The sequence below is a fragment of the Lactiplantibacillus daoliensis genome, assembly GCF_005405005.1.
GTDB lineage: Bacteria > Bacillota > Bacilli > Lactobacillales > Lactobacillaceae > Lactiplantibacillus > Lactiplantibacillus daoliensis.
The window spans coordinates 230687-275013 of the sequence record NZ_BJDH01000004.1; the positions used below are offsets into that span (position 1 = coordinate 230687).

The following is a 44327-nucleotide window of genomic DNA, read 5'->3' on the forward strand; positions in this document are numbered from 1 at the left end:
GGCGAAACTTGGCATAAAGTCAGAAGTAATGGATTGAACTTTAACGTTCTGACCTTCAGTTGGAGCAGCGACGAACTGATTGTTACCTAGATAAATCGCATCATGATAGGTTGCACCAGCTGCACCCCAGAATAAAATATCCCCTGGTTGGGCATCTGCTACTGAATGCTTTGAAACAAAGTTTTCTTGCGCAACCGTATTGTGTGGCAAAGTAATGCCAGCTGCATGCTGATAAACGTAAGCAACTAACCCAGAACAATCCATCCCAGATAATGTCCCGCCAGCCCAAACATATGGAATGTTAGCCTGTGCCAATTGCAGTGCCAAACCTGTGACTGAGCCGGAACTCAAATTGGCATTATTATTGGTTGATGTACTGCTACTATTGTTATTAGTGGCAGTTGAATTGGCCTGTGATGCTGACGACGTTGCTGCAGAAGTTGTACTGCTCGTTGCAGCTGATGAGTTGCTTTGAGAAGCCGTACTTGTGCTACTTTGGCTAACAGCATTGCTTGTGTTACTTTGTGACGCAGTCGAATTACTTTCACTGGCAGCCGTACTACCTTGACTCGCAGCAGACGAAACTTGGGTGCTTGAGTCACTGGTTGCTTGTGATGAAACCGTACTGCTACTTTCGCTAGTGCTTGATGCAGCAGGTGCATAGGCAACTTCATGCAGAACTGTTGAGCTCTCTTCGGTTGAAACGGCGCTCGCACTCGTTGTTGTGCTTGAAGAAGCTGAAGCAGTGCTGACGGAATCCTGAACTTCCGTACTTTCGCTAGCGGTTGAACTTGACGCGCTGGATGCACTAGCTGCCTCATCAGTAGTTGCAGCAGCACTCGTTGCTGGCTTGGATGTTTCAGTCGTTTGAGTTGCTTTGGCAGTACCAGAAACTTGAAGATTTTGACCAACAACGATCAAATCACTCGACAACCCGTTGAGCTTTTGTAAGTTCTGAACTGACATTTGATACTTAGCTGCTAAATCCCATAAAGTATCGCCAGCTTTTACGGTATATGTACCTTTTGCTGCTGATGATGAGGATTCACCACTAATTTGTAACTTTTGACCCACGAAAATTAAATTGGAATTACCATTAAGAGCCTTTGCATTTAACTTTTCAACACTCTTAATCGAGACACCATGTTGCTGTGCGAGGCTCCAAACCGTATCGTTTTGTTTAACGGTAACTGAAGCAGCATTGGCAGCTTGTCCTGTGGCAAGCAATAAACCAACGGCACCAACCGTACCGGCTAGAACCTTGCCCGTTGTATGTGCTTGTGACATTAAGTTCACTCCTTTAGTGAAATTGAAACTCTCTTACCTGTAATATGATAATAACTAGCTGTGGCATACAGACTTCTTAAGAAAATCTTAATAGCTTAGATAAATCATAACTTCATTGTAGCACATCTTACGAAAATGCAAACCAGAATCACTTATTTTTTTATGAAACTGTGTGTTTACTTTGAAAACTAGTTGTTAACACCAAGCTTGGCTGTATTCCCGTCAAATCAATGTTTACCTGGATTGTCTTTTGACAACAATTTGGTAGGCCAACTTTTAACAAGATCAACGAAAACGGTACCAGCATTCAATTAATTAAGCCTTACCAATTTTATTAAAAATTAATATAAAAAAAACAAGCTCCAATTAAGGAACTTGCTTGTCAAAATACTTAAATTTTTGGATCAAATAAACTATCGACTGGTTGTTGCTCATGAACTAATTTAATTGCATCACCCAACAACGGTCCCACTGAAAGCTGAACTAACTTTCCAAACTGCTTGGCCGCCGGAATCTGAATGGTATCCGTCACGATGACTTTTTCTAAATCAGAGGCTTGTAATTTTTCTGGCGCATCTTGTGAGAAGATCGCATGGGTGGCACAACCATAAACTTTGGCAGCACCCGCCTGTTTCAGGGCAGTGGCCGAAACGTCAAAACGCGTCCCCGTATCAATCATGTCATCAATCACAATGGCAATCCGTCCTTGAACATCCCCAATAATACTATTTGGAACCATATTATCATTGTCCGGGTGGCGATTATCAATGATTGCAATTGGTGCCCCTAATAATTCTGCCATTTTTCGTGCCCGTGAAACACCCGCATGATCCGGCGAAACAACCACTAGATTATCCGTAATACCACGGTCTTTGAAGTAACCCGCTAGAATCGGTGCGGCTAACAAATGATCAACTGGAATATCAAAGAATCCTTGAATTTGAGCTGCGTGCAAATCAATCGTTAAAATTCTGGTAGCACGATCTTTTTCCAACAACGTCGCAATTAGCTTAGCCGTGATTGGTTCACGTGACCGAGCCTTACGATCTTGACGTGAGTAGCCATAATAAGGAATAACCACGTTAATCTCACTGGCACTGGCACGGCGTAACGCATCAATCATAATCAACAATTCAAGAATAGTATCATTGACGGGTTCCGAGATCGATTGAACAACAAAGACTTCCGCACCACGAATGCTTTCTTCAATATTAATTTGAATTTCACCGTCGCTAAACCGTTTCACAGAACTCTTACCCAAAGGAATTCCAACCCGTTCCGAAATCTTCTTCGCTAACGGTAAGTTAGAATTTAAGGCAAACAATTTTAGTTTGGCACTTGATTCATCTACTGACATAACAACCTCCAGAAAATAGTTTCATGACATATATATTTTAATTATAGCAGTATCCCACATGATTGACAGATAAAAAAGACCAGCCTTAAGCATCAACTTAAGGTTGGCACTCATTTGGTGTTAGCAAGCAACTACGAAGCAGACGATTGGGTCATGAAATCAGTTGGCTTAATCCCCGCCATCCCAATCATCGGATCAACTTGCCCACTCCGGACTAATGCTGGTGTCAGCTGTTGTGGTCCCGCCGATACCGTTGTTGGCGCTTCTTCGTCAGCTGTAACATTAGCTAGCTGTGAGCGCTCACTCGAGTCAGCACTCGCTGACATTGCGGTTTCAGGCGCCGGGGCAGTCGTCTCAGTTTCACCAGTGAAGACCTGTTGCAATCGTTTCGTTAATGTCGTCAGTCGATTGACAGATTCATTGGTTACGCTACGTTCAAACGACTGCTCATCACCTAATAAGATCAACATTTGCTCAGCACGCGTCACTGCTGTGTAAAGTAGATTCCGTTGCAGCATTCGTGAAAATTGAGGCACTAATGGTAAGACAACCATTTTGAACTGGCTCCCTTGCGATTTGTGGATCGACATGCTGTATGCGAGTGTCAAACGGTTCCAATCGGACTTCTGATAAGTAACTTCGTTTTGTTCAAAGGCAATCGTGATTTGGTCTTTCTTAGATTTGTTGTGCGGATCAGCCGCCAAATCAATCCCAACAATTTTACCAATGTCACCATTGAAGACATTATCTTCTGGGGCATTCACTAATTGAAGAACTTTGTCACCCACCCGAAACTGTTGATTATTATAGGTTAACTGTTTTTGGCGTTTTGACTTCAGTGGATTAAAAATACCTTGGACCGTCTTATTTAGCTGGTCAATTCCCGCCGCCCCACGATACATGGGAGCTAGAATCTGTACATCGTCCGCTGAGAATCCTTTGGCCTTGGCTTTTGAAACCACCTGTTCAATGATGTGATTCACTTGAAACGCATTGCAAGCGATGAACGATCGGTCAGGCTGATTCTTGCGAAAGTCTGCTGGTAAATGACCATTTTTGATGGCATGCGCTAACGGGATAATACTCGAATCATCATCTTGACGATAAATCGTGTTTAACTCAATTTGCGGAATTTCTGGACTTTGTAATAAATCATGAAAGACTTGCCCCGCGCCAACCGATGGCAGTTGATCCTTATCACCCACCAAAATAACTTGCATGTGGCTCGGCACAGCTTTGAGTAACAGTCGGAACAATGAGGTATCGACCATCGACATTTCATCAATGATCAAAATACCACCTTCCAAATCTTTCGTCGGCATCTCGGGATCATCATCACGACCAGTTAAGCCCAACAAACGATGAATTGTTCCGGCGGGTAAACCAGTCGTTTCTGCCATCCGTTTCGCGGCCCGACCAGTCGGTGCCGCCAGCAAGATTGGAAATGTCTTATCTTTATACTCATTCAAATCGAGTGAAACATCATGCAGTTCGGCGAACAGTGCCACCAAGCCACGAATAATAGTCGTTTTACCGGTCCCAGGACCACCGGTTAAGAGAAATAGATGTGACGTGATTGCCGACTTTAAGGCCTGAGTTTGTGACTCATCATAAGTTAAATTGCTTGCCTTAGCGACATGGGCAATGGCCCGATCGACACTTTTCGCGGTTAAATTGCCATCATTATCTGCATCGTGCAGTCGCTTCAAGTGTTCGGCAATCCCCCATTCTGCTTCATAGAGATTGCGTAAATAAATTCGATTTTCTTCGCCGACAACCTTGTTTTCCTTGGCTAATGTGACTAATTGATCAGCCAACTTTTGTGGGTCAATCGCCGTATGACGTGAACTTTCCAGTAATTGTAACGTTGACGTGATCAGTGGCTTGGCGGTCGTATAAGTATCCCCATTCTGAGCACAACTTTCGGTAATTTGGGTCAGCAATGCCGCCCGCAACCGACTATCGGCCTGCGGGTCAATTTTCAATTGGGCTGCAATTTGGTCAGCCTTCTTGAAACCAACTCCCTTGATGTCTGCGACTAACCGATAGGGATCCCCTTGAATGACCTGTAGCGTGTCACCTTGATATTTGGCGTAAATTGCTGCGGCCAAGCGACTCCCAAACCCATAGGCATTCAAACCAATAATCGTTTGTTCCAACCCATTGTTTACTCTTAAAGTATCCAGCAAAGTTTGTCGGACTGAAGCCCGCAAACCAATCGGCGTTAGCACCTTCGGATCTTCCAGGATTTTATCGATAGCGTTTTCACCGAGGGTATCGACAATCCGTTCAGCGGTTCTCCGGCCCAGTCCAGGAAAATCATTGCCTGCTAGATAGGCAATCAAGCCGCTACGTGAAGTGGGTGTTTCATTTTGATAATTGTCAGCTTGAAATTGCGTCCCATATTTAGGATGACGCACAGTTTTACCCGTAAACTTGTAAGTGGCTTCTTCTTGAATGTCGGCAAAGCTGCCGGTCACGACCATTTCATCCTCGGTCCAATCAATATTTTGCTCACTGACTTTGACCAATAACACTTTATAAAAACTATCCGAACTACTAAAAAAAACGGCCGCGACTTTACCCACAATAAAGTGAGTAACCGTTTGACCATTAAAATCATCCGGAAATAAATTAGGTTCTGTTGCCGGCACCGAAGTCCCTCCTCACTATGATTTAGCTGACTCATCTGCCGACCCACTTTGGGCCGCCAGCATTTTTTCAATGTCACTTAATTGTTGTTGATGTTGTTTAAAATAGGTTGCATCCACCTTTTTGGCAGTCACAAACAAATTAGCATACGGTTTTCCCAAGACCATCGCGGTCAACCCAGCATTAAAATAGGCGGCGCCTTGAGCAGGGTCGAGTTTGATGACCTTTTGATAATAGTCATATGCCTGTTGATTATTGCCTAACGCAAGTAATATATTTGCAACTAACAAGTTAGCGGCTGGCAACTCTGGTTGAGCTTCTTGAGCTGTCAGTGCCCACACGAGTGCATGCTGGTAATCTTTTTTCGCCATCAAAGTCTGGCCCATCATTAAATACGCATCTGCTTGTAACTTTGGATCCGTTATTTTTTGATAAGTGGTCAACGCACGATCATAATCTTCTGCCTGATAATAGACATTTCCTAAAGCATAGCTCAATAAATTGTTGGCCTTGGGTTGGTGGTTAAAAAGTCCCAGGGCTTTCATGGCTAGTGCTTCTGCTTGTTCTTAATCTTGCCCCGCGGTCAATAACACCGTCAGCTCGTAATAAGCCTGATAATCGTCTGGCTGCGTGGTAATCTTTTGCACGAGCTCATGAACTAAGGCTTGCTGTTCAGCCTTGCTGGGACGTTTGTTTGATTCAGTTGTCACCATCATCCCCCATTTCTAAATTGTATCACTAGGATCTGGCCGTCGGGATAAGTACGACGTATCGTTCCAAAGCAATAGCTTATAACTCTTACCGCGATCTCGGGTCTCTAACATTGTCGTACTCGTATTGGACAAACCGCCACGCGCCCGCAAAGTCGCTAGGGTTGCCCCCAACATCGTATTAACTAACGCATTCAATGCTGCGCCATGGCTGACAATTAACACGTTATCTTCACGCCGGGGGTTGGCCGCAACAATCTCTTGAATCGCGGGTAACATCCGTTTGACTAATTGTTGAAAGCTCTCCCCTTGAATCGCAGTGGGATCATATTGGTCTGGGTGGTTACGAAAGGCGTCAAATTCAACCGGATATTTTGCTTGCACATCCGTAAACGCCATCCCTTCCATTTTTCCAAGATTAAATTCACGCAGCCGGCTCAAAATCGAGACATTCAAATCAGGCTGGTCCAGATCTTGCTTCAAGGTCATTGCCGTGTCACGCGCACGTTTCAACGGACTAGCATAAATATGACTGAAATGGATTGGTTGCAGCGCTGCCGCCAATTGATGAATTTCCTCATAACTCGCTGGTAATAATGGTGAATCACCTTGTGAGCCTTGATAACGTCCTTCCAGATTCCATTCGGTTTTACCATGCCGTATAAATAGCAATTTTGTCAAAAGATTACTTCCTCGTCTTGGCCGCCAATCGACCGTACAGTTTACTTTCTATTATGCCAGTTATTACCTTTTTTTTCAAAAGGACCATTTCTACTCGGCTAAATTTAAATTATGTAAACTAGACTCGTTCTCAGCAAAAAAAGTCTAGGTCACCCCAGACTTCCAAACTGTCTCATTTTTTCAATGCTTCGTCCAACCCTTCGACCCCTTTAATGGGACCAACGACGGTCAAAACATCGTGTAAGGCCATCATATCCGTTGGTTGTGGTGAGACGTTGATCTTACCCTGATGCTTAATGGCAATCACCGTCAACCCAAACCGTTCCCGTAAATTCAGTGCAATCAAATTTTGATCTACAAAATTTGGATCCGTAATTTCAATGGCTGCTAGCGTGTATTCATCACTCAGATCGATAAAGCTGAGAATATGATTCGACAACAGCTTGCGTACAATGCTGTGCCCCATATCACGCTCCGGGAAGACCACTTGATCGGCGCCGACACGTTCCAGCACGCGACCTTGGTCACTCGTTTCCGCCTTCGCAATCACTTTTTTGGCGCCTTGTTCCTTACTTAGCATGGTCGTCAAAATACTGGCTTCCATATTATTACCGATCCCGATAATGACATAGTCAAAGGTATCGATATTTAATTCACGTAATACCGCTTCATCACGCGTATCCGCAATCAGTGTCTGGGTGGCAACTTCCATCAGCTCATTGACTGGTTCCTCATTGATATCAACGGCCAAGACATCCTGATGGGCATCGACCAATGTCCGCACAACGCTTTGACCAAACCGACCCAAGCCAAATACTGCAAAACTTTTCTTCATCTTAGTGACTCCTTAACCAATCAAAATATTTTCAGCCGGATAGCGAATTAAGTTAACTTTTGCTTGTCGTTTAGAAAGGGCATACAGTGAGGTGAAAATACCCACCCGACCGATGAACATCAACAACATGATGACCAACTTGCCAACCACCGTTAAATGTGGGGTCAAGCCTAGACTCAAGCCAACGGTTCCAAACGCGGACAACACTTCAAAAACCACATATTCAAGTCCAAAGCCCTGGGGAATCTTTTCCGTTTGCGTGAGTATCAAAGTCGCCACTGAAATCACAATACTTGCCAAGAAGACCAGTAAGAGCGCGCGACTAATGTTGGCCTGGCTAAACCGACGATGACTGAATTCGACATCTTGTTTTCCCCGCAACTGGGCAATGCTTTGAAACATCAGCACACCAAATGTGGTTGTCTTGATCCCACCGGCAGTTGAACCAGGCGTCCCACCAACAAACATTAACACCATGATAATAAACAGGCTCCCAGCTTGGAGTTTTGCAGTGGGCATCGTGATCAACCCCGCTGTACGTGGCGTAACACTCAAGAACAACGTGTTGATGGTCCGATTAAACCAAGGGGTTCCGGCTGGCAACAACTTTAAATCCCGCTCCGTGATCAACAGCAACACAAACCCTAATACAAATAAACTAATGGTTGTGAACAGCGTCAACTTTGAGTTTAACGACAACCGTTTTCGTTCGTGGAACAACAACAAGTCCCGCCAAACGAGAAAGCCTAAGCCACCGGCAATGACTAAAATCATTGTCACAATTAGGACATACGAATCACTTCGAAAATCCATCAGACTATTCCCAAAGACATCAAAACCCGCATTACAAAACGACATGACCGCATGATATAGGGACACGTACAACCCACGTCCCCAACCAAACCGTGGCACAAAATCAACTGCTAACAACCCTAGACCACCTAATTGAAATAACAACGATAAGCCAATCACGTAACGCATGACACTCTTAGTATCACTTAAATTTTCTAGATTCAAGGACTCCTTGACCATGAGCTGCGTGGACAACCCAATATTGCGCCGCATAATGTTGAACAATAAAACAGCAAAGGTCATATAGCCCAGTGCCCCAACTTCCGACAAGCCTAAGATCACGACCTGACCAAATGTCGACCAATGTGTTGCGGTATTAACCACCGTGAGCCCGGTAATACAAGTCGCCGAAGCCGCCGTAAATAAGACGTCAATAAAGCTACTATGCGTCCCAGCCGGAGTTGCAATCGGCAAACTTAATAGGATCGTGCCAATCACGATTAAAACGACAAAACCCGCGACCATCTTTTTAGATAACGTATCAAAAAACTTAAATTGCTTTAATTTCTGCATAAACTGCCAGTCCCATATCCGTTCTTTTCTATTAGCTTAAGCAACCTCCGACCGAAAAGCAAGCCCGATTGCTGTTTTCATCGCTTTTAAACACAAAAAAGCCACTAGCATTCAACAGTGAATTGCCAGTGACCCTCTGATTAACTTTTAAGCTTAAATGTATTGTAAGATACGCTCATCGTTGTACGCCGCGTCAATCATCCCAGAACCGAGACATTCCTCACCACGGTAGAAAACAACCGCTTGCCCAGGCGTAATGGCCCGGACTGGATCATCAAAGGTCACCCGAACTGACGTGTGATCTTCATTGAAGTGTACCGTGACACCGGAGTCTTTTTGACGATAACGGAACTTGGCAGTGACATGGAAATCATTGCCTAAATCTTCACTCGTGACAAAGTGTAGATCTGAGGCTTCCAAATAAGTCGCATAGAGATGTGGATTGTGATAACCCTTCCCCACATACAAAATATTTTTCTTAAGGTCTTTACCGATCACAAACCATGGTTCGTTATCCTCACCATCGCCACCGATACCTAAACCACGGCGCTGACCAATGGTGTAATACATCAAACCGGCATGCTCGCCCTTCACGTCACCGTCAACCGTCATCATCTTACCAGGCGTTGCTGGTAAGTAATGGCCGAGGAATTCTTTGAAATTCTTTTCGCCAATGAAGCAGATCCCAACGGAATCCTTCTTCTTTGCTGTTGCTAACCCAGCATTTAAGGCCAATTTCCGCACGTCAGGCTTGATCATGTCACCAAGTGGGAACATCACCTTTGAAAGTGTCTTCGAATCCAACTGGCTCAAGAAATAAGTCTGGTCCTTGTTGCTGTCTACACCGCGCAATAAGTGCATTGTGCCGTCTTCATCATGTGAGAGCCGCGCATAATGCCCAGTGGCGATATAGTCAGCACCCAAGTCCATCGCGTAATCTAAGAACGCCTTAAACTTGATTTCTTTGTTACAAATGACGTCAGGATTAGGCGTCCGGCCTTTTTTGTATTCGTCCAAGAAATACGTAAAGACCCGGTCCCAATATTCCTTCTCAAAATTGATTGAATAATAAGGAATCCCAACTTTGTCAGCCACTTTGGCAACGTCTTTATAATCTTCGGTTGCGGTACAGACACCATTTTCATCTGTATCATCCCAATTCTTCATAAAGACGCCAACCACGTCATAACCTTGCTGCTTCAGCAATAAAGCCACGACGGATGAATCAACACCACCACTCATGCCGACAACGACACGCGTGTTACTGTGATCTGTCATACTTTTTCACCATCATTTCCAAAAGATTCTGGAGAATCCACGATTTGAAGGTCGTACAAGTCCAGTAATACCCATTATAACAAAGAAAACGCCGGCTGCAAGCCAGGCGTTTCATCATTACGCTTCAACTAGGACATCCCGGTCAATAAAGTTCTTTAAAATGAACCGTAATTGTTCAACGGCTTCCGGACGCGCATCATTTTTAAAAATGTTGGCACGTTGCATCCCATTGCCGGTCACCGTCGACATTTTAAACCCAGTCAGATCCGCATTCACCGTCAACTTAACTTTAAACGCGGCATTGTAGGGTGTCGTCGGATCGAGTGACCGCTCAAACATGAATGCGCCAGACTTTCCCTTGGTAAATCCGAGATCCATTAACGTATATTTTTTGATTCCGGTACTAATTTGATAAGTCTTTGAATCGCCTTCAAGTTTCACACTATTTGTGTAAGCCATGACGAATTCCTCCTCTTATTTTTTTAACAATCGCTTGACCGTCTGCGTTAAGACCGCGACAAATTGATCCAAGTCATCCTTGGTCGTGTAACGGCCGAAACTCAATCGAATCGACTCGCTCACGCGGGGTGAGTCTTCCCCAAACATGGCAATTAAGACATGGGATGGTTCCAAACTACCAGCAGTACAAGCAGAACCACCAGAAACCGCCACCCCACCAAGATCTAAATTAGTTTGTAACGTGTAGGTTGAAATGCCTTTGATCCAGAGGTTCAAGACATGTTGTAAATTGTCCTCACCTAGCTGACCATTCACTTCAAAGTCAATCTGATTAGCCATCAATTGATCAACAATATATTGTTTGAAATCGTGGTACTTGGCCTGTCGATGGGCCTTCTCAGTTGTGGTCAATTCTTTAACCGCTGCGGCAAAGCCAGCGATAGCTGGAACGTTTTCAGTCCCCGCACGCCGCTTATCTTCTTGTTCGCCACCCTTAATCAAACTGGGAAAATTAACGCCATTACGTTTGTATAGGAAGCCTAAAAATTTTGGCCCATTTATTTTATGCGCAGAAGTTGATAACAAATCAATATGATCACGTTCAACATCAATATCCAATAATCCATAGGCTTGGACGGCATCCGTATGGAACCAAGCTTGATGATCCTTCAAAATTTCACCAATTTCATGGATTGGCATGTGTGAACCAACCTCATTGTTACCCATCATAATTGACACTAAAATCGTATCGGGGCGTAAGGCGGCTTTAAAGTCATCAAGGCTGATATTGCCATTCTCATCAACTGGCAAATAAGTCACTTCAAACCCTTGTTCTGCCAAGAATTCAGTGGACTTTAAGATTGCTTGGTGTTCGATTGCCGTCGTAATGATATGCTTACCTAACTTTTGACGAGCAAAAGCAGTTTGCAGGACGGCCGTATTGTCGCCTTCAGTCCCACCACTTGTAAAAATAATATCATCATCTTGGGCATTGATACTTTGCGCAATAATGTGCCGACTATCGTCTAACACTTCACGGGCAGCCCGACCATACGCATGGGTGCTGGAAGCATTCCCAAACGTATTCGTCATCTTGTCCATCATTTCGCTCACCACAGACTCAGCCATTGGCGTCGTTGCGGCATTGTCAAGGTACACTCGCTTCATTACACTACTTCCTTTTAAAAAAATTACGGTTATTCCTTAGTTCTGGGCCTTAAACAAGGCTAATAACATGGCAGCCGATTGCTTACCCGCTGCCAGAATGAATTCATCAAAGCTGACACCAGCATCTTCATCACCAACATCGGACATTGCCCGAATCACCACATAAGGCGTATTGAATTGATGACAAGCTTGTCCGATTGCGGCGCCTTCCATTTCACTAGAAAGTGCGGCTGGAAAATGGCTTAAGATCTTGTCAGTGGCTGCTTTTCCGGCGATAAATTGATCACCAGAAACAATCAATCCAGTCTTGGCATTCAGACCAGTTGCGGTGGCCGCAGCCATAATCTGCTTGACCCAATTGGCATCCGTTTCATAATATAACGGTTGTTGTGGCAGTTGACCGTATTCGTAATCAAAAGCTGTGGCATCAACATCATGGTAGGCAGTCGCAGTGGCCACCACCACATCACCGACGGACAACCCCTGGCCAATCCCACCAGCGGAGCCGGAGTTAATCACGACATCCACGTCAAAATTAGTAATCATTAAAGCCGTGGTCATGCCGGCTTGGACTTTCCCAATCCCAGATTGAACCAGTACAACTTCTTGATTATCAATCGTCCCATCATAAAAGGTAATGTCCTTTATTGGCACGACTTTTTCATTCTCAAGTGCTTCTCGTAACGTTTTAAGTTCTTCTGCCATGGCACAAATAATTCCAAATTTCATCGGTTAAAAATCCTACTTTCCTAAGGGGTTAAAAATAAAATTAAAAAAACAACAATAATTGCAACTACTAAGCCTAAAATGACCCAGTTTAACTTACGACCTAATCGCTTGGACTTCGCGTCTTCCAACGCCCGGTTCGTCTCAGCCGCATACGCCCGCCGTGATGAGTCTGAAGACGCAGTTTCTGGTTCATCATCTGTTGGCGGCGTCGCCGACTCGTCCGGTTGCGCCGGTTCCGGCTGAGCCTGATGTTGGCGATACTGCTGGCGGGTCATCCGATCTTCATCAGCCATGTCTCGTCACTCCTAACTCGGGATGGCTTTGCCAATACCAAACTGCCATTACAGTCTTTGCATCGGCTAATCTCCCGGATTTTACTTGCGCGAGTGCCGCTGGCAAATCCAGCTCACTTAGCCGCAACAATTCATCAGCATCTTGTGGTAAGGCCTTAGCGACGGCATGTAATCCCGTTGCGACAAACAAGGTCATCAATTCATCCGTAAAACCAGGAGAAGTATAAAAGCTAGCAACTGGTTCCAGCTGATCCGCAGCCAAGCGAGTCTCTTCATTTAACTCACGCTTGGCTGCTTCAATAGCTCTTTCCCCCGATTCAATTTTACCAGCGGGGATTTCCAAAGTCGTGTCATTAGTGGCCGCTCGCCATTGCTGAACAAGGATCATCTTTTTAGCTGGCGTCACCATCAAGACTGCAATCGCCGGTTGATGATGAACAATTTCTCGGGTCGCAGTCGTTTGGTCTGGTAACATGACTTGTTGGCGCTCAACTTGCACCAAGCCACCCTTGAAGACTATTTCGCTCGTTTTAACCTGTTCTTCAAAATCCATTGCACACACCTCCTGGTGATCTGCTTTCTCAATAAGGATACCGATTTTTGAGTCTGAATGCAATTTACGACCGGTTAATTTAAGGATTCTTTAGGGCCAAGCCAACCGCCTACTACGAGTTAGGCCACGAAAAAACGCTGAGTAGTTAATAAAAACCACCCAGCGCTTGCCAAATTAAGCCATTTTTAACGAGTCAACAAAGTCTTCATATGCGGTTTGTTCACCAGTCACCGTGGTGGTCGCTTGCGTAAAATCATCAGCTAAAGCATCTTCCAATGGTAAACTGACAATTTTAACAAACGTGGCGTTTCCAATTAATTCCATCCAATATTCTTCGTCCGCCCCTTGATGAACAATGGTCTTGACCATCCCACCAGGATTGGTGACATGAATTTCTTGATTGAAATCAGTGCTCTCTTGATGCAATAACACGTACATCAGCGAAGAAGCCGACATGGCGGTACCACAAGCATTTGTAAAACCAACGCCGCGTTCGAAAGTCCGTACAAAAATTGAATTTTGACCCAGGACTTCGACAAAACTTACATTAACCCCATCCGGGAAAATTGAATTTTTGCCATCATTCAGCCATTCGCCAATCCGGCCCAATTCAGAGCCAACCAACGTCGCATGATCCACAAATGCAATTAAATGTGGATTAGGCACTGAAACGGCAGAAAATTTTAAGTCACTTTTAAGTTCAGGAATTGTTTCATTAATAATTGTTTGTGCTTCATGATTTGCATGCATACCCAATGTTTGCGCGTCAAAAGAAACGGGTGAAATTTCAACACTGTATGCTGGAACATGCTTGGCAAAATCTGCGACAGCTTGCACCTTTAAATCAGCGTACATTGTTTCCACACGGAACTCACGTTGTTCATTTTGGGTCCCTAAATAACGTGCGACGGTCCGCAGACCGTTACCACACATACTAGCTTCAGTCCCGTCGGCATTAATGACCCGCATCCGGCCCAAAACATGCGGATGTTCTGAATGATCAACGACCAACACCCCGTCAGCGCCTTCGTATAATCCCGCGCCATCGCGCTTACAAATATTAATTGCCAACTGCTTTAAGCCCTTATCTGTAAGCGGCTCTGGAAATTGCGTTTGGTCCAATAAGTAAAAATCATTACCGGAACCATGCACCTTGATCATTTTCACTGCCATCAGCATCCTATCTATTTAATAAACTCGGTTTTAGTTACTTCACTATCATACTGACTTTTTAACAATATTTCAATTGCGAAGAACCAAAAACTTAATGTTTGTCCCATCAACCAAAAAAACGAGCCAACCAACAGTTTCCTGCCAATTGACTCGTTACAAATTTGACACTAATTAAGCTTCTAAACCAGTTGTAATTGATTCAGGATAGTTTGTCCGCACGATTTCGGCACAACGCGCGCAGAGCATTGGATAAGCAGCATCGCTACCCACGTCTGTTTTCGTCATTCGACAACGTGAACAAACGTCACCGGCCGCATGACTGACTTTAATCGCCACATGGTCACCGAAAGTTTCGGCATCGGCTGGTACTTCGGCTAAGTCATGCAAATCAAGCGCTGAAACCATCAACATTTCACGAACATTGGTGTTCAGGCTATCTAACAATGACTTGGTTTCAGCGTCGACATACAAGTCCAAATGAGCTTCTAATGACTTCCCAATTAACTTAGCATCCCGAGCTTCTTCTAAGGCCTTCAAGACATCACTACGGACGTCCATGAACTGATGCCAGTTGGTATTGAGTTCATCCGCATTGGCATAGTTTTGAACAGTTGGCATTTCAGTCAATTGAGCGAATTCTTCAGGTTCCTTCAAGAATGGCCAAATCTCTTCGGTCGTATGTGGCAACATTGGCGTAAAGAGCTTCGTCATTGCCACTAATACATCGTAGAAGACGGTTTGCATTGACCGGCGTGAATGACTGTCTTCAGCATCAATATACATGATGTCTTTGGCAATATCCAAATAGAAATTGGATAGATCGACCGTCAAGAAGTTCAACAATTTCTTATAAATGTCCAAGAAATCATAATGATCATAGTGATCTTTCACTTCAGCAACAAAGTCATTCAAACGAACTGCCATGTATTGGTCAACGGTAGCCAAATCTTCAAATGCCACCCGATTTTCTTTAGGATCGTAATCCGTCGTATTGGCTAACAAGAAACGCATCGTGTTCCGGAATTTCTTGTAACCATCGGCCACTTGTTTGAAGCTTTCCATGGATACACGTACGTCAGAGCTCGTATCAACAGATGAGACCCACAAACGGACAATTTCTGCCCCCATTTGTTTGATTACTTCTGCTGGCGCAATCGTATTACCCAATGATTTACTCATCTTACGGCCTTGATTATCCAACGTAAAGCCTTGTGATAAGACTTGCTTGTATGGTGCATGCCCGGAAACTGCCACGCTGGTAATCAAACTTGAATTGAACCAACCACGATATTGGTCAGAACCTTCCAAGTATAAGTCAGCTGGGTAATCGAGATAATCACGTTCAGCTAAGACACCTTGATGTGATGAACCAGAATCGAACCACACATCCATGATATCTTCTTCTTTAGTGAATTGACCATGTGGTGAGTGTTCGTTGGTATAACCATCTGGAAGTAAGTCTTTAGCATCGCGTTCGAACCAAACATTTGAGCCATACTGACCAATCAAGTCAGCGACATGATTGATCGTTTCTGGTTCCATAATAGCCGTGCCATCTTCAGCATAGAAGATTGGGAGTGGCACACCCCAGACCCGTTGCCGTGAAATGACCCAGTCACCACGATCACGAATCATGTTGTAGAGCCGTTTTTGACCCCAATCTGGGAAGAATTTTACGTCGTCGATCGCATGCAAAATCTCATCACGCATATCACCAACGGAAGCGAACCATTGTGGTGTTGCCCGGAAGATGATCGGCTTTTTAGTCCGCCAGTCAAATGGGTAACTATGTTCGTATGGCATGTAGTCTAATAGCAAACCGGCAGCTTTTAATTTATCCAAGGCGATTTGGTTCGCATCGTCATAGAAGACACCCGCAAAATCAGGTCCAGCTTCTTCAGTCAAGACCCCTTGGTTGTTAACTGGGGCAAAGACTGGCAAGTCATATTTCATCCCGATCCGGTAGTCATCTTCCCCATAACCAGGGGCAGTATGGACAAGTCCAGTCCCAGAATCAAGCGTCACAAAGTCGCCTAACATCGTGACTAATTTCCGGCTAGCATCAAATGGATGTTCACAAAGAACCCGGTCTAAATCGGCCCCTTTGACGGTCTTAACGACTTTAACATCTTCCCAACCAAAACGTTTTGCATTTTCATCAACTAATTCAGCGGCAATCACATATTTACGATCATCACCATTGTGTTGAACAACGGCATAGTCGAAACTAGCATCGATCGTGATCCCTTCAGAAGCTGGAATCGTCCAAGGCGTCGTGGTCCAGACGACCATGTACGTGTTATCGTCCAAGACACCCTTACCATCAATCACTTTTTCGCCAAAAAATGCGGATGGTGACGTCACATCATGATATTCAACTTCGGCTTCAGCCAAGGCTGATTCTGAAGACCATGACCAGTATACTGGCTTTTTGCCACGATAAATCAAATTCCGCTTGGCAAACGCACCAAATACGCGAATTTGGGCGGCTTCGAATTCTGGCTTTAAGGTCAGATATGGATTATCCCATTCGCCAGCAACACCCAAACGTTTGAATTCGTCACGTTGACGATCAACTTGCTTTAAGGCATATTCGCGACAAAGTTCACGGAAAGCATTGGTGCTCATCTTTTTGCGATCGTAGCCCGCTTGTTGTAATTTTTGTTCAATTGGTAGACCATGCGTATCCCAACCAGGAACATAGGGTGCTCGGAAACCATTCATTGATTTATAACGGACAATAAAGTCCTTCGTAATCTTATTTAACGCGTGACCCATATGGATATCGCCATTAGCGTATGGGGGGCCATCATGCAAGATGAAGGATGGCTTCCCTTCATTTAGCTTTTGGCGTTGTTCATAAACTTTGTTTTCTGCCCAAACGTTTTCACGTTCGAGTTCTTTAACGGGTAAATTCCCACGCATTTTAAACTTGGTTTTACCGAGGTTTAATGTTTCTTTAACACGCATTTGACCACTCCTTAATATTTTCTGACTATCTCGGTTGATTGACTTTGAAGCTTGTTACGGTGCTCAATTGCTACCTGCCGGTTGGGGCGAGCAAGGCTGGAACGCTGCCGGCCATTTTCGGGCCAAAAACCGGTCTCGAAAAGTGTCCTTACCCTAACTGCCGTAAACCCACGTCAGTTAGGGTAATTTGGTGGCTGATCCTTGCCTGCCCCAACCTCTCGGTAAATATCATCACAATTCTACCAGTGAATGCTAAGTGATTAATCAACTGAGATTGATCAACTAAAAATTTGAGCTGAGCTTTAAAACTATTGAACTCAGTACTAGAACAATCCAAACTCCTATTTAATTGACACAATCTCAGTTGATTAGTCCCCCAACACGTTCTGGTAAAGCGATGTCACTTAGCCGTGAGGTTAGTCCGACTGAGGCTCAGTGGTGAAATTTCACTTGGTGAGGGTCGTTGCCTCGCCTAGTGAAAGGCCAAGCGTTGAGACGTGATTTTCGGCTCAAAGTTGTGCCCACCACGTTCCAGCCTCAGCGGGAGCAACCGGTCGGCGGCAATCAGACGCTATTTGGATCCAACACCAATCAAACAAAATAGCCTTAAATTACCCAATCAATCCACAAATTTTGGATACAAAAAAACTCCGCCCGGCAAGGGACGAAGTTATCGTGGTACCACCCAATTTTAGAATTGTTTAAATTCTCTCATAGCATGGTTAACGGTCATGAACCGGCCAGCCCTACTGATTTCAGGCCGACATTCGGAGATGATCTGCAACTTAACGAGGGACGACCGGATTCTCACTTGCACCGGCTCGCTGGGCGTATCGATAAACTGTTTGCTGTTCTCCTCAAAATGTTAATAAAATTTAACTGTACTGTTGATTTTAGTCGACTTACTTCGAAGAGTCAACATCATCGTCAGGGAAAATGACAACGGTTTGTTCTTGAGCTTGGTCGCCACCGTCGGCAACTGGCGTTTCACCAGTTGCCGGATTAGTGATTTCAACAGCTGCTTCTGAGTTTACACTCGCGTTGGTCCCATTGTCAAGATGATCATCCTTCAAAACATGTTGAATTTCTGAATAAGTTGACGTATCTGTTTCGCTGAGTAGTTGATCCCAGTCTTTGCTCTTAACGACTTCCAATTGTGATTCTAACATCACTTGGAGACGTTGGCGGAAGACCCGCGTTTGCTTCTTCAAATCATCCGTTTCAACGGATAACCGTTTAGCCTTTTGTGAGGCTTCGTCGATCATCTGGTTAGACTTATCCGTGGCTTCACTGACGATGTCTGAAGCTTGCTTTTGAGCTTCACGGGTAATAATGTCGGCTTCCTTCTTCGAATTCGTCTTAACTTTATCGGCAGCTTCTTGGGCCACCAAGATTGACTGGTTCAAAGAATCCTTCAGTTCGTTGAAGTATTTGAGCTTACCTTCACTTGCGTCTAAACGTTCCTGGAGGTCCTTATTTTGCTTCAAGGTAATTTGATAATCCTTGATAATTTGTTCAAGAAAATCATTTACCTCGTCAATATTGTAACCACGAAGTTTCGTGGAAAACGCCTTGTTATGAATGTCATCAGGACTTAACACCATACTAAATTTCCTCCAATATCTATTTACTATGAATAATATTTAAAGTAATTCGCAACCGCGACTTTTTAGTCTCACCGCCGATTTCAGTCAATCGGACCCGGCCATAATGATTCACACTTAACATATCCAGCAACGCAATTTCAGAATCCGCTTTAGGCAAATCTGCCCAATTCAAACGGACATGTGCCCCTTCGACCAATTCTTTTGCATGATGTCGTGATAGGTTGAATGCCGCCTTGATCACACTATCCGCTCGTAAAGAACTGACCGTCGTCGTGATGGTTTCCCAATCATTTTGCGGATCGACCGCATTCGCTAACGGGACATCTGTGAGATGAACCTTAGTCTTTCCAAAGCGATCAATTTGATCAGTGAAATAAGTCATCATTTCACTTTCACAATAAAATTGCCAAGCTTCACCATCGGAAACAATGTCGCCGAAGACATCGCGTTCCACACCAGAATTAGCCAGTGTACCCAGAATTTGACCATGTTTTAAGGTGGCAAACTTCACCGGATAGACGATGTTGAATAAGGTAATTTGAAAATCTGCCGGTTGGGGCTCGTAATAATCCGGATAGAATAAAATCCGTTGTAATTCGGCGCCCGGATACCCACCCGAAGCCCGCATATGGACTTCATCGAGTTGATTCACTAACGTTTGAGCAATGTAGACTTGCCGCGGGTTTAAAAACGCGGTTAAAATTGGTCGGTACTGATCGGCCGCTTCTCGCAACCAACCAGTGACCTGTTCAATAAATGGGGCTTCACTATCGCGAAAATGTTGTTTTAAATTATCATTCACGATACTATTCCTCGTTATTTTTTAAATTAAAAGCTAAAAATTGACAATAAGTAAACTAAACCACGTTCAGCGAACTGTAACACTAACAGCGCGACAATCGGTGAAAAGTCTAGTCCGGCAATCGACGGAATAAACCGCCGAAAGACACTAAGAAATGGATCACAGATTTGCCCTAAGAAACGACCAAGGCCAGTATTATAAGCGCCTGGGAACCAGGACATTAAAATAAAGACAATTAGCGCTAAGGTATAAAGTTGAAATAACCCGTTAATAATTGTATAGATCAGTGCCATCACTCCTTACTTATAAACTGTTGGGATTGATTTGTGCCGTTGTGCTCCCGGAAACTTCATAGTTTTCAGGAATACAAAGAAAAATCTCGTCACCAATACGCTCAATCTCGCCGTTGATCGCATAAACCGTACCCGTCAGAAAATCGACAATGCGTCGTGCCATTGCGTCATCAACGTGGTCAAAATTAATAATGACCGCCTGATTTTTGAGCAATTGTGCAGCGATTTCCTTCACATCCGAATAGATTCTTGGTTCAAACAAGGCAATCTTGCTATTCACCGCTTTACCACCTTGCATCGGAACCACTTTACGGGCCGAAGCATTGGTGGCTGTATTCGTCGTGGGGGCAGTCCGGTTAGGTTGAGTTGAATTCGACGTTTCATCGTATTGTTCTTCCTCATCACCTACGCCAAAGAAGTTACTTAAACTAAAACGTCCGGCCATGCGTCATCGCTTCCCTTCAACGAACTTATTTACGACGCCGTTTGAAGAATGGCGGCGTATCTAATGAATCACTATTGTTATCTTGCTTTTCTTCAGCCTGGCTATTGTCATTAAACACGTCAAAGTCAGTTTTTTCGACTTTTGCATCTGAATGATCATTAACTGCTGGACGTGCAGAACCTGTTTCACGCCGAATATCCCAGTTGCTAAATGGATCATTCGCTTGTGTTTGGTTGGTTGACACGTTGACAGGACTGTCAGCACTTGGCTGCTTATCAGCTGGGGTGTCAAACAAGCCACCACGTTGCTGAGACTGTTCCGTTCGTGACTGAACTGTCCCATTTTTGATTTCTTTTTGCTTTTGGTCAATCCCAGTCGCAATCACAGTGACCCGAACTTCGTCGCCTAAGCTCTCATCAATGGACGTCCCAAAGATAATGTTAACGTCAGTCGTGGCAGCTTGTGACACGATGTCTGAAGCTGCTTGCGCTTCATACAAGGACATGTCGGGACCACCAGTAATGTTGAGTAAGACTTGTTCGGCACCATCGATAGAAACTTCCAACAATGGTGATGAAATGGCTTGCTTAGTGGCATCAGCCGTCCGGTTTTCGCCGCTAGCTGAACCAATTCCCATCAAGGCAGAACCTTGGTTTTGCATCACAGTCTTCACATCAGCAAAGTCCAAGTTAACGTAACCTGGTGATGTGATCAAGTCAGAAATCCCTTGAACCCCTTGACGTAAGACGTTGTCGGCTTCTTGGAAGGCTTCCATCATTGGCGTCTTCTTGTCAACGATTTCTAACAACCGGTTGTTGGCAATGATAATCAACGTATCAACGTTGTCTTTCATTTGCGCAATCCCTTCCGCCGCGTTACGAGCCCGCTTTGGACCTTCAAACGTAAATGGTCGCGTCACGACCCCAACCGTCAAAGCGCCGGAATCCTTGGCAATTTTAGCAACAACTGGCGCAGCACCGTTCCCAGTACCGCCACCCATGCCGGCAGTGACGAAGACCATATCGGCACCAGTTAAGGCTTCCGTAATCGCTTCTTCACTTTCTTGAGCCGCTTTGGACCCAACATCGGGATTAGAACCGGCACCTAAACCACGAGTCAACTTTGGTCCTAATTGAATTTTTGTTTCTGCATTTGAACTTTGTAATGCTTGAACATCCGTATTAGCGACAATAAATTCAACGCCTTGAACGTCTTCAGCAATCATCCGATTGACAGCGTTACCGCCCCCGCCACCAACACCGATGACTTTAATATTAGCCCCTGAATTCTGGGTTGCATCTAAAGAAAATTCCATAATTTTTCCTCCGTCATTCCTATCCTAATTAATCAAAAAAGTGATTGAAGAAACCCTTCATTCGTTCAAAGCCACTCTCACGATTTGGATCCTGCTGTTTGGCAGGTTTTGGTTTACTGGTTGCTTGGGCTGGTCTTTGCGATTGTGCTGCTTGATCAGGCATGGCTTGATCAGCTGGCGTGCTCTCTGCAAAGTCAACCGCGACACTGGCTCTGGTATCGCCAGTTAACGCACTCTTCACGAGTAATGCCACTTCACTTAAGGCCGCTTGATATTTGATAACGGCTAACGCCTCATCAAATGACGGATGTCTTAAGCCCATCTGGCTCGGCGTAAAGACGCGAACATTGGTCCCAAAAACGTCACTGGCTAAATCGGTAATTCCTGGTAATGCCGCAACACCACCAGTTAACACGATGCCACCAGGTAATTCTAAGGCCCGAATCTCATCCAAGTGTTGCTTGATTTTATCAAAGATTTGATCCAATCGTGCTTCAATAATCTCTGCTAAATATTGACTACTGATTTGGGTGGGACTGCTTTGACCAACCACATCCACAGGAAAGACTTCATCATCGGAAGCGCGCTGTGCATCGGCATAGCCATAGTCACGTTTTAGTTTTTCAGCATTCTCAATTGAGGTGTTCAAAACCACGGAAATATCTTTCGTGATATAGTGACCACCTTCTTGGTCAACATAAGTATACTTCAATTGATGATCATGAATGACTCCAGCTGTTGTCTGGCCACCACCCATGTCAACAATGATTGAACCAAAATCCTGTTCGCCATCATTTAACACTAATGAACTCAATGCCAGTGGGGCAATCACGATCTGTTCAATTTGTAAGCCCGCTTTCTCAATGGCTTTACGGGTATTATGAATAATGGTCTTCGGACCGGTGAACAAGGTGCCGTGCATCTCAAGTCGCACGCCGACCATGCCTCGGGGATCTTTAATGCCATCAAAACCGTCGACCACAAATTCGTCGGGAATCACATCGAGAACTTCGCGCTCTGGTGGCATGCTCTGCACAAGTGCAGCCGCCGCTACCTTTTGGACGTCCTCATTATTAATTTCTTTTGATTCATCAGCGACCGCAATCATGCCACGGCAACGCTCAATTTTTACCAAGTTAGCGGGCACTCCCGCAATAACCTTTTTTATTTCGATACTTGCTTTTTCTTCTGCTTGGCGTACCGCTGATTGAATCGCGGTGGCTGCTTTGTCGATATCGACAATCACGCCACGACTCAGACCATTAGAACGTTCGCTTCCCACACCAATAACGTTCATTTGTCCCTTTACACGTTCAGCAACAATGACTTTTATTGAGGTGGTCCCTATATCAAGTCCGACATAAATTCCTGAATTATCCATAATAGAGGAACCTCCTAGTAATTACATAAATACATAAATATCCAAAGATTTTGTTACATATCCAATTATCCCTTAGTTTACCATATCCGAAGCGCTTTTAAAAAGGCTCTCGCTTGCTTTTTCGGTCATTTAGTCGACTTTTTAAACGAATATGAATAAGCACCGACTTCCAAGTTGATAATTCCTGGCGCTTTCATCTTGGCAGCGATACCAGCATAGTACTGCATCTTGCTGGCAAACGTTGAAATTGAGGCATAAACCTCATTGCCATCATTCATATACAGATGAACCCGTTCTGTATTGGCTTTATTTGGATCAAATTTTATTTCCGAAATGTTGTGCTTCACGGCAGCCGGTAATTTTGCATACTGAGCAATCATTGTCTGTAACCGTGACCCACTCTTGAAACTAGCATAGATTGGATAACCACCACCAGGTTGTGAAACGGACTTATTCATGATCAAGCCGTTTTCAAGCACCCGTTGATATCGGCCACCAGTGACTAAGTATCCAGCCAGCCGAATCTCATGAACAGTCACCGTGACGTGATTCCAATTACTTAAAGTTGTCTTAACTTGCCCAACTTGCGGATTAGCTTGCAAAGCAGCCCGACTGGTCGCTTTGTCGTTTCCAATAACCGCCCAGACAGACTGACCAGGTTTAATTTGCGTAGCGGCTTGCACTTGAGCCGTGCTAAGCTTTTCCGTTCCCGTCACCTTAACTTGTGAAATGTGACTTAATGGCGAAATAAAGTAGCTCGCACCAGCAATTCCCAACAAAAACAGGCCGATTAATAATCCAGCCCGTCTAGTTGCTAGTCGCCGCCGCTGCGTTTTCAGTTTCGGCAACTTATCACCAATTCGAATCCGTTTCCCTGACCACTTAAAATGACGCTTTTGTTCAGCCTTTTGATTCTCATCAGCTTGGCGTTGAAATTTTTCCCAGGGGGTTAGCTGGTCAAGCTGTGCTTTCTTTTTCGGCCGGTGTTTAAATATGGCCATCACAACCACCCTTTCAATTAAAAAACGACTTAATGCGCCTGAATGGCAGTTTCTAAGACCTTGAGCAATTGATTAGCCGCATCTGGCATACCGAGTTTCTTAGCGTTGGCCGCCATCTTTTCACGACCAGCCGTATCTAGCATTAAGCTATCGACGGCTTTCACCAAACTCTTGCCATCCAAGTCTGCTTCCTTAATCAGTTTAGCTGCCCCAGCATTCACCAAGCTCTGAGCATTCTTCGTCTGATGATCATTAGTCACATACGGGCTCGGAACCAGAATTGACGGAATCCCTAACGCGGTAATTTCCGCAATACTGGTTGCCCCTGCTCGACCTAGAATCGTCGCAATCTCTGGGAGAATTGCCGGCATATTTTTGATGTACGGTTTGATTTTAACATTCGGAGCTAAGGCTGTCTTTCCCAGACTATCCTTAATTTTATCGTAATGCACTTGGCCAGTGACGAATAGCGTCTGATAAGCCCGTTGATTTAATTCGGGAATTGCCTCAACCGTGGCTTGATTGATTTTAGCCGCACCGCGACTCCCACCAAAAATAAGGACCGTTGGGCGATCATCTTGAAGTCCAAAAGATTGCAACGCAGCCGTTTTTTTGATATTAACGACTTGCTGGGCACGAGGGTTACCGGTCATGACAACTTTCTTTTCAGGAAATTGTGACCGGGCGCTCTCAAATGAGATCCCAATCTTATCAACAAAGTGGCTCAAAAACTTGTTTGTTACCCCAACGACGGAATTCTGTTCATGAATAACCGTTGGGATATGCATTTGACTTGCCGCAAATACGACCGCACCACTCACATAGCCACCAGTTCCGACAACCACATCCGGTTTAAAGGCTTTAATATACTTACGAGCTGTGCCAACGCTCTTCAAAAAGAGCCAGACCGTTTTGAAGTTTTGTAACGACAAGGACCGTTTGAAACCTTGAATCTTAATTGTCTTGAAGTCGATCCCACGCTCTGGCACGATGCGGCTCTCAAGGCCCCGGTGCGTCCCAACGTATAAAACTTGGGCCTGTGGATCTTTGGCTTTTAACGCTTCAATTAAGGCTAGGGCTGGGTAGATATGACCACCAGTCCCACCGCCAGAAATCATTAGTCGCATTACTTTTCTTCCGCCTTTCCGGTGACTTTCTCAATTGCTTTGATGTAACGATCCCCACGAATTTCGAAGTTCGGGTATTGATCCCAGCTAGCACAAGCTGGCGATAACATGATGACATCACCAGGCGCACTGAGCTTCCAAGCGACTGGCACGGCCGTTTCACAATTCTCACTGAATTCAATAGTCGTTATCCCTGCCAGCTTACCGGCATCTGCCACTTTTTGTGCCGTTTCACCAAAGACAATCATCGCCTTCACGTGATCTTTTAAGGCTGGTGCAAGTTTTTCAAAGGTGTTCCCACGATCCAAGCCACCAGCTAAAAGGACGACTGGTTGACTGAACCCCTTTAAAGCCATCTCTGTGGCAACAATATTGGTCGCCTTTGAATCATTGTAGAACATCCGGTCTTCATAGGTTTCCACGTATTGTGTCCGATGCCGAACACCTGAGAACGTCTTAAGAACTTGGACAATACCAGCGGTTGGGACTTGTTGAATCTTAGCAACCGCAATGGCTGCCAAGGCATTTTCCACATTATGATCGCCAGGAATTTTGATATCCTTGGCAGCCATGATCAATTCATCTTTAAAGTACAATTGACCATCTTTTTCGTAGGCCCCAGCCTCTGAATGACCTTGGCGTGAAAATGGGACGACTTGTGCTTGCGATTGTTTACTCAACTCACGCCATTCATCGCTATCCCAGTTGACAACAAAATAATCATCAGCCGTTTGATTCATCGTAATGCGCATCTTAGCTTTGACGTAATTTGCACGAGACCCATGATAGTCTAGATGGGTCGAGTAGATATTTGTTAAGACGGCAATATGCGGGTGTAAGGACTGAATGCCACACAACATGAAACTAGATAACTCGGTTACCATGGTATCTTCAGGTTGGGCCTTTTGGGCCACTGCCGACGCCGGGACACCAATATTACCAGCCACATAAGCTTTGCCAGCATTTTGCCGATGATTCAACATCAGCGCAATTAGCGTCGTTGTGGTCGTCTTACCATTCGTCCCCGTCACACCGATCAATTCACCGTCTAAAATCTGTGACGCCAGTTCAACTTCCGTAATCACCGGAATATGCTTTTTCAGCGCACCCGCCACGATTGGATTGGTATAAGGAATGCCAGGATTTTTAACGACCACTTTAAAATCTTCATCTAGTAATGACAGTGGGTGCCCACCAGTAATGACTTTGATGCCATCACTCAATAATTCTTGTGCATCTGGATTATCATCAAAATCCTTTTTATCGTTAACGGTCACAAATGCTCCCAGTTTATGCAACAACCGCGCCGCATTCATCCCACTTTTGGCTAATCCTAATACCAATACCTTTTGATTACGATACTGTTCAACCGACTTCATCATCCAAAATCTCCCTAAATTTGTTTATTAATACTTTATTATCAATTTAACTTACTGCTTAAATAAGCCTTTCAATTACCGGCCAGGTCACAACCTGCTAGCAATTTCACTAGATAATTGTGGCGACGCTAATTGCTGCGGCTACTAATCCAATCGACCAGAAGACGATGTCAATTTTCCATTCGCTCCAGCCCTTCATTTCAAAATGATGGTGAATTGGGCTCATTAAGAAGATCCGCTTACCAGTCAATTTGAAGGAAGCCACTTGTAAAATTACCGACGCCGTTTCGATGACGAAGATAATCCCAATAATCAACAGTGACAACTCATGATGGACCAAGATTGAGACAGCTGCTAAAGCGCCACCTAAGGCCAAAGAACCCATGTCACCCATGAAAATTTTAGCTGGCTTATGATTGAAGACAAAGAAACCGAGTAACGAACCAACGACCGCAATACAGAATAAGGCCACGTCCATTTGCTGTTGGTGTAACGCGATAATGGCATAGGCCCCAAATGCAATCGTCGCTTGCCCGGCAACTAACCCGTCCAAACCATCCGTCAAGTTGACGGCATTCGAGAAGCCAACTAACCAGATGATGACAAACAGCATATACCAAAGGCCCATCGACCAGTCACCTAGTCCCGGTAGATGTAAACCCATTGGTAACTGTTCATGCTGATAAACCAGTGTAAAGACGACAGCGCCCACGATTTGGCCGAGCATCTTCTGCCAAGCTTTCAGGCCTTCATTCTGTTTGCGCCAGAGTTTAATGCTGTCATCCCAGAAACCTAAAGCACCGTAGAGGACCAGAATGAACATTAGAATCCAAGTTGTTGGTCGTAATTGTCCCTGCCAAAAGCCGACCCAGATCGTCGTGACGAGAATGGCAATGATGAATAATAACCCACCCATCGTTGGCGTCCCAGATTTCTTTTCGTGCCACTTCGGACCCTCTTCACGAATCATTTGTCCTTCTTTACGTGCCCGGAAATACCGAATCAAAGATGGCATCAAGGCAAAAACAATAATAAAGCCGCTAAATAGCGTTGCTACCCACTCAATTAAACTCAAAACAATTCTCCATTCTACTTCTATAGCTGTTATTTCAGACTAACCGTCAACGCTTCCTTCGCTTCAATCGGATTACCGGCCGCAATACTTTGAGCTGACACGTATCCAGTCCCGTTCGTAACCAGTTTTAACCCGGTCAAGTCTGCAAAATCAGCGACATCGCTGGCAGACCAACCAACCACATTTGGCATATACATTTGACCGTTCGTCACTAGTGTCACGCGTTGTTTGTTCGTCAAGATCGTCCCTGACGACACTGACTGCTTCACAATATGCGCACCTTTGCCGACCACAATTGGCGTCACACCAATTTTCTTAGCTGCCGCGGTTGCCGCAGTCGTCGTTTTACCAGTTAAATCAGACATTTTTATCGTTGCTGCTTTGGTTTCACTCGCTTTTTGTTCATCTAAAGCCCGTTGCATAACCGGCTTGAGAATATCCGCCATATCATCAGAAGCAGAAGTCCCATTCAGGGTCGGTTGCTTCATCGTAATGTACATAATGTATTTTGGATTTTTCGCGGGTGCCATGCCGACAACCGAATACAGATACGAGTTATCGCCGACCGCATAAGTTGATCCGTTGCTGACTTGGGCGGTCCCAGTTTTCGCTGCAATGCGATAACCATCGATTTTGAATGCCGTCCCAGTCCCATATGACTTGTAGACAACATCCTGCATATGCTTCAACACTGCTGCAGACGTTTTAGCGGTAACTGGTTTGCCGACCACTTTGGTTTTACCACGAAAAACAGTTTCACCCGTGTTGGGGTTAGTAATCTTTGAAACGTAGTACGGCTGTAACATCTTACCATTATTTGCAATAGCCGTGAAGCCACGTAACATTTGCAGGGCAGAAACTTGAATCCCTTGACCAAATGAGGTATCCGCTTGTTCAATGGGATACGTAAATTGGATCGAACCCGATTGCTCATTTGGCAGCTCACTGTTGGTACTCGTCCGTAGGCCAAATCGGTTAATATATTTTAACCAAGTCTTCGCACCCATGGTTTGTTCAAGGTGCGCCATCGCCACGTTACTAGACAACGCGAATCCCTTGGCGTAGGTAATGTTCCCCCAACCAGACGTATTCCAGTCAGGCACAGTTTTGCCACCAATCTTATATTCACCCGTTGGTACCGTGATATTAGGATTGTAATTCCCACTATCGATTGCGGCACCCATGGTAAACACTTTCATGGTTGACCCAGGTTCAAACGTATCTTCCACTAAGAGGTTGCGCCACATTTTCGAGAGTCCTTGTTTAGTCTGGGAATTGAAAGTCGGCCGTTGACTCGTGGCTAAAATAGCGCCCGTCTTGGCATTAATCAGTGTTGCTGTCATCCCTTTAGGATGCACCTTAGCATCCACTTCTGACATTTTTGTTTCCAATAACGTCTGCAATTTACTGTCAAGCGTCGTGTAAATATCGTCACCATTCTTAACCTTTTGACTGTGGTCAGTCGTCCCCTGATAGCCGCTCTTGGTAACCGTCAAATGCCCATCAGTCCCGGTGAGTTGCTTATTAAAGGCTAACTCAATCCCCATCGAACCGGTTAAGGCAGTCCGTTCCGTTCCTTTGAGGTCTTTTGAAGTCGTTAGCCCAATCAAGTGTGAGGCAAACATGCCATTTGGATAGAGCCGAGCCTCAGATTGAATAAAGTGAAGTCCCGTCACATTTTGAGCGTCGATTTTTTTCTTGGTCGTCAGTGAAATATTTTTACCAGCCGTCCCAAATTCAATTTGGAATTTGCCGCGACCTTTCTGTAAGGTTGCCATCGCTTTTTTATAACTAATCGGTAAATATTTCGCCAGTACTTTGGCGGCTTGATCATCATTCTTCACGTAAATATCATGACCGGTGGCGTCCTTTTGGTTTTTCGACATGATCGCGTAGATCGTATATGTGCTAGTGTCTTCCGCAATTGGCTCGCCGTTCGCACTGTAGATCGTGCCACGCTTAGCAGTGACTGTCTGATCCACAGTATAAAGTTTCTTGGTCGCAGCGGCCAAATTCACACCATTCACGTGTTTCCCAATCGCGATATACGAAAAACGAATGCTCAAAACACCAAATACCACAATCGCGCCAAAAAATAGCCATTGGCCAAAAATTCGTCGATTTTGTTTTGGTGACCGTTTCGAAGTCATTCGTTGTTTGTTCTTATTCATTTGTAAACATTCCTTATGTTACCGTTGTTGAGCGATAAACCGCTCTTCTTAGCCACTTTATTTAAGCGGCTCCGGCTTGAAAGTTCACTAATTTGTTGCGTTGCGGAAGTATTACTAGCTTGTACCTTTGTGACTTTAGCTTGCACCGTTTGTAACGTCGATTGCGCATTTCCAATAGCAATATTCGACGAAACTAAAGCGATTGCAAGCGCAAAGACCACCAAACTAAAACTAACGCACAAGGCTTTCTCAAATTTTGAGAATGGCACCCGTTGTGTTTTGATGGCGGGGTTTGGGGTAACAGCGGTTTTATGTACCGGGTTTGTCGCACGGGGGATCTCGCGTGGTAATTCCCGTGCCAATCCATTTTGGGCCATGGTTCTTCACTCCTTAAATTTTTTTGTAGCTTAATTTTGTTTTAAACGTTCAATTACCCGTAATTTGGCACTGCGCGCACGACGATTCGCCGTAATTTCGGCATCACTAGGCACGATTGGTTTGCGATTCACTAAACGATAATCCGGTTGCATTTCGTCGGGGATCACCGGCAAACCAGGCGGTAACTCTGGTAAGGAACTATGTTCTTTAAAAATCGTTTTGACTAACCGATCTTCTAATGATTGGAACGTGATCACACTGACACGACCACCAACATTGATTAACTCAACCGCTTGTTCCAAGGAGGTTTCAAGGACGCCTAACTCGTTATTCACGGCAATCCGAATCGCTTGAAAGACCCGTTTAGCCGGATGACCACCCGTCCGCCGAGCACGGGCTGGGATGGCTTCCTTAATAATATCGACCAACTGGCCGGTCGTTTCAATGGGGGCTTGTTCCCGTTCTCGCTCAATCGCGCGTGCAACTTGTTTGGAGAACTTTTCTTCACCGTAACGGTAAAAAATTCGGACAAGATCTGCGTAAGCCCACGTGTTAACCACGATTTGTGCCGTTAGTGGTGCAGTTTGATCCATCCGCATATCTAATGGCGCATCGTGTTGATACGAAAACCCACGTTCAGCGTTGTCAAACTGTGGCGAAGAAACACCCAAGTCATACACGATTCCATCGACATGGTTAATCCCGCGATCATTTAACGCCGTTTTTAAGTTGGCAAAATTGCTCTTGATGAACGTCAGCTGTCCCGCTGCTAAATAGTCCGCTAAGTTATCTTGATTATAATCAATCGCTGTCTGATCTTGGTCGAAACTAAACAAGTGACCTTCAGGGCCAAGCTGTTCCAAAATTCGTCGTGAATGACCACCACCACCAAGGGTACAATCCACATAGATGCCAGCAGGCTTAATGGCTAATTCCGCCACTGCTTCATGAAGTAGTACAGTCGTATGTTCAAATTCTGCCACGCAATTTCGCCTCCTATCAGTTAATCGTTTTTAAAAATCAATTAAATTCTCTGCTAAATCATCAAAGTTTTCAGCGGTACTCGTTTCAAAGGTTTCCCACTTGCTTGCTGACCAAATTTCAAAACGGTCAGAAACACCCACGATGACACATTGTTTTTCAAGATCAGCAAACTTGCGTAACTTGGCTGGAATCATAATCCGTCCCTGCTTGTCCAAATCACACTCAGCTGCCGCACCGTAAAAGAACCGCGTAAAATTACGAGCATCTTTCTTAGTAATCGACAAGTGATCCAACTGATCTTGTAAAGTAGCCCAGCGTTCGGCTGGATAGCCAAAAATACAGCCGTCCATCCCACGCGTAATCATAAAAGAGTCACCTAATAATTCTCGAAACTTTGCGGGGATGATTAATCGACCCTTCGCATCCAACGCATGTTCAAATTCACCAAAAAACATCTTGGACGCCACGGTCAATCAACCCCTTTCATTAAACAATTCTAAGTCTACCACACCCCCCCACTTCCTACCACAATGTTTTGACACTTTTCTAAATTGTTAACAAAATGTCAAAAAAGTCCCCACCTAACGCTGATTCGTTAGGTGGGGACTAGTGGGGCCTTATTTTCCTTTAGTTAAGCAACCCGCGTCAGTAAGAAGATGACTAGCGCTAGCAGGTAAATCACAATCGTTAACAGATCGGTTACCCGCCAAAACAGCCTGAAAAAGCGACCGTATAAGATTTCACCTTGTTGAATGACCGACAGAATCGTTAAGCCAATGCCCATGATCATGAGTGAAATTACCTCATAAGGGACAATTGAACTGTCAGTAGTTTGCAAAGTTAAAAAGTGGGTAAAAATAATTAAAAATGGTGGCCAAAAATCAATCAATAATAACTGTGCGGGCCAAAAGCGTCGCAATAGTCGCTTTAATCCCAAAACGACGACAGACACAGCCGCAATTAAACTGATTTGTCCTAACCAGTTGGTGAACAGGTCATTCATGACGCTTTCCTCTCAGTCTTTTTTTCAAGTCAATCACCCATCCGACTTCTTGCACACTTGGCACTAAGCCGTTATGGGTCGTTTATATTATAAGGATTCTGCAGGGACTTTTCAATCACTGCCACCAGTCCTATAATAGAACCCAAGTCACACTTGGAGGCGCCCGTTATGTTGCAATATTTCACAACCGATTCTGATGGCCAGCTGGCAATTGGTCAGCCTCACGACCAAGCTTACTGGATCAATATTGAACGCCCCACCCCTGATGAAATCAACCAATTGGTTCAGAAATTTAACTTTCCAAAGGACTATCTCACAGCAGTCCTCGATGATGCTGAAATTTCACGTACTGAACAATTGGATCAACAAACGACCGACCAAGCGACACTGATCATCATGCAATTTCCTAAACTAACGACCAGTGATCTCGGCTATCTGGAATATCAGGTCTATCCTTTCGCCTTGATTTTGACGCCGAATGCCGTGTTGACTGTCAGTAATTATCCCGCGAGCTTTATTCAGGATTTCATTATGGACCCGGATTCGTCCCGACTCAGCTTAGACAATCACGAGAATTTTGTGCTCGCAATTATGTGGTATATCTCCCATGCCTATGTGACAGCGCTAAAAGCCATTAATCACAAAACGTCAATTTTAGAACGTCATCTCACGCGGGCAACGCGCAACGAAGAAATTTTTCGCATCATGGCCTATCAAAAATCTTTGATTCGCTTCAAAGCCGCCCTAACTCAAAATGCGCCCGTGCTCACAGCGGTTGAAAACTCGGCGACCCATTTTAATGGCAGTCATCATCAGGCGCTGACAGCGGATATCATGATTGAAACCCAGCAAGCCGCTGATATGGCCAATACGACCAACCAAGTTTTACAACAATACAGCCAGCTCGTCAGTGCGGTTATTTCCAATAATCTGAATGACGTGATGAAAGTTCTCACTTCACTCACCTTGATTTTAACAATTCCAACCATTATCGGTGGCATCTATGGGATGAACGTGCATTTACCTGGCGCTAGTGTGGTCCATGCGTTCAGTTGGATCATGCTTGGGACCATTATTTTATGTGTCATTAGTATAGAATATTTACGAAATCATGACTATTTCTAATTGTTAATTGAAAAATCTGTGATTCCACGTTAAACTATGAAAGAATTACTGAAAAAGTGTGGTGCAAATTAAACTGATGAAAAAGAAATCAACGTTTCAAAAAATCACAATGGTCATTGTCTGGGTCATGATTATTTCAATGGTCGGCTCACTCGCCTTGACCGCATTATCCGGTTTAGGGTTACTCAACTTCGGTTAATCGACACTGTTAGTCAAAAAAGCTCTCGAGAAAGATTTCTCGGGAGCTTTTTGACGCTTAAGAATTAATATTAGCATGGTGGCACTGACATTCGCTACTGGACCAGTCAAAAAAGCGCGATTTTTTATTCCGAAGTCGGTTTCTCATCTGGCTTAGGTTGCCGATAGACCTTCCGCGCCTTACTGCCTTCAGACGGTCCAACAACACCGCGTTCTTCCATCTCATCAACAATTCGAGCGGCTCGGTTGTAGCCAATCCGAAAACGCCGCTGCAACATCGAAACACTCGCTGACTGTTGTTCAGTGACAAACTCGACAGCATCCGCATAATACTCATCTTCGCCATCGCGTGGATCTTCACCTTCTGTCGCTTCATCATCCTTCACCAACATGCTTTCATCGTAGTCGGCAGTCTGTTGTTGTTTGATAAAGTTCACAACTTCTTCGACATCATGATCAGAGATATAAGCGCCCTGCACCCGCAGAGGCTTATTCATGCCCATCGGTTGATAGAGCATATCACCTCGACCAAGCAACTTTTCCGCCCCATTACTATCAATAATCGTCCGTGAATCGGTCCCGCTGGAAACGGCAAATGCCATCCGTGATGGCACGTTTGCCTTAATCAGACCAGTAATAACGTCAACGGAAGGTCGCTGTGTCGCTAGGATCATGTGAATCCCCGCGGCACGCGCCATCTGCCCTAACCGAATGATCGCATCTTCAACTTCACTAGACGTGACCATCATCAAATCAGCCAGTTCATCAACAATCACGACAATATAAGGTAACACAGGTCGATTCTGGCCGTCGGCTTCATTTTGTTGTTTGATGTATTGATTATAGCCTTGCATATTCCGCTGTTTGGAATCTGCAAACAGTTCATAACGCCGTTCCATTTCAGCAACCACTTTATGTAACGCGCGGGCCGCCTTCTTAGGCTCGGTCACGACTGGCGTTAATAGATGTGGAATGCCATTGTAGACACCCAATTCAACCTTTTTTGGATCAATCAACATAAATTTGACCTGATTAGGTTTCGTGTTCATCAATAGCCCCGTAATCATCACGTTGATGGCAACTGATTTCCCACTCCCGGTTGACCCCGCAATAAGTAAATGCGGCATTTTCGACAGGTCGGCCGTGACCAAATTACCAGAAACGTCGCGACCCAATGGCACTTGTAATGGTTTCGTGGGATGTGCTGGCTGCGCTTCAACAATATCGCGAAATGACACCGTTGAAACTTGCTTATTCGGCACTTCAATCCCAATCAAAGACTTGCCAGGAATCGGTGCTTCAATCCGTAAATCTTTAGCCGCCAAAGCAAGCGCTAAATCATCGGCTAAGTTGACCACCTTGCTGACTTTCACGCCAACCGCTGGATGCAATTCGTATTTCGTGACGGATGGCCCCAAACTGACATTTTTAACTTCTACCTTAACGCCAAAGCTTTCCAAGGTCGTCTTGAGCTTTTTAGAATTGCTTTCGATTGTTGCGTATTCTGCACTCTGGTCGGTCTTAGGAATCTTCGTTAATAAGTCAGAAGTCGGAAGTTGATAATCGGAATCATCAACCGCTTCTGTCCCAACTAACTGCTCGTCCACGGCCGCGGTCGTCGGTGCTGGCGCCTGGGATTCTTGGTCGCTAGCCACAACGATTTTGACCGGCTCGCTCGCTGCTGGTTGTGTCACCGCTGCAGCACTGGTCGGCGCAGTGGTTGTCGCCGCCGATTTTGGCGCAGGCGCTTCAGAAGTTGCCGCGGCCTGCCGATTAGCATGAATCTGGCGCTGAACGCGCCACCGCGCATACTGTACCCGGACATAATGGGCCACTTCATCATAAGCCGTCTTGAGCTGCTCGCCCACGATAACCAAGCCATGGCGGATGACCAACATTGTTTGACGGAATGGTAACTTAAAGGCAATAAAAATTCCGGCCACAATTAACACCACTGCCACCAAAACCGTCCCCAGATTGGCGATTAGCGGATAAGTTAAGCTATAACCTGCAGCACCGGCCAGGCCACCCCCAAGATTAACCGAGACTCCCCCCGTCGCAAAATCATTTTTAATCAAGTGCCAAGTAATTGACCAGAAATCGGTGTGGCGATTGAGTCGATTAAACATTGGAATTTCTAACAATAATAAGTAGCTATAAAGGACTAAATTACCACCAGTCCACCAACGCCAACCGATTTTAGGCAATCTGCCAAAAATCATGACATAGCCCATCAACACTAATGTCAAAACCGCTAAAATCTCGTAGGCGTCCCCTGCGATTAAGCGGAAACATTCGGCAAAAAAGATGCCGACTAATCCCAATTTAAACAGCGCAAACCCCGTGGTCAGTACCCCGATCAAGCCGATTAGGTTTCCCGTCATTTGACGCTGCGCTGCTGATTTTGTCGGGCGTTTTGTACCCGTTGTGCGTCGCTTTTTTGTTGTTCGTTGCTTTCGCGCCACGCTGCTATCGTCCTTCCCATTTTTGAACTTAGTTCCATTGTAACAAACCGATGTTCGTTAATAAAAGTTTTCCTAACTCGAAACAAAAACGCACGTTAGCCGGCCTTGCTGCGCCGATAACGTACGTCTGGCTGACACCAGGTTATTTTAATTTGTCGTTTTCGTAGTGATGTGAACGTTCAAGATTTAAAAAGTTTTGTTGCCGCAGAGCTTCATAAATCACAATTGCGGCTGAATTTGACAAGTTCAACGCCCGGATATGAGAATCATCTTGTGGAATCCGAATCGCTTTCTCCGGATATTGACGCATAAATGGTTCAGGTAACCCGGTCGTTTCTTTACCAAATAAGAAATAATGATCCTTACTCGTATCACTATAATCAACATCCGAATAGTCGTGATCAGCGAACTTTGAAACCAAATAGAGATTATTCAAATCTGGAATACTAGCTAAGAAGTCTTGTAAATCAGCATGATACGTAATATCCACGCTGTCCCAATAGTCTAATCCAGCCCGTTTCAGATGCTTATCATCAATTTTGAAGCCTAATGGTTCAATTAAATGGAGTACAGTGTCAGTTCCAGCACAAGTCCGGGCAATATTCCCAGTATTGGCAGGCATCAATGGTTCAAATAACGCAATGTGATTCGTCAAAATAATCTTCCTTTTTATGTTTAAGTTTTCATTGAATGGAGGCAGTCTCTCCACTCAACAACCAGTCTGGTCATGCAAATTATCCTAATTATCATACCATGATTACGGGGTAAAAGCCTAAAGATTCTAGTTCAAAGACGAATTATTAGCCAATTCGATGGTGATCATTTATACTAATCAACAGCTTATTAATAATAAGTAAACTCAGACAGAGGAAGTTTGATAAAAAATGAAACTATTAATCATTGGCGCCACCGGTATGGCTGGTTCAGCTATGGTAACAACGGCATTAAGTCGCGGTCATCAAGTGACAGCGCTAGGACGTTCCGAAGAAAAGTTAGCAAAGTTAACACCAGCAACCAATTTAACAACCCTCGCTAAAGATGCCTTTAGCTTAACCAAGACCGACTTGTCCGCTTTCGACGTCGTCATTGATGCCATGGCAACCCCACCGGCCAAGGCCTACTTACACGTTGATTTAGCAACTAAATTAGTGGCAGAATTGCGTGAAACCACGCAACCACGCCTCGTCTTCATCTTAGGTGCCGGTAGTCTGACAACTGGCGACGATCATCATTTATTTGTCCACGATATTGAAAAATCACCAGAAGCTGCGGCCTTCATTGCGATTCCACAAAATCAATTAAGTGAACTGCAATTTTTGCAGACGGTTAGCAATGTCAATTGGGTCGGCGTGTCGCCAGCTGCCGATTTCCATGCTGGTCCTGCCGTTCCGGCCATTCAGGGTGACAATACGTTATTGGCTAATGCACAAGGCGTCTCAGCAACTAACTCAGGTACCATGGCCGTGACCGTACTTGATGAAATCGAACAACCTCAACATCAAAATGTCCGCTTCACTGTTGCCAATCAATAGTTTTCCGCGTCCAGCAAATTTGCTGGACGTTTTTTTGTGATTGCCCGGAATTTTTAATCTGCTCCTAACCAAAACATGCTAAGCTAAGCAACATCTTAATTCAGTTGTGAAAGTAGTGATCAAATGAAAACACGCTTATCCGGACGTAATCTACTATTTATTGGCACGATGCTCTTTGGACTCTTCTTTGGGGCCGGCAACCTGATTTTTCCCGTTTTTCTCGGCCAGCAAGCCGGCCAAAATCTCTGGCTGGCGGTTCTTGGACTCCTGATAACTGGGATTGGGTTGCCACTACTCGGGGTCATTGGCATTGGCTTAACACGTAGTGACGGCGTTTTTGAACTCGCGGCCCATGTCAGTCAGCCCTATGCCAAAATTTTTACCGTGGTTCTCTATTTAACCCTTGGACCGTTATTCGCAATGCCTCGTCTCGCAACGACTGCCTTTCAAATTGGCCTAGTTCCGTTCTTGAAAAGCTCACAGCAGCCCATTGGTTTGCTAATTTTTTCGGTGGCCTTTTTCTTACTAACTTGGTTGCTCGCTCGCAATCCCGGAAAACTAATGACCTATATTGGTAAATGGTTAACGCCAATTTTTCTACTCCTATTAGGGTGCCTCATCCTCATTGCACTAATCAAACCACTTGGGACATTAGCGGTCCCAGCACGTAGCGCCTATGCGGTGAATCCGGTATTGGCCGGCTTCACCGAAGGCTATAACACGATGGACGCCCTCGCGTCATTAGCCTTTGGTATCGTTGTCGTCGACGCCATACGCTCACTCGGTGTCACTGATCCTGCTCAGATTGCAACAGACACGATTAAGGCTGGTCTGATCAGCATGTCCCTCATGGCACTCATCTATACATTATTAGCCCTTGTCGGTACTCTTAGTTTAGGAAATTTTCACACCGCCAGTAATGGTGGCATCACCTTGGCACAACTGGCAAATTATTACTTTGGCCCGTTTGGCAATGCGTTGTTGGCCTTAATCGTCATTATTGCCTGCCTTAAAACGGCGGTTGGCCTAACTTCTGCCTTTGGTGATACTGGCCACAGTCTATTTCCCAAACTACCCTATCTCGGCTTAATCAGTTTTGCGTGTTTACTCCCAGCGGTCTTAGCTAACATTGGGTTGACCCAGTTGATCAACTATTCAACCCCCGTTTTGATGTTCTTGTATCCCCTCGCCATTGTGTTGATTTTGCTCGCAGTCTTATCTCCATGGCTAGGCCAATCACGCTGGTTGTTTGGAATGACGACCGCTTGGACCATTATACCGGCCGCCTTAGCCGGAGCGATGGCCTTACCAGCGTCCTTATTACAGCAGCCTTGGGGACAGTGGCTTCAAGCCGTCAACAGTGCCCTGCCACTCGCCAGTTTAGGTCTTGGCTGGACGGTTCCCGCATTGATTGGGTTAATCTTAGGCTGGTTGGGACAACAATGGGCTGATCGTCGTCACGCCTGATTTTCACTAAATGATTGTTTTTTTCATATGAGACAAAAAATCCGACTAACACCTGACATCATCAGGGTTAGTCGGATTAATTTTTGTCAAAATAAAAAACGTAGTATTTCGGTGTGGGCACGGCGAAAAGCTACGTTAATGAAGTACAACTCGGTAGACACCAACGACCTAAGTCGATGTTAGCTACCAAACGATTTCTCAAAGGTTATCTTAACACCCAGTAAACAATCATGCAAGCTGACCCACTTATTTTTCAGCCGTCATGGTCAACAAACTGACATCAACTGTAATTTTTGGAAGTCCATTGGCCTTAGCTGCCACTAAACTTGCCGCGGTGGCGCCCCAATGTAACGGCGTCATGACCATCAAGTCTGCAAAATCAACCGTGCTGAGGTCAAACTCATAACGAATCCGCTCCTGTTCAGCTTGGGGATAATGCTGCTTGAACAAGTCGATCACCCGGTCATTGTCGTAAGTATATTGCCGATCCGTTGGTTCAAATAATAGATGACGTAACTCAATCAAATACTCAGGATTCGGAACGACTTTTAACAACTGCCCTCCCGGCGCCAGCACCCGTTCAAATTCATGGTAGGCGGACGGTGAAAAGACATCCATAATTGCAGTAAACGCATTGGCGGTAAACGGCAACTGTGCTAAGTCAGCCACACAGAAATACGCTGGCGTGGCGAGTTGGGTGGCCAGGTTAACACCAGCCTTGCTAATATCAAACCCAATGCCAATATCTTTTTGCTGTTGATGCAAGTTGAGTAGATCAGTTAGTGGGGTGCCTTCCCCACTACCAATATCCAAAATACGTTGTGGTCGCGCCGATAAATGCGCGTTAATGGCCGCTACGATGGGTCGAAAGAACCCGGCCTGCAAAATACGCCGGCGGGCAGCTAACATGTCCGCGTCATATTCGCTTTGAACTTGATGGGTTAAAAAATATAAGGTCCCCTTTTTTGAAAAATCTAACTGGTGACCGTTGGGACAACTGAGACTATGCCCGACAATCGCATCGTAAGGTTGGTCACAAACGAGACAACGGAATAGGCCTAAATTGGCTTGCACAAAGGCAATCCCTTGATCGATTTTCTTCACTATTTTCACACTCTCTAACTTAATTAGATTTATCATACCATACTGTTAAATGCGTCCCACAAACAAAATAGTCGCAATTACAATTTGGCTATGCTATCTTAAATATCGTTCTAAAAAACAATTAAAGTTATTTCAAATTATTAAACGCGAATTGCAACTAAATTTAGCTTGCAAAGGAGCACATGATTTATGGCTAAGAAGTCTAAAATTGCCAAAGAACGGCGCATTGAAGCGACTGTTGCCCGTTACGCTAACAAGCGTGCTGAGATGAAGGCCGCCGGTGATTACGCTGGCCTGGCAACCTTGCCACGCAACGCCTCACCGGTTCGAATCCATCGGCGCGATTCACTCGATGGTCGGCCACACGCATACTTACGAAAGTTCGGCATGTCACGATTAAATTTCCGTCGACTAGCCCATCAGGGTCAAATTCCTGGTGTTAAAAAAGCTAGCTGGTAAGCACCACAACAAAAGCGCTTGGAAAAAATCCAAGCGCTTTTAGTTTGTAGATTTTTACAGATGGCTTATTTATCGGGCTCAGGATCATCAGACTCGTATAACCCCGACTGTGTTTGATACCAAGCAAATAAATGCGTGATTAAGACTTTCAAAATAGCGTATCCAGGAATCCCAAAGATGACCCCCATTAAACCGAAAATTTTACCAGCTGCTAATAACACAATTAAAATCGTCACGGGATGAATCGCCAAACTACTACCTAAAACTAATGGCGATATCACACGGCCCTCGATCGTTTGCTCAATTACAAAGACAATCAAGACTTTAACGAGCATCCAGGGTGAAATGACCATCGCAATGACAATGGATGGTACCATTGCCAAGAAGGAACCCAAATAAGGAATCAAGTTCAATATTCCCGCCGCGATTCCTAAAGTTAAGGCAAACTTCAACCCAATCACCCAGTAACCAATCGCAAACATGACGGCCACAAAGAAAGCAACCGTGATTTGACCACGGATATAATTACTGACTTGACTATTGATTTCCGTTAAGACTTGTAAGAAACTTGCCCGCCCTTTAGTCGGAATGAATTTTGCCAAATAAGTTGGTAAACGGTGACCATCCTTGAGTAGATAAAACAAAATGAATGGCATCGTAATCAATCCAATCACAATCGTAGTCACCGTACTGACGACCGTTGTGATCGACGAAACCGTACTGGTTAGATACTTGGTAAGCCGACTACTCAACAATTTGCTGGCATCCGTATTCCACTGTTCCAATTGATCTCGCAAGCCAGCCAACTTTGGATCATTGAGCCACTGATTGATCTCGTGGCTTGCATTTTGCCAATACTTAGGCCAATCATTAATGATGGCTAAGGTCTGTGTCCGCAACGTGGGAATCAAGGCCACAATTCCCCAGATCAGCAAACCGAAGATGACAATAAAAAGGACGGTAATCGTCAGCGTACGGTGAATGTGGTACTTCTGTTCCAAACGGTCCACTAGCGGATTCATTAAGTAATACAAGACGCCAGCCAAAATCACCGGAAAGCCAACAATACTGAAAAATTGGCGGACGGGTGTTAATAACCAATCAACCTGCTTGCCTAAAAAGAACACCGCGAGGACTAATAAAACAATCACTAAATTTCGAATCGTCCGTGAATTCAGCAATCCTGCGCTAACTGGTTTATTTTTCAATCAGTAGCACCCCCTTGTTATGGTTCGTAGGTCAAAATGCTCCCTACCTTTAACTTTGGTAAACGTGTTGGGGCTAAGTAAACGCCATTTGCTAATGGCTTCGCCGGCACCGCCGTAAAGTACAAGGTGGCGTGCCCAATCGTCGTTAAATTTTGGTCAACGAGTGGTCCGGCGTAGGCAACCGTATAGACTTGATCATCAATTTTGAGCGTGCTGCCGGCTTTAAGTGCCAAACCGGTCAACGGTGCTTGGAACTGTTGAATCACTGCGATTTGTTGCAATGAGTCGGTAGCAGTTTCGTCAAATAAAATTAAGATTGGCTCATCGGGCGATAAGGCTTGTGGCCCAATGGCTTTTACAGTTGCGGTCGTTGCCATAGTTACAGAACTCCATTCTATCTTTTGATAGCTCAATTGTAGCATAGCAACCGACACCAGTGTCAATTTGTCATCGCTTACAACTAAATGAATTATGCTATACTAAACTCATTAACTAAGGAGGCTTTTTTGCATGCAAGAAAAAATTCTATTTGGGACTTATACCAAAAAAACAAGCCAAGGGATCTATCAAGGGACCTTGGATACTACTGAAAAAACGTTGACCAATGATGGGTTACTCGCCAAGACAGCCAACCCAACCTATCTCGCACTCTCGGCCAAAAACCGGTTATACAGTGTCGATAAAGAAGCTGACGAAGGTGGTGTTGCGGCTTGGCAACTTGACGGCAAACAAGCCAACAAGTTGAACGCCGTCATCGCACCAGGCACACCACCAGCTTATGTTGCCGTAGACGAAGCGCGTCAACTCGTTTATAGTGCCAATTATCATAAGGGAACCGCTAGCGTCTTAAAAATTGCTGACAACGGCGAACTCGAACTCGTGGATCAGGTCACTCATACTGGCAAAGGCCCTCGTCCAGAACAAGACAGTTCACACATCCACTACACCGACCTGACACCCGACAACCGGCTCGTTGCCATCGACTTAGGCAGTGATAAAGTCTATGTCTATAACGTCAGTGCTGCTGGCAAATTAACTGAACAGTCTGTCTTAACGCTTAGTGCTGGTTTTGGCCCACGGCACTTAGTCTTTACCCCCGACGGCAAGCATGCTTTGCTGGCAGGTGAACTATCCAGCAAAGTTGCCACGTTAGCCTATGATCAAGCCACTGGCAGCTTTACCCAGACTGGCGTCATTGGGACCATTCCTGCTGACTTCACCGAACATAACGGTGCCGCCGCCATTCGCTTGAGTCAAGATGGTCATTTTGGATATGTCTCTAATCGCGGTTACAATACCTTAGCCGTCTTTGCGGTTGCCGCTGATGCTCAGTTGACCTTGGTTCAACAAATCAGCACGGAAGGCGATTTTCCTCGTGACTTTGACTTAGATCCAACTGAAGCTTTCGTGGTCGTGGTTAATCAGAATACCGACAATGCTACTTTATATGCACGAGATCTGAAGACTGGTAAACTGAGTCTATTACAAAAAGACATCGTCGTACCAGAAGGCGTTTGCGTCTTATTCTCAAAATAAAGGATGACTCATAAATGTTACTAAAAGAAGTCGCACTTGAAAATTATACGAACATTCCGGCTGCTGTTGCAGCTGGCGCGCAACGGATCGAACTCAACGACAATTTGGCCGTTGGTGGAACGACTGTTAGCCGCGGTGTGATGGCCGAAGCCACTAAGTACACGCAGGAACATGGTGTTGGCTTAGTCGCTATGATTCGTCCCCGTGGTGGTAACTTCATTTACAATGACACGGAATTAAAAATCATGGAAGCCGATCTATTACAGGCCCAAGCGTTGGGCGTCGACGCGGTGACCTTTGGTGCGTTAACTGAAACGGGTGACCTTGATACCGAAGCAATGTCACTACTCATCGGTGCGGCTGGTGGCATGAGCGTTGTCTTTCACATGGCGTTCGATGCCATGAGTCCTGAACAGCAAGCCACGGCCATGGACTGGTTAGTTGAACACCAAGTTGATCGAATTTTAACTCATGGTGGTCCCCTAGCCACGCCAATTGCAGATTGCGTGCCCCAACTCAAAGCAACGATCAAGTTAGCCGCTGGACGGATTCAAATCTTACCTGGTGGTGGTATTACCGCTGACAACGTTGACAAAATTACGAGTGCCCTCAATCTCAAACAGGCCCACGGCACCAAAATTATTACGTATTAGAGTTCAAAATAAAAGCACTACGATTACACTTGATGCTATAGTCCCTTTAAGGTTGACAGATGAAAAACAATAATTCATCTATCAATGCTTAAGGGGATTTTATTATGCCT

At 44.9% G+C, this 44327-nt stretch carries 43 protein-coding genes and 1 other annotated feature (1 of these 44 cut by a window edge); of the genes, 7 read left to right on the forward strand and 36 right to left on the reverse strand.

The window, feature by feature from the left end; translation table 11 throughout:
• The 31 genes from FFM64_RS06940 to FFM64_RS07085 all read right to left on the reverse strand — a co-directional run.
• Positions 1-1287, reverse strand: the 5' portion of a protein-coding gene (locus FFM64_RS06940) for a C40 family peptidase (protein ID WP_137607282.1). It extends 15 nt beyond the left edge of the window; only the first 1287 of its 1302 coding nucleotides appear in the window; its start codon is at positions 1285-1287; its stop codon lies beyond the left edge, outside the window.
• Positions 1288-1678: 391 nt separating this feature from the next.
• Entirely contained in the window at positions 1679-2644 is a 966-nt protein-coding gene (locus tag FFM64_RS06945; RefSeq protein WP_137607283.1) for a ribose-phosphate diphosphokinase, read from the reverse strand.
• 131 nt (positions 2645-2775) lie between these two features.
• The gene (gene recD2 / locus FFM64_RS06950) at positions 2776-5298 is read right to left on the reverse strand and encodes an SF1B family DNA helicase RecD2 (protein WP_137607284.1); all 2523 of its coding nucleotides are present in this window, start codon (positions 5296-5298) and stop codon (positions 2776-2778) included.
• 15 nt (positions 5299-5313) lie between these two features.
• A complete protein-coding gene (locus tag FFM64_RS06955) occupies positions 5314-5841 on the reverse strand; it encodes a tetratricopeptide repeat protein (protein WP_223876920.1) in 528 nt (175 codons plus the stop codon).
• A gap of 21 nt (positions 5842-5862) precedes the next feature.
• Positions 5863-6006 carry a hypothetical protein gene (locus FFM64_RS12380; protein WP_223876921.1) on the reverse strand — a complete coding sequence of 48 codons (144 nt, stop codon included), beginning with the start codon at positions 6004-6006 and terminating at the stop codon, positions 5863-5865.
• A gap of 15 nt (positions 6007-6021) precedes the next feature.
• Positions 6022-6687 (reverse strand): histidine phosphatase family protein, encoded by a 666-nt coding sequence (locus FFM64_RS06960; RefSeq protein WP_137607285.1) that lies wholly within the window; start codon positions 6685-6687, stop codon positions 6022-6024.
• Positions 6688-6859: 172 nt separating this feature from the next.
• A complete protein-coding gene (locus FFM64_RS06965; protein ID WP_137607286.1) occupies positions 6860-7522 on the reverse strand; it encodes a potassium channel family protein in 663 nt (220 codons plus the stop codon).
• Positions 7523-7534: 12 nt separating this feature from the next.
• Positions 7535-8887, reverse strand: a complete 1353-nt coding sequence (locus FFM64_RS06970; protein WP_137607287.1) for a TrkH family potassium uptake protein — start codon at positions 8885-8887, stop codon at positions 7535-7537.
• A gap of 153 nt (positions 8888-9040) precedes the next feature.
• A complete protein-coding gene (mnmA, locus tag FFM64_RS06975; RefSeq protein WP_137607288.1) occupies positions 9041-10165 on the reverse strand; it encodes a tRNA 2-thiouridine(34) synthase MnmA in 1125 nt (374 codons plus the stop codon).
• Between the two features lie 117 nt (positions 10166-10282).
• Entirely contained in the window at positions 10283-10624 is a 342-nt protein-coding gene (locus FFM64_RS06980; RefSeq protein WP_137607289.1) for a DUF1831 domain-containing protein, read from the reverse strand.
• Between the two features lie 15 nt (positions 10625-10639).
• A complete protein-coding gene (locus tag FFM64_RS06985; protein ID WP_137607290.1) occupies positions 10640-11791 on the reverse strand; it encodes a cysteine desulfurase family protein in 1152 nt (383 codons plus the stop codon).
• Positions 11792-11827: 36 nt separating this feature from the next.
• A complete protein-coding gene (locus FFM64_RS06990; RefSeq protein ID WP_137607291.1) occupies positions 11828-12520 on the reverse strand; it encodes a 5'-methylthioadenosine/adenosylhomocysteine nucleosidase in 693 nt (230 codons plus the stop codon).
• A 20-nt stretch (positions 12521-12540) separates the two neighbouring features.
• Entirely contained in the window at positions 12541-12813 is a 273-nt protein-coding gene (locus FFM64_RS06995; RefSeq protein ID WP_137607292.1) for a hypothetical protein, read from the reverse strand.
• Positions 12806-13366, reverse strand: coding sequence for an NUDIX hydrolase (locus FFM64_RS07000; RefSeq protein WP_137607293.1), 561 nt, complete (start codon positions 13364-13366; stop codon positions 12806-12808). Before FFM64_RS07000 ends, FFM64_RS06995 begins: the two co-directional genes overlap by 8 nt.
• A gap of 174 nt (positions 13367-13540) precedes the next feature.
• Complete coding sequence (dapF, locus tag FFM64_RS07005) at positions 13541-14539, reverse strand: diaminopimelate epimerase (protein ID WP_137607294.1); 999 nt, start codon at positions 14537-14539, stop codon at positions 13541-13543.
• A 171-nt stretch (positions 14540-14710) separates the two neighbouring features.
• Complete coding sequence (ileS, locus tag FFM64_RS07010; protein ID WP_137607295.1) at positions 14711-17509, reverse strand: isoleucine--tRNA ligase; 2799 nt, start codon at positions 17507-17509, stop codon at positions 14711-14713.
• Between the two features lie 657 nt (positions 17510-18166).
• Positions 18167-18379: a binding site (T-box leader), on the reverse strand.
• A 32-nt stretch (positions 18380-18411) separates the two neighbouring features.
• Positions 18412-19113 carry a DivIVA domain-containing protein gene (locus tag FFM64_RS07015; protein ID WP_137607296.1) on the reverse strand — a complete coding sequence of 234 codons (702 nt, stop codon included), beginning with the start codon at positions 19111-19113 and terminating at the stop codon, positions 18412-18414.
• 19 nt (positions 19114-19132) lie between these two features.
• Positions 19133-19918: a YlmH family RNA-binding protein gene (locus tag FFM64_RS07020; protein WP_137607297.1), complete on the reverse strand. Its 786-nt coding sequence runs from the start codon at positions 19916-19918 to the stop codon at positions 19133-19135.
• A gap of 26 nt (positions 19919-19944) precedes the next feature.
• Complete coding sequence (locus FFM64_RS07025) at positions 19945-20211, reverse strand: YggT family protein (protein WP_137607298.1); 267 nt, start codon at positions 20209-20211, stop codon at positions 19945-19947.
• A gap of 10 nt (positions 20212-20221) precedes the next feature.
• Positions 20222-20656 (reverse strand): cell division protein SepF, encoded by a 435-nt coding sequence (locus FFM64_RS07030; protein WP_137607299.1) that lies wholly within the window; start codon positions 20654-20656, stop codon positions 20222-20224.
• A 25-nt stretch (positions 20657-20681) separates the two neighbouring features.
• The gene (gene ftsZ, locus FFM64_RS07035) at positions 20682-21971 is read right to left on the reverse strand and encodes a cell division protein FtsZ (protein WP_137607300.1); all 1290 of its coding nucleotides are present in this window, start codon (positions 21969-21971) and stop codon (positions 20682-20684) included.
• Between the two features lie 28 nt (positions 21972-21999).
• Positions 22000-23352 (reverse strand): cell division protein FtsA, encoded by a 1353-nt coding sequence (ftsA, locus tag FFM64_RS07040; RefSeq protein WP_137607301.1) that lies wholly within the window; start codon positions 23350-23352, stop codon positions 22000-22002.
• A 125-nt stretch (positions 23353-23477) separates the two neighbouring features.
• Positions 23478-24353: a cell division protein FtsQ/DivIB gene (locus FFM64_RS07045; protein ID WP_137607302.1), complete on the reverse strand. Its 876-nt coding sequence runs from the start codon at positions 24351-24353 to the stop codon at positions 23478-23480.
• A gap of 29 nt (positions 24354-24382) precedes the next feature.
• On the reverse strand, positions 24383-25480 hold the full coding sequence (gene murG, locus FFM64_RS07050; protein WP_137607303.1) for an undecaprenyldiphospho-muramoylpentapeptide beta-N-acetylglucosaminyltransferase: 1098 nt from the start codon (positions 25478-25480) through the stop codon (positions 24383-24385).
• Positions 25480-26859: a UDP-N-acetylmuramoyl-L-alanine--D-glutamate ligase gene (gene murD / locus FFM64_RS07055; protein ID WP_137607336.1), complete on the reverse strand. Its 1380-nt coding sequence runs from the start codon at positions 26857-26859 to the stop codon at positions 25480-25482. The genes murG and murD overlap by 1 nt, the downstream gene beginning before the upstream one ends.
• A gap of 109 nt (positions 26860-26968) precedes the next feature.
• Positions 26969-27934, reverse strand: coding sequence for a phospho-N-acetylmuramoyl-pentapeptide-transferase (mraY, locus tag FFM64_RS07060; RefSeq protein WP_137607304.1), 966 nt, complete (start codon positions 27932-27934; stop codon positions 26969-26971).
• 29 nt (positions 27935-27963) lie between these two features.
• Positions 27964-30105, reverse strand: a complete 2142-nt coding sequence (locus FFM64_RS07065; RefSeq protein WP_137607305.1) for a penicillin-binding transpeptidase domain-containing protein — start codon at positions 30103-30105, stop codon at positions 27964-27966.
• A complete protein-coding gene (gene ftsL, locus FFM64_RS07070; protein ID WP_137607306.1) occupies positions 30102-30482 on the reverse strand; it encodes a cell division protein FtsL in 381 nt (126 codons plus the stop codon). Before ftsL ends, FFM64_RS07065 begins: the two co-directional genes overlap by 4 nt.
• Before the next feature lie 30 nt (positions 30483-30512).
• Complete coding sequence (rsmH, locus tag FFM64_RS07075) at positions 30513-31466, reverse strand: 16S rRNA (cytosine(1402)-N(4))-methyltransferase RsmH (RefSeq protein WP_137607307.1); 954 nt, start codon at positions 31464-31466, stop codon at positions 30513-30515.
• Positions 31467-31496: 30 nt separating this feature from the next.
• Positions 31497-31922, reverse strand: coding sequence for a division/cell wall cluster transcriptional repressor MraZ (mraZ, locus tag FFM64_RS07080; RefSeq protein ID WP_137607308.1), 426 nt, complete (start codon positions 31920-31922; stop codon positions 31497-31499).
• A gap of 176 nt (positions 31923-32098) precedes the next feature.
• The gene (locus FFM64_RS07085) at positions 32099-32470 is read right to left on the reverse strand and encodes a DUF3397 domain-containing protein (RefSeq protein WP_137607309.1); all 372 of its coding nucleotides are present in this window, start codon (positions 32468-32470) and stop codon (positions 32099-32101) included.
• 168 nt (positions 32471-32638) lie between these two features.
• Here FFM64_RS07085 and FFM64_RS07090 point away from each other — a divergent pair, with 168 nt between their 5' ends.
• Together FFM64_RS07090 and FFM64_RS07095 are read left to right on the forward strand one after the other, a co-directional pair.
• Positions 32639-33595 (forward strand): magnesium transporter CorA family protein, encoded by a 957-nt coding sequence (locus FFM64_RS07090; RefSeq protein ID WP_137607310.1) that lies wholly within the window; start codon positions 32639-32641, stop codon positions 33593-33595.
• Between the two features lie 76 nt (positions 33596-33671).
• On the forward strand, positions 33672-33794 hold the full coding sequence (locus FFM64_RS07095; protein WP_137607311.1) for a DUF4044 domain-containing protein: 123 nt from the start codon (positions 33672-33674) through the stop codon (positions 33792-33794).
• 124 nt (positions 33795-33918) lie between these two features.
• On the opposite strand, the gene FFM64_RS07100 is transcribed toward FFM64_RS07095, so the two are convergent.
• Both FFM64_RS07100 and FFM64_RS07105 read right to left on the reverse strand, forming a co-directional pair.
• Positions 33919-36258, reverse strand: a complete 2340-nt coding sequence (locus FFM64_RS07100) for a DNA translocase FtsK (protein ID WP_137607312.1) — start codon at positions 36256-36258, stop codon at positions 33919-33921.
• Between the two features lie 142 nt (positions 36259-36400).
• Positions 36401-36913 (reverse strand): tRNA (cytidine(34)-2'-O)-methyltransferase, encoded by a 513-nt coding sequence (locus FFM64_RS07105; RefSeq protein WP_137607313.1) that lies wholly within the window; start codon positions 36911-36913, stop codon positions 36401-36403.
• Positions 36914-37142: 229 nt separating this feature from the next.
• Between FFM64_RS07105 and FFM64_RS07110 the strand changes: the two genes are divergently transcribed.
• Positions 37143-37790, forward strand: coding sequence for an NAD(P)-dependent oxidoreductase (locus FFM64_RS07110; RefSeq protein WP_137607314.1), 648 nt, complete (start codon positions 37143-37145; stop codon positions 37788-37790).
• A gap of 123 nt (positions 37791-37913) precedes the next feature.
• Positions 37914-39257 carry a branched-chain amino acid transport system II carrier protein gene (gene brnQ, locus FFM64_RS07115; RefSeq protein ID WP_137607315.1) on the forward strand — a complete coding sequence of 448 codons (1344 nt, stop codon included), beginning with the start codon at positions 37914-37916 and terminating at the stop codon, positions 39255-39257.
• Between the two features lie 246 nt (positions 39258-39503).
• Here the strand turns inward: brnQ and FFM64_RS07125 are convergent, their stop codons facing one another.
• Positions 39504-40361, reverse strand: a complete 858-nt coding sequence (locus FFM64_RS07125; RefSeq protein ID WP_137607316.1) for a methyltransferase domain-containing protein — start codon at positions 40359-40361, stop codon at positions 39504-39506.
• A 189-nt stretch (positions 40362-40550) separates the two neighbouring features.
• On the opposite strand from FFM64_RS07125, the gene rpsN reads away from it, so the two are divergent.
• Complete coding sequence (rpsN, locus tag FFM64_RS07130; RefSeq protein ID WP_137607317.1) at positions 40551-40820, forward strand: 30S ribosomal protein S14; 270 nt, start codon at positions 40551-40553, stop codon at positions 40818-40820.
• Between the two features lie 65 nt (positions 40821-40885).
• Here the strand turns inward: rpsN and FFM64_RS07135 are convergent, their stop codons facing one another.
• Together FFM64_RS07135 and FFM64_RS07140 are read right to left on the reverse strand one after the other, a co-directional pair.
• Positions 40886-42028, reverse strand: coding sequence for an AI-2E family transporter (locus FFM64_RS07135; RefSeq protein ID WP_137607318.1), 1143 nt, complete (start codon positions 42026-42028; stop codon positions 40886-40888).
• A 17-nt stretch (positions 42029-42045) separates the two neighbouring features.
• Positions 42046-42405 carry a PTS glucitol/sorbitol transporter subunit IIA gene (locus FFM64_RS07140; RefSeq protein ID WP_137607319.1) on the reverse strand — a complete coding sequence of 120 codons (360 nt, stop codon included), beginning with the start codon at positions 42403-42405 and terminating at the stop codon, positions 42046-42048.
• Between the two features lie 133 nt (positions 42406-42538).
• Between FFM64_RS07140 and FFM64_RS07145 the strand changes: the two genes are divergently transcribed.
• Positions 42539-43564, forward strand: coding sequence for a lactonase family protein (locus tag FFM64_RS07145; protein WP_137607320.1), 1026 nt, complete (start codon positions 42539-42541; stop codon positions 43562-43564).
• Between the two features lie 14 nt (positions 43565-43578).
• Positions 43579-44217, forward strand: coding sequence for a copper homeostasis protein CutC (locus FFM64_RS07150; protein ID WP_137607321.1), 639 nt, complete (start codon positions 43579-43581; stop codon positions 44215-44217).
• Positions 44218-44327: the final 110 nt, after the last annotated feature.

Coding starts and splice junctions, on each gene's coding strand:
- FFM64_RS07110 (WP_137607314.1), top strand. CDS start 37,143: ATGAAACTATTAATCATTGGCGCCACCGGTATGGCTGGTTCAGCTATG.
- ftsL (WP_137607306.1), bottom strand. CDS start 30,482: ATGGCCCAAAATGGATTGGCACGGGAATTACCACGCGAGATCCCCCGT.
- FFM64_RS07085 (WP_137607309.1), bottom strand. CDS start 32,470: ATGAATGACCTGTTCACCAACTGGTTAGGACAAATCAGTTTAATTGCG.
- FFM64_RS06985 (WP_137607290.1), bottom strand. CDS start 11,791: ATGAAGCGAGTGTACCTTGACAATGCCGCAACGACGCCAATGGCTGAG.
- murD (WP_137607336.1), bottom strand. CDS start 26,859: ATGAAGTCGGTTGAACAGTATCGTAATCAAAAGGTATTGGTATTAGGA.
- ileS (WP_137607295.1), bottom strand. CDS start 17,509: ATGCGTGTTAAAGAAACATTAAACCTCGGTAAAACCAAGTTTAAAATG.
- mraZ (WP_137607308.1), bottom strand. CDS start 31,922: ATGTTTTTTGGTGAATTTGAACATGCGTTGGATGCGAAGGGTCGATTA.
- ftsZ (WP_137607300.1), bottom strand. CDS start 21,971: ATGGAATTTTCTTTAGATGCAACCCAGAATTCAGGGGCTAATATTAAA.
- FFM64_RS06990 (WP_137607291.1), bottom strand. CDS start 12,520: ATGAAATTTGGAATTATTTGTGCCATGGCAGAAGAACTTAAAACGTTA.
- dapF (WP_137607294.1), bottom strand. CDS start 14,539: ATGGCAGTGAAAATGATCAAGGTGCATGGTTCCGGTAATGATTTTTAC.
- FFM64_RS07065 (WP_137607305.1), bottom strand. CDS start 30,105: ATGAATAAGAACAAACAACGAATGACTTCGAAACGGTCACCAAAACAA.
- murG (WP_137607303.1), bottom strand. CDS start 25,480: ATGCGACTAATGATTTCTGGCGGTGGGACTGGTGGTCATATCTACCCA.
- FFM64_RS07140 (WP_137607319.1), bottom strand. CDS start 42,405: ATGGCAACGACCGCAACTGTAAAAGCCATTGGGCCACAAGCCTTATCG.
- FFM64_RS07095 (WP_137607311.1), top strand. CDS start 33,672: ATGAAAAAGAAATCAACGTTTCAAAAAATCACAATGGTCATTGTCTGG.
- FFM64_RS06970 (WP_137607287.1), bottom strand. CDS start 8,887: ATGCAGAAATTAAAGCAATTTAAGTTTTTTGATACGTTATCTAAAAAG.
- FFM64_RS06955 (WP_223876920.1), bottom strand. CDS start 5,841: ATGAAAGCCCTGGGACTTTTTAACCACCAACCCAAGGCCAACAATTTA.
- FFM64_RS06995 (WP_137607292.1), bottom strand. CDS start 12,813: ATGGCTGATGAAGATCGGATGACCCGCCAGCAGTATCGCCAACATCAG.
- mnmA (WP_137607288.1), bottom strand. CDS start 10,165: ATGACAGATCACAGTAACACGCGTGTCGTTGTCGGCATGAGTGGTGGT.
- FFM64_RS07000 (WP_137607293.1), bottom strand. CDS start 13,366: ATGGATTTTGAAGAACAGGTTAAAACGAGCGAAATAGTCTTCAAGGGT.
- FFM64_RS07015 (WP_137607296.1), bottom strand. CDS start 19,113: ATGGTGTTAAGTCCTGATGACATTCATAACAAGGCGTTTTCCACGAAA.
- FFM64_RS06945 (WP_137607283.1), bottom strand. CDS start 2,644: ATGTCAGTAGATGAATCAAGTGCCAAACTAAAATTGTTTGCCTTAAAT.
- FFM64_RS07030 (WP_137607299.1), bottom strand. CDS start 20,656: ATGGCCGGACGTTTTAGTTTAAGTAACTTCTTTGGCGTAGGTGATGAG.
- brnQ (WP_137607315.1), top strand. CDS start 37,914: ATGAAAACACGCTTATCCGGACGTAATCTACTATTTATTGGCACGATG.
- FFM64_RS07045 (WP_137607302.1), bottom strand. CDS start 24,353: ATGGCCATATTTAAACACCGGCCGAAAAAGAAAGCACAGCTTGACCAG.
- FFM64_RS07090 (WP_137607310.1), top strand. CDS start 32,639: ATGTTGCAATATTTCACAACCGATTCTGATGGCCAGCTGGCAATTGGT.
- rpsN (WP_137607317.1), top strand. CDS start 40,551: ATGGCTAAGAAGTCTAAAATTGCCAAAGAACGGCGCATTGAAGCGACT.
- FFM64_RS06965 (WP_137607286.1), bottom strand. CDS start 7,522: ATGAAGAAAAGTTTTGCAGTATTTGGCTTGGGTCGGTTTGGTCAAAGC.
- FFM64_RS07145 (WP_137607320.1), top strand. CDS start 42,539: ATGCAAGAAAAAATTCTATTTGGGACTTATACCAAAAAAACAAGCCAA.
- ftsA (WP_137607301.1), bottom strand. CDS start 23,352: ATGGATAATTCAGGAATTTATGTCGGACTTGATATAGGGACCACCTCA.
- FFM64_RS07025 (WP_137607298.1), bottom strand. CDS start 20,211: ATGGCACTGATCTATACAATTATTAACGGGTTATTTCAACTTTATACC.
- FFM64_RS06980 (WP_137607289.1), bottom strand. CDS start 10,624: ATGGCTTACACAAATAGTGTGAAACTTGAAGGCGATTCAAAGACTTAT.
- FFM64_RS07150 (WP_137607321.1), top strand. CDS start 43,579: ATGTTACTAAAAGAAGTCGCACTTGAAAATTATACGAACATTCCGGCT.